This is a genomic window from Acinetobacter rathckeae (assembly GCF_015627125.1).
GTDB lineage: Bacteria > Pseudomonadota > Gammaproteobacteria > Pseudomonadales > Moraxellaceae > Acinetobacter > Acinetobacter rathckeae.
In genome coordinates this window covers 257,440-315,110 of record NZ_VTDO01000003.1, presented here as the reverse complement: position 1 = coordinate 315,110, position 57,671 = coordinate 257,440, and the positions used below count along the sequence as shown (strand labels likewise).

60 protein-coding genes and 1 pseudogene (2 of these 61 only partly in view) are annotated in these 57,671 nt (G+C 40.2%); 18 read left to right on the top strand and 43 right to left on the bottom strand.

Translation table 11 applies throughout. The features are described from left to right. From I2F31_RS07065 to I2F31_RS06925, 29 genes and pseudogenes are all read right to left on the bottom strand, one after another. Nucleotides 1-769, bottom strand: partial view of a beta-ketoacyl-ACP synthase gene (locus I2F31_RS07065; protein ID WP_195769388.1) — the 5' portion only. It extends 398 nt beyond the left edge of the window; 769 of the gene's 1,167 nt are visible here — the first part of the coding sequence; it begins with the start codon at nucleotides 767-769; its stop codon lies beyond the left edge, outside the window. A gap of 1 nt (nucleotide 770) precedes the next feature. Then, nucleotides 771-1,286 (bottom strand): DUF3261 domain-containing protein, encoded by a 516-nt coding sequence (locus I2F31_RS07060; protein WP_195769389.1) that lies wholly within the window; start codon nucleotides 1,284-1,286, stop codon nucleotides 771-773. Further along, nucleotides 1,273-2,556 carry an NAD(P)/FAD-dependent oxidoreductase gene (locus tag I2F31_RS07055; protein WP_195769390.1) on the bottom strand — a complete coding sequence of 428 codons (1,284 nt, stop codon included), beginning with the start codon at nucleotides 2,554-2,556 and terminating at the stop codon, nucleotides 1,273-1,275. The genes I2F31_RS07060 and I2F31_RS07055 overlap by 14 nt, the downstream gene beginning before the upstream one ends. A 4-nt stretch (nucleotides 2,557-2,560) precedes the next feature. Next, nucleotides 2,561-4,867 carry an MMPL family transporter gene (locus tag I2F31_RS07050; protein ID WP_195769391.1) on the bottom strand — a complete coding sequence of 769 codons (2,307 nt, stop codon included), beginning with the start codon at nucleotides 4,865-4,867 and terminating at the stop codon, nucleotides 2,561-2,563. Continuing rightward, nucleotides 4,842-5,420 carry an outer membrane lipoprotein carrier protein LolA gene (locus tag I2F31_RS07045; protein WP_228285132.1) on the bottom strand — a complete coding sequence of 193 codons (579 nt, stop codon included), beginning with the start codon at nucleotides 5,418-5,420 and terminating at the stop codon, nucleotides 4,842-4,844. The genes I2F31_RS07050 and I2F31_RS07045 overlap by 26 nt, the downstream gene beginning before the upstream one ends. A 29-nt stretch (nucleotides 5,421-5,449) precedes the next feature. Beyond that, nucleotides 5,450-5,875: an acyl-CoA thioesterase gene (locus I2F31_RS07040; protein ID WP_195769393.1), complete on the bottom strand. Its 426-nt coding sequence runs from the start codon at nucleotides 5,873-5,875 to the stop codon at nucleotides 5,450-5,452. After that, on the bottom strand, nucleotides 5,865-7,400 hold the full coding sequence (locus tag I2F31_RS07035; RefSeq protein WP_195769394.1) for an HAL/PAL/TAL family ammonia-lyase: 1,536 nt from the start codon (nucleotides 7,398-7,400) through the stop codon (nucleotides 5,865-5,867). Before I2F31_RS07035 ends, I2F31_RS07040 begins: the two co-directional genes overlap by 11 nt. A 2-nt stretch (nucleotides 7,401-7,402) precedes the next feature. Then, complete coding sequence (locus I2F31_RS07030) at nucleotides 7,403-8,320, bottom strand: LpxL/LpxP family acyltransferase (protein WP_195769395.1); 918 nt, start codon at nucleotides 8,318-8,320, stop codon at nucleotides 7,403-7,405. A 6-nt stretch (nucleotides 8,321-8,326) separates the two neighbouring features. Then, nucleotides 8,327-9,058 carry a glycosyltransferase family 2 protein gene (locus I2F31_RS07025; protein WP_195769396.1) on the bottom strand — a complete coding sequence of 244 codons (732 nt, stop codon included), beginning with the start codon at nucleotides 9,056-9,058 and terminating at the stop codon, nucleotides 8,327-8,329. Then, nucleotides 9,055-10,662 (bottom strand): AMP-binding protein, encoded by a 1,608-nt coding sequence (locus I2F31_RS07020; RefSeq protein WP_195769397.1) that lies wholly within the window; start codon nucleotides 10,660-10,662, stop codon nucleotides 9,055-9,057. Before I2F31_RS07020 ends, I2F31_RS07025 begins: the two co-directional genes overlap by 4 nt. Then, on the bottom strand, nucleotides 10,649-11,206 hold the full coding sequence (locus I2F31_RS07015; protein WP_195769398.1) for a COG4648 family protein: 558 nt from the start codon (nucleotides 11,204-11,206) through the stop codon (nucleotides 10,649-10,651). The genes I2F31_RS07020 and I2F31_RS07015 overlap by 14 nt, the downstream gene beginning before the upstream one ends. Beyond that, on the bottom strand, nucleotides 11,194-11,451 hold the full coding sequence (locus tag I2F31_RS07010; RefSeq protein ID WP_195769399.1) for an acyl carrier protein: 258 nt from the start codon (nucleotides 11,449-11,451) through the stop codon (nucleotides 11,194-11,196). Before I2F31_RS07010 ends, I2F31_RS07015 begins: the two co-directional genes overlap by 13 nt. A 10-nt stretch (nucleotides 11,452-11,461) precedes the next feature. After that, nucleotides 11,462-11,722 carry a phosphopantetheine-binding protein gene (locus I2F31_RS07005; protein WP_195769400.1) on the bottom strand — a complete coding sequence of 87 codons (261 nt, stop codon included), beginning with the start codon at nucleotides 11,720-11,722 and terminating at the stop codon, nucleotides 11,462-11,464. After that, a pseudogene (locus tag I2F31_RS07000) lies at nucleotides 11,682-12,503 on the bottom strand (lysophospholipid acyltransferase family protein). Before I2F31_RS07000 ends, I2F31_RS07005 begins: the two are co-directional and overlap by 41 nt. Continuing rightward, complete coding sequence (locus I2F31_RS06995) at nucleotides 12,488-13,117, bottom strand: beta-ketoacyl synthase chain length factor (RefSeq protein ID WP_323127564.1); 630 nt, start codon at nucleotides 13,115-13,117, stop codon at nucleotides 12,488-12,490. The pseudogene I2F31_RS07000 and the gene I2F31_RS06995 overlap by 16 nt, the downstream one beginning before the upstream one ends. 126 nt (nucleotides 13,118-13,243) lie before the next feature. After that, nucleotides 13,244-14,653, bottom strand: coding sequence for a ribosome biogenesis GTPase Der (der, locus tag I2F31_RS06990; RefSeq protein WP_195769401.1), 1,410 nt, complete (start codon nucleotides 14,651-14,653; stop codon nucleotides 13,244-13,246). 3 nt (nucleotides 14,654-14,656) lie between these two features. After that, a complete protein-coding gene (gene bamB / locus I2F31_RS06985; protein WP_195769402.1) occupies nucleotides 14,657-15,811 on the bottom strand; it encodes an outer membrane protein assembly factor BamB in 1,155 nt (384 codons plus the stop codon). Continuing rightward, a complete protein-coding gene (locus I2F31_RS06980; protein ID WP_195769403.1) occupies nucleotides 15,812-16,516 on the bottom strand; it encodes a YfgM family protein in 705 nt (234 codons plus the stop codon). It abuts the gene before it with no gap. A 16-nt stretch (nucleotides 16,517-16,532) separates the two neighbouring features. After that, nucleotides 16,533-17,834, bottom strand: coding sequence for a histidine--tRNA ligase (gene hisS / locus I2F31_RS06975; protein WP_195769404.1), 1,302 nt, complete (start codon nucleotides 17,832-17,834; stop codon nucleotides 16,533-16,535). Then, entirely contained in the window at nucleotides 17,831-18,949 is a 1,119-nt protein-coding gene (ispG, locus tag I2F31_RS06970; RefSeq protein WP_195769405.1) for a flavodoxin-dependent (E)-4-hydroxy-3-methylbut-2-enyl-diphosphate synthase, read from the bottom strand. The genes hisS and ispG overlap by 4 nt, the downstream gene beginning before the upstream one ends. A gap of 24 nt (nucleotides 18,950-18,973) precedes the next feature. Further along, a complete protein-coding gene (locus I2F31_RS06965; RefSeq protein WP_195769406.1) occupies nucleotides 18,974-19,759 on the bottom strand; it encodes a helix-turn-helix domain-containing protein in 786 nt (261 codons plus the stop codon). Beyond that, the gene (gene pilW / locus I2F31_RS06960) at nucleotides 19,750-20,550 is read right to left on the bottom strand and encodes a type IV pilus biogenesis/stability protein PilW (protein WP_195769407.1); all 801 of its coding nucleotides are present in this window, start codon (nucleotides 20,548-20,550) and stop codon (nucleotides 19,750-19,752) included. Before pilW ends, I2F31_RS06965 begins: the two co-directional genes overlap by 10 nt. A gap of 29 nt (nucleotides 20,551-20,579) precedes the next feature. Next, entirely contained in the window at nucleotides 20,580-21,815 is a 1,236-nt protein-coding gene (gene rlmN, locus I2F31_RS06955; RefSeq protein WP_195769408.1) for a 23S rRNA (adenine(2503)-C(2))-methyltransferase RlmN, read from the bottom strand. Nucleotides 21,816-21,935: 120 nt separating this feature from the next. Beyond that, nucleotides 21,936-22,367 (bottom strand): nucleoside-diphosphate kinase, encoded by a 432-nt coding sequence (gene ndk / locus I2F31_RS06950; protein WP_195769409.1) that lies wholly within the window; start codon nucleotides 22,365-22,367, stop codon nucleotides 21,936-21,938. Nucleotides 22,368-22,476: 109 nt separating this feature from the next. Beyond that, on the bottom strand, nucleotides 22,477-22,677 hold the full coding sequence (gene iscX / locus I2F31_RS06945; RefSeq protein WP_195769410.1) for a Fe-S cluster assembly protein IscX: 201 nt from the start codon (nucleotides 22,675-22,677) through the stop codon (nucleotides 22,477-22,479). 42 nt (nucleotides 22,678-22,719) lie between these two features. Beyond that, on the bottom strand, nucleotides 22,720-23,250 hold the full coding sequence (locus tag I2F31_RS06940) for a phosphatase PAP2 family protein (RefSeq protein WP_228285134.1): 531 nt from the start codon (nucleotides 23,248-23,250) through the stop codon (nucleotides 22,720-22,722). A gap of 189 nt (nucleotides 23,251-23,439) precedes the next feature. After that, nucleotides 23,440-24,456 (bottom strand): ketol-acid reductoisomerase, encoded by a 1,017-nt coding sequence (gene ilvC, locus I2F31_RS06935; RefSeq protein ID WP_195769412.1) that lies wholly within the window; start codon nucleotides 24,454-24,456, stop codon nucleotides 23,440-23,442. Between the two features lie 28 nt (nucleotides 24,457-24,484). Next, complete coding sequence (gene ilvN, locus I2F31_RS06930) at nucleotides 24,485-24,976, bottom strand: acetolactate synthase small subunit (RefSeq protein WP_195769476.1); 492 nt, start codon at nucleotides 24,974-24,976, stop codon at nucleotides 24,485-24,487. A gap of 2 nt (nucleotides 24,977-24,978) precedes the next feature. After that, the gene (locus I2F31_RS06925) at nucleotides 24,979-26,706 is read right to left on the bottom strand and encodes an acetolactate synthase 3 large subunit (protein WP_195769413.1); all 1,728 of its coding nucleotides are present in this window, start codon (nucleotides 26,704-26,706) and stop codon (nucleotides 24,979-24,981) included. Between the two features lie 473 nt (nucleotides 26,707-27,179). Between I2F31_RS06925 and I2F31_RS06920 the strand changes: the two genes are divergently transcribed. From I2F31_RS06920 to I2F31_RS06890, 7 genes are all read left to right on the top strand, one after another. Beyond that, nucleotides 27,180-27,485, top strand: coding sequence for a DUF4124 domain-containing protein (locus tag I2F31_RS06920; protein WP_195769414.1), 306 nt, complete (start codon nucleotides 27,180-27,182; stop codon nucleotides 27,483-27,485). Nucleotides 27,486-27,597: 112 nt separating this feature from the next. Continuing rightward, on the top strand, nucleotides 27,598-30,216 hold the full coding sequence (gene leuS / locus I2F31_RS06915; protein ID WP_195769415.1) for a leucine--tRNA ligase: 2,619 nt from the start codon (nucleotides 27,598-27,600) through the stop codon (nucleotides 30,214-30,216). Between the two features lie 12 nt (nucleotides 30,217-30,228). Further along, the gene (locus I2F31_RS06910; RefSeq protein WP_195769416.1) at nucleotides 30,229-30,741 is read left to right on the top strand and encodes an LPS-assembly lipoprotein LptE; all 513 of its coding nucleotides are present in this window, start codon (nucleotides 30,229-30,231) and stop codon (nucleotides 30,739-30,741) included. A 21-nt stretch (nucleotides 30,742-30,762) separates the two neighbouring features. Continuing rightward, a complete protein-coding gene (holA, locus tag I2F31_RS06905; RefSeq protein WP_195773635.1) occupies nucleotides 30,763-31,749 on the top strand; it encodes a DNA polymerase III subunit delta in 987 nt (328 codons plus the stop codon). Between the two features lie 124 nt (nucleotides 31,750-31,873). Continuing rightward, nucleotides 31,874-33,187 (top strand): efflux RND transporter periplasmic adaptor subunit, encoded by a 1,314-nt coding sequence (locus I2F31_RS06900; RefSeq protein WP_195769418.1) that lies wholly within the window; start codon nucleotides 31,874-31,876, stop codon nucleotides 33,185-33,187. A 2-nt stretch (nucleotides 33,188-33,189) separates the two neighbouring features. Further along, nucleotides 33,190-35,181, top strand: a complete 1,992-nt coding sequence (locus I2F31_RS06895; protein ID WP_195769419.1) for a MacB family efflux pump subunit — start codon at nucleotides 33,190-33,192, stop codon at nucleotides 35,179-35,181. A gap of 8 nt (nucleotides 35,182-35,189) precedes the next feature. Next, entirely contained in the window at nucleotides 35,190-36,581 is a 1,392-nt protein-coding gene (locus I2F31_RS06890) for an efflux transporter outer membrane subunit (RefSeq protein ID WP_195769420.1), read from the top strand. Between the two features lie 49 nt (nucleotides 36,582-36,630). Here I2F31_RS06890 and I2F31_RS06885 read toward each other — a convergent pair whose 3' ends face one another. The 3 genes from I2F31_RS06885 to orn form a co-directional block, all read right to left on the bottom strand. Continuing rightward, complete coding sequence (locus I2F31_RS06885; protein WP_195773636.1) at nucleotides 36,631-37,434, bottom strand: enoyl-ACP reductase FabI; 804 nt, start codon at nucleotides 37,432-37,434, stop codon at nucleotides 36,631-36,633. 167 nt (nucleotides 37,435-37,601) lie between these two features. After that, entirely contained in the window at nucleotides 37,602-38,333 is a 732-nt protein-coding gene (locus I2F31_RS06880) for a Bax inhibitor-1/YccA family protein (RefSeq protein WP_195769422.1), read from the bottom strand. 139 nt (nucleotides 38,334-38,472) lie between these two features. Next, a complete protein-coding gene (orn, locus tag I2F31_RS06875; protein WP_195769423.1) occupies nucleotides 38,473-39,027 on the bottom strand; it encodes an oligoribonuclease in 555 nt (184 codons plus the stop codon). A 120-nt stretch (nucleotides 39,028-39,147) separates the two neighbouring features. Between orn and rsgA the strand changes: the two genes are divergently transcribed. From rsgA to I2F31_RS06845, 6 genes are all read left to right on the top strand, one after another. Further along, nucleotides 39,148-40,209: a small ribosomal subunit biogenesis GTPase RsgA gene (gene rsgA, locus I2F31_RS06870; protein WP_195773638.1), complete on the top strand. Its 1,062-nt coding sequence runs from the start codon at nucleotides 39,148-39,150 to the stop codon at nucleotides 40,207-40,209. 91 nt (nucleotides 40,210-40,300) lie between these two features. Then, entirely contained in the window at nucleotides 40,301-40,708 is a 408-nt protein-coding gene (locus I2F31_RS06865) for a rhodanese-like domain-containing protein (protein ID WP_195769425.1), read from the top strand. 16 nt (nucleotides 40,709-40,724) lie between these two features. Further along, entirely contained in the window at nucleotides 40,725-40,979 is a 255-nt protein-coding gene (gene grxC / locus I2F31_RS06860; RefSeq protein ID WP_213014824.1) for a glutaredoxin 3, read from the top strand. Between the two features lie 27 nt (nucleotides 40,980-41,006). Beyond that, the gene (gene secB, locus I2F31_RS06855; protein ID WP_195769426.1) at nucleotides 41,007-41,465 is read left to right on the top strand and encodes a protein-export chaperone SecB; all 459 of its coding nucleotides are present in this window, start codon (nucleotides 41,007-41,009) and stop codon (nucleotides 41,463-41,465) included. Between the two features lie 135 nt (nucleotides 41,466-41,600). Further along, a complete protein-coding gene (locus tag I2F31_RS06850; RefSeq protein ID WP_195773639.1) occupies nucleotides 41,601-42,890 on the top strand; it encodes an AarF/ABC1/UbiB kinase family protein in 1,290 nt (429 codons plus the stop codon). Between the two features lie 85 nt (nucleotides 42,891-42,975). Then, nucleotides 42,976-43,308 carry a HopJ type III effector protein gene (locus I2F31_RS06845; RefSeq protein ID WP_195769428.1) on the top strand — a complete coding sequence of 111 codons (333 nt, stop codon included), beginning with the start codon at nucleotides 42,976-42,978 and terminating at the stop codon, nucleotides 43,306-43,308. Between the two features lie 39 nt (nucleotides 43,309-43,347). On the opposite strand, the gene crcB is transcribed toward I2F31_RS06845, so the two are convergent. The 4 genes from crcB to I2F31_RS06825 all read right to left on the bottom strand — a co-directional run bounded on the left by crcB (nucleotide 43,348) and on the right by I2F31_RS06825 (nucleotide 46,951). After that, entirely contained in the window at nucleotides 43,348-43,728 is a 381-nt protein-coding gene (gene crcB, locus I2F31_RS06840) for a fluoride efflux transporter CrcB (RefSeq protein ID WP_195769429.1), read from the bottom strand. Between the two features lie 70 nt (nucleotides 43,729-43,798). Further along, nucleotides 43,799-45,061, bottom strand: a complete 1,263-nt coding sequence (locus I2F31_RS06835; protein ID WP_195769430.1) for a glycosyltransferase — start codon at nucleotides 45,059-45,061, stop codon at nucleotides 43,799-43,801. Nucleotides 45,062-45,116: 55 nt separating this feature from the next. Continuing rightward, complete coding sequence (locus tag I2F31_RS06830; protein ID WP_195769431.1) at nucleotides 45,117-46,322, bottom strand: TIGR03862 family flavoprotein; 1,206 nt, start codon at nucleotides 46,320-46,322, stop codon at nucleotides 45,117-45,119. Further along, a complete protein-coding gene (locus I2F31_RS06825; protein ID WP_195769478.1) occupies nucleotides 46,319-46,951 on the bottom strand; it encodes a class I SAM-dependent methyltransferase in 633 nt (210 codons plus the stop codon). Before I2F31_RS06825 ends, I2F31_RS06830 begins: the two co-directional genes overlap by 4 nt. A gap of 84 nt (nucleotides 46,952-47,035) precedes the next feature. Here I2F31_RS06825 and I2F31_RS06820 point away from each other — a divergent pair, with 84 nt between their 5' ends. Continuing rightward, nucleotides 47,036-47,215, top strand: a complete 180-nt coding sequence (locus I2F31_RS06820; protein WP_195769432.1) for a DNA gyrase inhibitor YacG — start codon at nucleotides 47,036-47,038, stop codon at nucleotides 47,213-47,215. On the opposite strand, the gene I2F31_RS06815 is transcribed toward I2F31_RS06820, so the two are convergent. The 5 genes from I2F31_RS06815 to I2F31_RS06795 form a co-directional block, all read right to left on the bottom strand. Then, nucleotides 47,212-47,853, bottom strand: coding sequence for an MBL fold metallo-hydrolase (locus tag I2F31_RS06815; RefSeq protein WP_195769433.1), 642 nt, complete (start codon nucleotides 47,851-47,853; stop codon nucleotides 47,212-47,214). The genes I2F31_RS06820 and I2F31_RS06815 overlap by 4 nt on opposite strands. A gap of 10 nt (nucleotides 47,854-47,863) precedes the next feature. Further along, a complete protein-coding gene (gene hemH / locus I2F31_RS06810; protein ID WP_195769434.1) occupies nucleotides 47,864-48,886 on the bottom strand; it encodes a ferrochelatase in 1,023 nt (340 codons plus the stop codon). A 121-nt stretch (nucleotides 48,887-49,007) separates the two neighbouring features. Further along, nucleotides 49,008-50,003: a DUF4062 domain-containing protein gene (locus tag I2F31_RS06805; RefSeq protein WP_195773640.1), complete on the bottom strand. Its 996-nt coding sequence runs from the start codon at nucleotides 50,001-50,003 to the stop codon at nucleotides 49,008-49,010. Between the two features lie 68 nt (nucleotides 50,004-50,071). Beyond that, nucleotides 50,072-50,917 carry a glutamate racemase gene (gene murI / locus I2F31_RS06800; protein WP_407647866.1) on the bottom strand — a complete coding sequence of 282 codons (846 nt, stop codon included), beginning with the start codon at nucleotides 50,915-50,917 and terminating at the stop codon, nucleotides 50,072-50,074. 54 nt (nucleotides 50,918-50,971) lie between these two features. Further along, on the bottom strand, nucleotides 50,972-51,583 hold the full coding sequence (locus I2F31_RS06795) for a DUF1285 domain-containing protein (protein WP_195773641.1): 612 nt from the start codon (nucleotides 51,581-51,583) through the stop codon (nucleotides 50,972-50,974). Nucleotides 51,584-51,749: 166 nt separating this feature from the next. On the opposite strand from I2F31_RS06795, the gene I2F31_RS06790 reads away from it, so the two are divergent. Beyond that, nucleotides 51,750-53,462, top strand: a complete 1,713-nt coding sequence (locus I2F31_RS06790; RefSeq protein WP_195773642.1) for an electron transfer flavoprotein-ubiquinone oxidoreductase — start codon at nucleotides 51,750-51,752, stop codon at nucleotides 53,460-53,462. A gap of 38 nt (nucleotides 53,463-53,500) precedes the next feature. Here I2F31_RS06790 and tusA read toward each other — a convergent pair whose 3' ends face one another. Continuing rightward, a complete protein-coding gene (gene tusA, locus I2F31_RS06785; protein ID WP_195769439.1) occupies nucleotides 53,501-53,761 on the bottom strand; it encodes a sulfurtransferase TusA in 261 nt (86 codons plus the stop codon). 155 nt (nucleotides 53,762-53,916) lie between these two features. Here tusA and I2F31_RS06780 point away from each other — a divergent pair, with 155 nt between their 5' ends. Continuing rightward, entirely contained in the window at nucleotides 53,917-54,696 is a 780-nt protein-coding gene (locus I2F31_RS06780; protein ID WP_195769440.1) for a hypothetical protein, read from the top strand. A gap of 99 nt (nucleotides 54,697-54,795) precedes the next feature. Here the strand turns inward: I2F31_RS06780 and I2F31_RS06775 are convergent, their stop codons facing one another. Next, on the bottom strand, nucleotides 54,796-55,686 hold the full coding sequence (locus tag I2F31_RS06775) for an amino acid ABC transporter substrate-binding protein (RefSeq protein WP_195769441.1): 891 nt from the start codon (nucleotides 55,684-55,686) through the stop codon (nucleotides 54,796-54,798). Between the two features lie 576 nt (nucleotides 55,687-56,262). On the opposite strand from I2F31_RS06775, the gene I2F31_RS06770 reads away from it, so the two are divergent. Together I2F31_RS06770 and lnt are read left to right on the top strand one after the other, a co-directional pair. Further along, nucleotides 56,263-57,102, top strand: coding sequence for an HlyC/CorC family transporter (locus I2F31_RS06770; protein WP_195773659.1), 840 nt, complete (start codon nucleotides 56,263-56,265; stop codon nucleotides 57,100-57,102). After that, nucleotides 57,099-57,671: the start of an apolipoprotein N-acyltransferase gene (gene lnt, locus I2F31_RS06765; protein ID WP_195773643.1), read on the top strand. 966 nt of this gene lie beyond the right edge of the window; 573 of the gene's 1,539 nt are visible here — the first part of the coding sequence; it begins with the start codon at nucleotides 57,099-57,101; the stop codon falls past the right edge of the window. Before I2F31_RS06770 ends, lnt begins: the two co-directional genes overlap by 4 nt.

Here is a 57,671-nt window from a genome sequence, read left to right as displayed (position 1 = left end):
ATTGTGCACCTATGCCTTCAGGGTGTGGTGCTGAAATATGCCATGCATCCATAGACTCCCCATGCCCCATGAGCATAACTGGAGCAACGTCTTTCGTGAGTAGAAATAAACTGGCTGCTTCACCAATATTAATTCCATCACGGCGTTGACCACAGGGCTGACACTGTTGACTAGACAGACTTTCTAAGCTATTAAAACCATTGAGTGTTAACTGGCATAGTGTATCTACTCCACCAACCAACACCGCATCAGCAAGCCCAGCTTCAATTAAACGCTGTCCTGCGGCAAATGCTTTTCCACTCGATGAACATGCTGTAGAAATGGTATACGCAATCCCTGTCCAGCCCAAGTGTGCTTGTAGCCCTCTCGCTAAGCAACCCATCTCTTGTTTCTTATATGACACAGCAACATTTTTCTGCTCAAAATATTGTTTAAGAACAGGTTCATTGTCAGCAATACCTGATGTTGATGTACCAACAATGACCGCAAGACGGTTTTGATCTATATTTTTAATATGAGCATCTACACGATCTTTGATTTTTTCAAGCGCAGTCAATGCTAAACGAAAATTTCGTGAATCAATCGCCTTCATGGCTGTTGGTAATTCAGCACTATACAAATCACCCTGATATGCACCCACCTGCACCGTCTGATCTGCAAGCAGATCAGACCTTAAAGTCAGTGTATTTTCAGATGAAGTTAATGCCGCTTTTACATCATCACCCAAACTTGATAAGCCTATACCACACGCTATACCCACTGCGACCATTTTATTTTAATCCTTCAGGTATTTGACTAAATACAATGCTATAAGGTACTTGTACATTGTGAAGTACCACTTGCTGTGGTTGGATATCAATATTTAAAACACGTACGTTGTTAATATCAATATACTTTTTAGATTGTTCAAAGGTAACATTACTATTTTGTGATTGAAAATTAGAATAAGTGGCGAACAAAATATCTCTCACTAAAAAATCAAATGGTAGTAAACGCATAGCATCTATACGTTGTTGAACATAAACCTGTTTACCATCGAACGTGAGCTGAAAAAGTGGTTGCCCTGTTAAGCTTAAACCCAACATTGACAGTACACCTGCCTTTTGTTCTTGATACAGCAATAGGCTAAACGTGGTCTTTTTCCATTGCATTTCCAACATGTCTTGACGCTGATAATGTGGCTCAATCTGCCAAGCGATTGACTTAAGACCTTGTACTTTCGGTGCTTGGCAAGCCATACAGAGTATAGCCAACCCAACAATCAACAATACTTTAAGACAATGCATGCTCTTCTTCACTTTCACCTTCTCGACAATATTCAGCAATCGCACTTAAACGGCGTTTTGCATTGCTATGGATTGGGTTTTTGGTATCCCATGCATAGCCTGCCAACAAAGACGAAATCATGTTCTGGATTTGAATATTCTTTTTCTGATATGTAGAAAAAACAACATCTTGAAATTCCCCCGTATACCATGCTTCTACATATGCACGAAAGACATCAATGCCTTGACGCAAAGGTTTTTCATATTCCTCAAACCAGTCTACGGTCTCGCCCTGTAACACTCTTTCGACCAATGGCACAGCTAAACTTGCAGACTTTAAGGCAATCGTCACGCCTGATGAAAATACTGGGTCTAAAAACTCACCTGCATTGCCTAACAGTGCATAGTTATGCTGTGCAAGGTGCTTCACATCTGCCGCATAGCCAACCAACGTACGTACAGGTATATCAAATTTTGCATGCTTTAATACCCCAGACAATGCAGGGTCGTCTGCTAAAATACGTTTCAATAACGCTTCAGGGGTACTGTCTTCAAAACCATACTTATCAAAAAAATCTTGCTCTGCAACCACACCAAATGATGAACGGCCATCAGCAAATGGAATGGTCCAATACCATGCTCTATGGTCTTTTTCATGTACAGTAATTAAGATTTTCTCTCGATCAAAAGCCTGATCTACAATGCCATCTTCAACATGTGTAAACAGCGCACGGCGTACAGGAAAATTAGAAGGGCTTTCTAAATCTAAAAGTTTTGGTAAAACACGCCCAAAACCACTGGCATCCAATAAAAATTTAGCCTGTATTTGATACGTTTCTTGTTGTTCAGTCTGAATCGTTAATATAGGGTGTGTAGATTCTACATCTACATTTAACACTTCATGACCAAAGCGAATGTCTGCACCTAAGGCTTGTGCACCTTGGGCTAAAAGGTGATCAAAATTCGCTCTTCTGACTTGCCATGTTGTACCCGGCCCTGCGGTAAACTTTTCTCTAAAATCATAAAAACTGGTTTGTTTCCCTCTCAGAAAACTCGCTCCATTTTTATATTGGAAAGCAAATTTATCAACATTTTCACGTACAATATCGAGCAAGCCCGCTTCTTCCAAAAATACCATAGACTGTGGTAATAATGATTCACCAATACTAAAGCGTGGAAAATGTTGACGCTCTAAAATTGTTACAGCATAGCCTTTTTTACGTAATAAAGCCGCTGCAGAACTTCCAGAAGGCCCCGCCCCAATAATAATAATGTCTGTTTGTTCAATCATGTATTTATCCTTTTTTTAAAGATTTTAGAATTTGATGGTGATGATCAGAAACCGTAAACAACGTTGCGTAAACAAATGAAAAAATAACCCCCAATAACACCGTTAAACCGAAGCAATGAATGGCGTATGTATTGCTAAAAGACAATAAACCAAAGCCCAATAGTGTCGACAACATGCATAAAAACAATGCCATTCCCACAACTTTGCTATGGTCATGCCCATGTCGATAAAAAATAGCGTAATCGACTCCAATACCCAAAATAAGAAATGTGCCCATGAGGCTAAATAAATTAATCTCTACACCTAAAAACGATTGAACTGCAAAAGTCGTGAGCAGTGCCATACTGACAGGCAACATGAGCGGAACAATCGCACTTAGACCATAAATAACACCAAGCCCTATCGCAAGCCCAAGCAGTGCATAAATCAAAAGTTTGGTTGCCTGTTGTCTATGGTCTTTAAACATATCTGATAACGTTTGTATCGGCTGTTGATAATGAACTTGTGATGTCTGTAAAGCCTTAAGAACACTAGGTTTTCCTTGGACTAAAACAAGGCGTACATTTTTATTTTGCTGTAAAAAAAATAAAGGATGCGTTTGCATATCTGCAACGTTCAGTATTGGCTGATTGTATAGCTGTTTTTGCCATGCTAAAAGATCATTAATAGGAATATTCGTTGCACGTGCATATCCTTCAAGTACAGTAGGTGACAAATTCATTAATTGTTTTTTATTGTCTTCTTGCTGCTGAGCTGTTGGCAACCACTGCCCCAAAGCTTGAAAATTTTCAACATCACCTTTGGTCTTTAATGTCTTTAGTGTTGTTATTAAATTTTGCTCAAGCTGGTCTGTATTTTTCCCTTCAATAATAAAATAATCTGTTGTTTGAGGCTGTACAAAACGCTCACGAACATAACGATCCTCTTGCTTGAGTTGATCATTCATACTTTGCAGATTACGCACATCATCATTTACACTTAAATGAATAACACCCCAAAAACCAGTCATGACAATAAAAAGAATTGCGCCATAACGCACAGTCTTCTTTTGTTGGAACTTGGTTCTCACAGCACCAATCCAAGCCAAACGTTTCAAAGCAGGTTCTGCATTTAATGCAGGTAATCTTGGTAAAAGTAAAATACTGGTGACCCATGCAGCGCCTAATCCCACCATGGAAAAGACAGCAATTTGCCTAAAACCCGGAAATGGAGAAAAACTCAATGCCAAATATGCCACGATTGTGGTCATAAGCCCCATGAATAAACTTGGGAGCAACGGTTTTAAAATGCTAAAGCCATCATGCTGACGATGCTGTGACTGCAATGCCATAAAGTAAAAAGAAAAATCGACACACACACCAATTAAACTTGCCCCAAAGACTAATGTCATCAGGTGAATTTCATTAAAAATTAAATGTGTAATGAAAAAAGCCACCAATGAGCCACTACTCACGGCAATAAATTCTGTGAGCATTGGGCGTAAGGAACGAAAACCAAACCAGACCAAAAAGATCAAACCAAGACTTGAACCCAAGCCAATGGTAGAAATTTCATTTTGTGCAGACTGTGTGCCAAAGCTTGCAAAAATTAGCGTTCCTGTCCAATGGCTTTGAACAGAAAGATCAGAGAGTGCCTGTTTTTGTGTAGCAATCCACTGCATGGTTTTTTCTTGATCATCAATATTGTAAGGGCTATTTTTTAGCTCCAAAACAATTAATCTAGAAAAGCCTTTATCATCATGTATTGTCGCAAAACCTTGTTCTAAGCGTATATTATTTTGTGTTTGTAATTCGCTTAACCCCATTAAATAACGAGGAAACAATAACAATGGATCTTGCTTTAAAAGTGTTGCTGTTATGGGGATGCCGGGGCTAGAAAACTGCAATACACTGTGTTCAGTCAAAGATGCATAATCTTTATCTTTTAAAAGATCAATATCTGCCTGACTTAACAACCCGACACGGTGTTTAAACAATGTCTGACCAAACTGATCTGCATCAAACTGATGTTGTATCGGCTTTAATACATCTGTGTGTTTTACCGCCTGCGTGATCAACTGTGTCGCTTGATCGAGTGACTGTGCATCTTTTGCATCAAGTACAACAAACACTTTTTGATTCAGCTGATCGCCCATATAGCGCTGTGTATTTTGCAAACTCACATTTTGTTCGGCATCTGGAAGCAAAGCAAAAATATTGGCTTGAATATGAATCCGCTGATTCATCCACAATACAGCGGTTAGAATGCCAACAATGAGTAAAAACAATACCCAAAGATAAGTAAGTTTATTTTGCCAATTGGAAAAGTGCATATTCTTGTACATTTAACTGTTGTGGTTGTGCTGACTGTTGTCTAAAACGAATTGTGGTCGAATTACCCTCTTTTTCATGCAAAACAATTTGATCAAGATATTTCGTACCTTGCATGTCAACTCGATCAAACAATTTTTTAAACAAAGCATTTTTCGGTGTTAATTGCATTTTCCATTGGTCGTTATTTTTTTCTATCGAATTTAGATTAAAGTTTTTGACCAAAGTTGCTTCATCGCCTGCCATCAGCTGTAAAAATAGCGTGGCCATTGAGCCATATTCAGATTGCTGAATATTCATTTCACTCATGGTGCGTTGGGTTTTTTGTATCAGCTTTTTCTCAGTTACAATCAAGTCAGCCTGTACTGGTTGTTTGATTTGCCATAACACACCGTACTGTTGACTAAATAAAACCTCACCTTGTGAGCTAAATGTTCGATTTAAACTCGCCATGCTCTTTTGCTGTTCAAAATGTGCACGTACTGCAGGCATCTGTGCTAACTGTTGAAAAACACTTCGCGCTTGCCCTATATCAGCCATAACCCATGCAGGCATTAAACTGAAAAAAAGAATAAATATCTGTTTCATGCTTCAGTATCCACAAAAAGATCCCACGCATTTAAACGATCAAACAGTATTTTCGGTGACTGCAAACACAGTTCACGGGTCTGCATATTAACTGCGACCTGTGTGGTATAACCTTTGGTCATACGCTTACCTGTTTTAGCATCAAATATAAGATAGTCTATTTTTAAACGATTTTCCCATTCTTTTAGTATGGCTCGCACTCTAATTTTTTGTTGAAATTCAATACCATGAATATACCTCACATGACTATCAATCACAGGCCAAGCATAACCAGACTCGAGCATATCATTATAATTGTAGCCAAATAAATCGAGGAGTTTACAACGTGCAATTTCAAAATATTTAATGTAGTGCCCATGCCAAACAATATTCATGGTATCTACATCATGAAAAGGGATTTCCATTTCAACATCAATATGCATTGTCACTCTCCCACTGTGCTAACAATTCTAGATTTTCTAAACGATCAACCAATTGCTGTAATTCATCTTGCAATGGGCGATCCTCAATCACATATTGAAATGTCTCTTTTGTCCAATCAATAAAGTGTTGTAATTGTGGTGAAACGGCTACATTTTTTAAATACACTGCTTGCGTTGCCGCACAGCTTAAAGCAGCGATCACTTGTTCAGTCAACACCATTGTTCGAGTCGCATCACGAGCAGCGATAGTGCCCATACTGACTTTATCTTGATTATGACATTCTGTTGATCTTGAGAAGATTGAGGCAGGTAACGTTTGTTTCAGTGCCTCTGCTGTCCATGCAGAAACGGCAATTTGTACTGCTTTAAAACCATGGTTTAAAGGCAGTCGCTCTGCTGTTGCACCTGTTAAGTTGCGTGGTAAGCCATGATTCATTTTTTGGTCGACCAACTGTGCCATTTGACGATCCATCAAATCTGCAATGTTGGCAATCATTAACTTCAAACTGTCCATGGCTTGTGCAATATGACCGCCATAGAAATGTCCACCGTGTAATACACGCTGTTCTATTGGGTCTATTAATGGATTGTCGTTACTTGAGTTCAATTCATTTTCAATAAATTGACGCAACCAGACTTTAGAGTCCTCAAATACGCCAATCACATGGGGTGCACAACGTAACGAATATCGGTCTTGTAAGCGTGAGCTTTGATGCGCTTGGTCTGGCTGATATGACAAAAACGCCCTTAATTGTGTAGCAATATGTTGTTGTCCAACATGAGGCTTTTGTGCAAATAGAACTCCATCGAAATGACTGGCGTTACCATCTAATGCCAAAACATTTAATGCAGTAATACAGGTACTTGCCAAACTGATTTGTTCTGCTCTTTTATAATTTAAGCACGCGATCGCAGTCATTACAGCTGTGCCATTCATGAGTGCAAGCCCTTCTTTGGGTCTTAACACAATTGGGTCAAGTGCATGACTTTTGTAAACTTGAGCAATGGGCACAATCTGACCATCAACATAGACATCTCGCTCACCTGCCAAAGCACCTGCAATATAAGACAATGGTGTTAAATCACCACTTGCCCCGACAGACCCTTCAGAAGGAATCATGGGAATCACATTCTCATTAAGCATCCAAACAAGGCGTTGAAGTAGTGCTAAAGATACCCCTGAAAACCCACGAGCCAGTGAGCATAGCCGAGTAATGATGACAGCTCTACCAGTCACAACATCAAGGTTTTCACCCAAACCACAGCCATGAAAGCGAGAGAGCTGTAGTGGTAATTCATTGACTTGATGTATAGGCACATCAACTAAGCAAGAGTCACCATACCCTGTAGTCACACCGTAAATCACACCGTCTTTTTTTAAAAGTTCATCTAAAAAGTCTGCACCTTGCTGAATTTTTTCATTCCAAGCCACACTTTTAGGTAAAGCAACCTGACAGCCATTCTTTGCAACAGCAACAATATCTTCAATAGTGAGTTGCACTTCACCCACGGTTAATATGTGCATAGTTATTTATTCCAAAAATAATAAAAATTAAACCACTGATAAGGTACACGCAGGCAATGTTGCTCGACCAATCGAACATACTGTGTTGCGATGTTGTTCAATGCCTGTTCTCTTGTTTTTCGAGGTAGCTGTAAACATTCAGACATTGGATGAATATGTACTTCAAATGTTTGTTGAACACGGTAACAAAACACGGCAACCACGGGCACTTTCAACAAACTTGCTAAAATCCAAGCCCCTTGTGGCCATAAAGCATCTTCACCTAGAAAATCAATACTGAGAACTCGGTTAGAATGAATTGGTACGCGATCAGCCGCAATAAGCACCCACTCACCCTGTGCTAATTTCTGCTCTAAAAAAATTGCGGTTTCAACCCCCAATTCATCTACAGAAATTAAGTTAATATTGGCTTTGTCACTAATTTTTTGTAAAAATTGATTAAATTTAGAGGCATGTTTTTGATAAACCAACACATTAATTTTTTGCACATGCTCGGCTTTGATTGCACGTAAAAGCTCAATATTCCCAAAATGGGAAACAATTAAAATTAGCCCTTTTTTGTAGTGCTGACTCAAAGATTGATGGCCTGTAATCTGTAAATCTTGCTGAGAAAACTTTCCTAGCCAGCCTTCGATTTTATCTAAAATAGACTGTGAGAAGCTCATGAGATGAGCATAGGTTTGCCTCATGGTTGGGGCATGAGAAAATGGCGAATGCTCACCTGCAAAGACATGTAGTCGTTGTAAATAATCTAGAGAGGCTTTTCTTGATGCTGTCGAAAATAACCAATACCACAGCACAATAAAATATAAAATACACTGAATGAGCCAGCGACCACCTAAACGGTATAACCATAAAATAAGCAGTAAAGGTAACATACCACCTTTTTCTTTCACTTCATTCCAACGTGGTTTTGCCATTTCCGTCTAACCTTTTATGTGATGACGCAATAATTTAGGTAAACGAGCAAGCATGCCAAAAAAAAGTGATGTGTGCATTTTGGTTAACTCAACATTATCATCCCACACTTTAAAATGTGAAATGCCATTTTCAGGATAAATGACCTCTGTTGGAATATTAATAACTGGTGTTCCGTCCCATTTTAAATACACCAATATTTCACTATCAAATCCCATACGTGGGCGTAGCCGATACCTATTCATAATGCTTAAACTGGCATCAATCGGATACACTCTAAAACCGCACATACTGTCTTTAATGTCTAAAGACAACGTATTAATCCATACCCAAATATGCGTGGCATAACGTCCATACAAACGTTTTTTAGGTACAGAAGCATCAAACTTCGGTTGTCCAATCACCATTGCTGTAGGGTTTTGCTGTGCTGCTTCTAAAAATTTAGGAATATCTTGCCAGCAATGTTGTCCATCCGCATCGAGTTGTAATGCATGGCTATAGCCCAAGCGTGCGGCTTGTTTTAAGCCACTCATAACCGCCTGCCCTTTACCCAAATTTTGAGCATGTTCAACTAATATCACAGACTGATGTTGAGCAATACTTTGTAATATTTGTGATGTTTCAGGGTTACTGCCATCATTAACAACAATAATGTCATGATTAAAACTTTTTAAATGATCAATCAACTCATTTAAATAATGTGGATGATTATAAACAGGAATAATAAAGACCATTTTCATGATTGACACTCATATACCAAACGGCCTGAAGCCAATGTTTTATCATTGATACGTATTTTAAAGCTGACTTTTTCTTCCTTTCTAGATAACGTCAATACAATCACCTGATTTGGCTGAATGACCTCTTGAAACTTGAGTTGCTCATAGCCACAACACCAATTTAAATCTGACCAAATTCGCTTTGCAAAATAGTCAACAAATGCAATTTGACCTACACCAGGATAAATAGGATAATTTGGGAAATGACCTTTAAAACACACCAAATCGGCCATAAATTCTAGTTCAAAACAATACTGATCTTGCTCTGTATATTCAGATAAAATCACTGGATATAAGTTTGTATCAAAGAGTGCTTTTAAGTTTTGGCGATTTAACTTTGACTGGCTATTTATAGGCATTTTAGATAAAAACCTCCAACGGCGAGGGATTGCAATTTTTTCAAGCAAACCATCCAACTCTTTTTTCAAACCAGCTACCAAGCCTGCTTTCGGCACTGACTGAAATGCTTCAGATAAAACTGCAACACAAGCCAACATTTGCCGTTGCTCATGTTCGACCACCAATACATGACATTGCTCAATTTCATCAAGTTGTAAAATGGCTTGTTCTATTGAATCTAAACTTAAACGCTTTTCTTCAAGTTTAATAATCCGATCTGCACGACCTAATAACTTAAAACATTGATCTGGAAATACATCTACACGATCACCAGTAAGTACCCAATCGGTGCTCATCGCGTGCATGCTACGCACATGAAGCTGTTGATCTTCAAGAACACCAATGTCTACACCTTGAAAAGCACGCCATAATGCATCATCACATTTTTTATAAGCAATTCCACCTGTTTCAGAGCTACCTAAAATTTCACTAATATCTACATTAATACCTGCTCGAATACCTGTGTCTAACTTTCCACCTGACGAGAAAATAGATGCACATGCAATTAAATCAATATCCGTTGACCAACGTTTTAACAATGCAGGACTAGAAACCAGATGGTTATCAAGATCTTTTTCAACTAATTTATGCTGTAGCTGAGTCACATACTCAGGATAAAGTAATTGCTCACGATAAAAACTTCGACCCGTAACTAAAGGCCATAATAATTTAAACAACAACCCATAAATATGCTGATGACTGACTGTTGCAATCGCTACACTTTGTTTAGGTAAAGAAAAATGTTGCTCCAAACATACAACTTCATTCAAGAGCTGTTTTAAATTTCTCACAATCTGCTTTGGCTGACCTGTAGACCCCGAGGTAAAGAAAACAATTTTAGACTGCTCTAATAATTCAAAATCTATAGACATAAACTGCTGAGAAGGTTGTCGCTCAACAAAACATACGCCTTGATCTTTTAATTGTTGTTCTAAAGTGGCAATACGATTTGGCGGTAAAATCAAAGTTTTGCCTGCCGTAAGCACCGCAAAAAACAAAACTAAAAAGTCATAGCTATCCGTTTCCCACAGTGCCATTTCAGCCGATGGGTTTTTAGATAAAATACCTGCTTGTTGCTCAACATCTTGCCAAAATTCAGAAAATGTAATGGGGGCTAAAAGACTATCCCAACATAAAATGTGATTCGCGTAATCAATATGATTCATTATGAATTTTCTGTTGCCTTTTGCGGAAGATCCATTCACCAAGCAACAGCACCCCCATCATTAAATAAGAAATAAAACCGTTATATAAGACCCAAACCTGTATAGGGAAAAAAAAGACTGTACACAGTGCCAAAACCGCATTGAGTGCAAAAAAAATGCACCATACAACTGTCACTTTTCTCGTCCATATTACCCCTTCTACAGGAAGTGTTGGCTCAAAAACACGAGCAAAACGCTCTATCATTGATGGTGGTTTCCATAACGTATAAGAAAACACACACAGTGCACCAAGGCTCATCACTACTGGATAAAACTTAAGCCCTAAAGTCGATTGGAACACCAAGCTTAAACCACCACAAATCACTGCAAGCCATGTTAAAGGCCACAGCAGATTATTCTTTTTTTGTACAACAACACGTAGTACACCTAGAACCAATAACAACACACTCACCTGCCACACATAGCCATGCGACAAACACCAACCCATTAAAAATGGGTAAAGTGCCAAGAGAATGCCAGTTAAGACAGGAACTATGCCTCGCATTCAGCAGACATTTTTTGTATGACCAACACAACATCATGTACGGTTCTGACATTCTTAAAATCTTCGGGCTGAACCATTTTCCCCGTCAAATTCTTGATTTTTACAACCAGATCAACAGCATCAATACTATCTACATCTAAGTCAGTATATAAATTAGAATCCATATTGACTTTACTTGGTGGAATTTCAAACAACTCATCCATCCACTCACGTAACTGATTTAAAATATACTCTTCTGTTAACATAATAATATCTCTAACATGTGCCTTTTTGTTCAACCAGCTCTACTAATGTATTAATAGATTGAAAATATTTTTTAGTATCTTCTGATTCTGCATTTAAATGAATGTTATAACGCTTTTTCAGAGCAAGCCCCAACTCCAAAGCATCTATAGAATCTAAGCCTAAACCCTCATTAAAAAGGGGTGCTGCATTATCAATATCATCTACGCTTATATCTTCAAGCGCTAAAACATCAATAATCATTTGCTTTAATTGTGTTGCAAGACCACTCATTACTTAGATAACTCTTGATTAAAAAATTGATAAAGATATTGGTTTAAAAGACGTACATTTTTTGGTGTCACCTCAAGCTGAGGAACAACATCTTGAACGTAAATTGGATCCAATACACGAATAGAAATATGAAAAGGCCGATCAGGAATGTGATACCACTTTTCATTTTTGCTGAGTGTCGATGGATTACATGTAATCACGACAGGGCGAATAGGTACATTTGCACGCAATGCAATATTTGCCGCCCCCTTTGGAAGTCATTGATTTTCTTTTCTTTTATTGTTCGTGTTCCTTCAGGAAAAATGACCAATGATGCAGCATTGTCTTCATGTAACCGTGCCACACAATCATTCATAAATTGCTCAGAACCTTGATTCAATATATAGTTTGCATTGGTCACAGGGCCTGCTGTGAAAATATTTTTCCATAAGGCTTGTTTCACCACACAATTTGCCCGCTCCATTAAACCAATAATTAAAACTACATCAATTAATGTCGGGTGATTTGCAATGACTAATTCTTGTTGACTCTCTTTGAGTTTATCTATTCCCTCAACGTCATAGGTCATAATGCCAAGCTTCACCATCATTTCCACAAAATGATAAAAGCTTTGTTTAATCACCGTTTGGGTCACAGCAACCCTTTCTTGTTTATCTAATTTTTTTAGCTTAAGTATTGGCCCTAACAAAGTACCAATCGCAACACCACCCACACCAAAACTGAAGCCTGTTGCGCCAACACGCCAAACATAATTTAATTTTTTCTTTAACACCTTTCCCAGACTCCCTGATTGGACTGTAGTAAGGATTTATCTTCCCAAAAAGCGTCAAATTCAACCGTATTGTTATAAGGGTCTAGAACACTTAACTTATCTACATTTAAAATAATATTTGGTTGTTCTAAACTCACAATACCTGCAAGTGCAAATGATTCAAAAGTATCTAAGTCTACATATACATCTGGAATAGGTGCATCATAATAAACAATCAGTGCTTTACTTGCGCATGGTTGGGTTTTTAAAAATGCATATGCTTCAACCACAGCCTCAGGCCATGTTGCACTTAAACTGGTAGATATTGTGTGATCATTTCTTAAAATAGAGTATAAGCCCGATATTGCATTATGCACAGATACTGAAAATTGAGTCGGTGACGGTGTTTCGCCTTGTAATACATCTTGTAAAATTGCAAGTGTTTTGGCCTCATCTCCAAATCGAGAAGCCCAAACAATATAGTCTACTTTATTATTAGATAAAGCATTGAATGCACTATTTAATGCCAATTTGGCAAGTGGAGAGAGTCTACGGCGTTGCATGGCTGGAATTTTTTCTAATGCATCAAACTTTGATGTCGCAACACTTCTAAATAGTTGCTCAACTTGCAACTTTAAGTTCACATTTAATCCATACTTAATAAAAACTTAATTATAACCAAATCACTACAGATACAAAAACAATACGAACATTTTTTTTGTAAAAAAAACCAAGCGATAGTGCTTGGTTTTTGGAGACTGCAAAAAAAATTAACGTTTAAATTTCTTTTCAGCCTTTTTAAAGTTTTGTACATAACGACGACGACGCGCAGCAACACGCTCATCTATTTGAGATTTACGACCTTCAAATGGATTTTCAGACGTCTTAAACTCAATTCGAACAGGTGTACCTTCGAGCTTATATACCTTACGAAATACATTCTCTAAGTAACGACGATAGTCCGCTGACGTTTTATCAACTTTATTACCATGAATAACAATCGTAGGAGGGTTCTGTCCACCCATATGAGCGTAACGCATTTTAATACGACGACCATTCACCATTGGTGGTTGGTGCTGATCTGTTGCATCATTTAAAATTTGCGTGAGTTTAGAAGGAGATACTTTTAAATTTGCAGACTCATACGCACGATGAATCGATGGATATAAATCACCTACACCAGTACCATGAAGCGCAGAAATCAAATGTACGCGTGCCCAAGGAATAAAACCAAAACGACGCTCTACATCAAGTTTAACCTGCTTACGGTCATACTCAGACATATTGTCCCATTTATTAATGGCGATCACCATAGCACGGCCTGCTTCTAAAGCATAACCAATCAAGTGAAGATCTTGTTCAACAATACCCTCACGTGCATCAATGACCATTACCACAACATGTGCATCTTTAATGGCTTGTAAAGTTTTTACAATCGAAAATTTTTCAATTGTTTCATCGACTTTACCTTTACGACGTACACCCGCAGTATCAATTAACGTATATTTACGCTCATTTCGCTCATAAGGAATATATACAGAGTCGCGTGTTGTACCAGGCATATCAAAGACAACAACGCGGTCTTCACCCAACAAACGGTTAACCAGTGTTGATTTACCCACATTCGGGCGACCAATCGCAGCTAGACGTAAACCAGTTTGTTGGTCAAGTACATCTGTGTCTTCATCTTCTGGAATATCTTCTAAGATATCCTCGAGCATCTGCGCAACACCACGTCCATGACTTGCAGCAACATGTATCGGCTCACCAAAGCCGAGTTGATAAAACTCAACAACAGCGGCTTCAGCATGTACACCATCAACTTTATTGGCAACCAAGTACACTTTTTTACCAAGTGTTCTCAGCTCACGTGCAATTTGCTCGTCAGATGCTAATAGTCCTGCACGTGCATCTACAACAAAAACAATGATGTCCGCTTCATTAATTGCAGTTTTAGACTGCTCAGCCATATAGGCATCAATACCTAGCTCACTTTCACCTATACCGCCCGTATCTACAACAATAAAGGATTTATTATCATAGGTTGCATCACCGTATTTACGGTCACGTGTAAGACCAGCAAAGTCTGCAACAAGAGCATCTCGACTTTTGGTAATCTGATTAAATAATGTCGACTTGCCGACATTAGGACGCCCAATCAGCGCAATTACGGGTTTCATAAGTTAACGGTTCTGCCAAACGCTTAATGCGCCCTTTTGTGTTGAAACATAAAGTTGGTTGTCTACAACACGCAGTGAAGTCACTTCACCCTTGGTTGTTGAACGACCTGTGATTTTTCCTGTGGTTGGGTCAATGAGGCTAAGTGCACCATCAAAGTCACCCACAACAAGATCTGAACCCAATAATACAGGGTTACTTAAATTACGATGTAATAGTTGATCATTTTCCCACAGTTTTTGCCCTGTAAGCAATCCGTAAGCAATGACTTTACCATCTGTGGTAGTGATATATATTGCATCACGCGTTACTTCTGGACGTTTATTGCTACTTGCATTGTCTGTCCAAACCACTTGTTGCTGCTGTAAGTCTGTTACAGTGACTTGTCCTTGGTAACTTGTGGTCACAAGGAACTGACCCATCATGACAGGGTCGCCATCAATATCGTTAACACGCTGTATATCTGTACGGCCTTCAGCAACAGATACTCGGCGTTGTAATCGTGGTACACCACTCACAACATCTATACCGTAAACATATGAGTTTGCTGTCGCAATAAGTACATTATTCGGGTCGAGTTGAACAGGGGTTGCTTGACCACGTAAGCTCAGTGCTACATTTGGTAGCTTATATGTCCATAACTGCTGACCTGTTGCAACATCATGTGCATAGACATTGCCATCATTTGTTACTGTAATCACACGACCGAGCTGTATATGCGACGGCGTAATAATTGGCCCAGACAATTGTGCTTTCCACAAAATTTTGCCTGTGCTTTGCTCTAAACCAAACAGCTCGCCTTTTTGGTTTCCAGCAATGACTGTACCTTGCCCAACTTCAAGCCCAGCACTCAACACACCAGTTTTGTAAATTTGACTCGACCAAAGCTGTTTATTGCCTTGGAATGCATCAACTGTGCCTTTTTTAGGGTCAATAAAGTAAATAACACCCTGATCTACCGCCATTTGTAAGCGTAAAGGATCTTTTTTATTGCTCGCAGAAACACTATGAGAAAAAACTTGTTGTAAGCTTTTTGCTTGTACCAGTTTAGGCAACGGGTTTGGTTTTATTTTTTCAACCTTAGGTTTATTACTTGAACAGCCAACAAGCGCAACTGCTAAAATAGTTAACGCAAACGGTATTTTAAATTTTTTATGCATTTAAGATTCGTCCACTTGTGTTTTCAAAATTGGAGTTTCAATATGAGGATCATCTACTAAAACACCAACACTTTCGAGTTTTATTTGTAAAATTTGTGGTTGTTGCTTACGTGCAACCGCAGCCTTCCAAGCACTCTCATACGCAATTTTCGCATTTGGTGTATCATTTTTATACACATAAATGTCACCACGTGCTTCATCTACAGTGCCTTTAAATGAATCAAGCTTCACTAAATCAAGTGTTTTTAGTGCATCATCGTATTTTTTATTGGCGATTTGTGCATAAGCCAAATGTAAATTGACCAAAGCCATCAGGCCTTCATCTTTTATCTTTACAGTTTGTGCTTTTTGTAACTCTTTTTCAGCGGCAACATAATCATTACGGTCAGCAAATATTTTTGCCAAAATAAGCTGTGCTTGAATCGCTTGAACAGAGTTAGGATCTTTTTTTACAATTTCATCAGACAAACGCATTAAATTCGTTAATGCAGTTTTATCGCTCAAAGGGGCCACTTGCGCCTGATCCATGAGTTGCTGTACACGAGCTGTTTCATTTTGTGAGTCAACTTGGTTGTTTTTTTGCCAATAATTCCATGCAAAAAAAGCAATCAGTGCTACTAAAATCGCTGTAACGACAGAAGAACCATACTTCTTGCCTAACGATTTAAACTTATCTAACTGTTCTTCTTCTGTGAGTGCGCTCATGTCATGATCCTTACTACTAAACGCGAGATGATGGAAATTGCTGAAGCAAAAATGAAACCACATCAGCCAGCTTAACATCTGTTTGCTCTGCTGTTGCTAATTGCTTAAACGCAACTTGTTGAGCAACTTGCTCTCGCTCACCAAAAATCATGGCATAAACTGCACCTGACTGGTCTGCTTTTTTCATTTGGCTTTTCATACTGCCCTGCGAGCCTACTTTAACACGAATTTTTGCATTGGCTTGCTCTAATTCATCTCGAAGTTGTTCTGCAAACAATAATGCTTGTGCTTGACACTGTGGATCTGTGACTAAAAACACCTCACAGTCGCGTACAGGCTCAGGTGTGGCAAACTGCTCTAATAACAGTAATAAACGTTCCAAGCCCATACCAAAGCCTGCAGCAGGTACAGACTGGTTCGCTTTACCTTTAAGCTGCCCTACGAGTGAGTCATAACGGCCACCACCACACACTGTCGCTTGTGAGCCTAAATGGGTTGTCGTCCATTCAAATACCGTTTTATTGTAATAATCTAAACCACGTACCAGCTTTTGGTTGACAACATATGCGATACCCGCTTGGTCTAAATACCCTCTTAGCGTATTAAAATGCGTCAAAGTTTCTTCTTGCATAAAGTCATGCAATTGCGGTGCTGTCGCTAAAATACGCTGTGTTTGCTCATCCTTTGAATCTAAAATACGTAACGGGTTGGTGGTTAAACGGCGTTGTGAGTCTTCATCTAACTCAGATTTATGTACCGTTAAATAATCAACCAACGCATTTTTATAGGCTGTACGCTCATCAGACTCACCCAGTGTATTGAGCTCAAGTTGCACTTTATCTGCAATACCTAAATGTTTCCACAAACGTGCTGTCAGTAAAATCAGCTCTGCTTCAATATCTGGTGTTGCTACACCAAAGGTTTCCACACCAAACTGGTGAAACTGACGATAACGACCTTTTTGAGGTTTTTCATAGCGGAACATTGGCCCTGTATACCACACACGCGGTGTTGCACCACGCAGTAGGTTATGCTCAAGCAATGCACGGACACAACCAGCCGTTCCTTCAGGTCTTAAAGTTAAAGACTCTGGCGGATTCCCTTTGTCAAAAAAGGTATACATTTCTTTTTCAACAATATCTGTTGCATCACCAATCGCACGCTTAAACAAGCCTGTATTTTCAACCAGTGGCAGACGAATTTGCTGATAGCCGTACGCATCCATTAACGATGCTAAATATACTTCTAACTTTCTCCAAGCTACTGTTTGTGTTGGAAGAATGTCGTTAAAACCTTTAATTGCTACAATTGAACTCATGATGATGAACTACGAATAATTTCTTTGGATTTAGCTTCTTCAAGCTCTTCTACACGTTGACGAACCATTGACTCAATTTCATCAACCAACTGATGTGTATCTATAAGATGGCTTTTATCACCATTTCGGTACACAAGCGATCTCGGGCTCGCTCCAACCACACCAATATCTGCCTCTTTCGCCTCACCAGGCCCATTGACCTTACAGCCAATCACAGACACATCCATTGGTGTACGAATATCTTCTAAACGCTCTTCAAGGGCTTGCATGACTTGAATGACATTAAACTCTTGTCGCGAACAACTCGGACATGCAATAAAGTTAATGCCGTTTGAACGTAAACTCAATGATTTTAAAATATCAAAACCAATTTTAATTTCTTCTTCAGGCTGTGCCGCCAAAGAAATACGCATAGTATCGCCAATACCATCGAGTAATAAGCCACCGAGTGCAATAGCAGATTTCACTGTACCTGTACGGTAAATACCTGCTTCTGTCACACCCAAGTGTAATGGGTTATCAATTTGCTTTGACAATAAGCGGTAAGCATCTAACGTCAAAAATACATTAGAGGCTTTTACACTGACTTTGAACTCATGAAAGTCTAGACGATCTAAAATATCGATATGACGCAGTGCTGACTCAAGCAAGGCCTCACCTGTTGGCTCGCCATACTTTTTTTGTAAGTCTTTTTCAAGTGATCCTGCATTCACCCCAATACGCATTGAAATACCATGATGCCTAGCAGCTGCAACTACTTCACGTATTTTTTGTTCCGAACCAATATTACCAGGGTTAATTCGCAAACAGTCTGCACCATAATCTGCAACAGCGAGTGCAATTTTATAGTCAAAATGAATATCTGCAACCAATGGCACATTCACACGTTTTTTAATGGCACCAAACGCTTCGGCTGCTTCCATAGATGGAACAGACACACGCATGATGTCTGCACCTGCATCAGCACAACGCTGAATTTGTGCAACAGTGGCATCAACATCACAGGTTTCTGTGTTAGTCATGCTTTGTACGCTAATCGGGGCATCGCCACCAACATAAACCGACCCGACACGAATTTTACGTGTTGGTCGGCGTTTGATCGGGTTTACTATCATGGTTACGTTGCTCGACTGTATCTTTTAACGAGATAAACGAAAATCTGCTTTGCCGTTTACGGTATAAGGAGACAATGAAATCGCTTCACCGTTTAAGTTTAATGACACGGCTTTGGCATCATTCAACTGAATTTGGAAAGGCGTCTGACCATTGAGCGTAAGGTCTTGTGTTTGTCGACCTTTCGCAAGGACTTTACCCGTAGAGTCAATAATACTGAGCGAAGTCGGTTCTGAAATTTTAATTTCCAACTTGTCGCCCGACATATCACTGTCTTGGTTTAATGAAAGTACTTGCACATTTGATGGATTTGCAGTTGCTTGCTCTTGTTTCTTTTTGTTAGACCAATTTTGTACCGCAAGCATTGCGACCCAAATGAGTAATGCAATCACGATTAAAACAACTATTCGCTTTAGCCATTTACGGTTACGACCGCTATTCGATCCAGGCAATTTCCCCATAATTTTAATCGGTGAATCATTTAATGCATGTTCAGCATGAAAACCTGTATCGTTTTGATAAATTTCATCAAAACGCTGAATAATCATAGATGCATCAACATTTAAATGCCGTGCATAGGTACGATAATATCCTTTAATAAAGGTCGCTTCTGGTAACGCAGTATATTCATCTTTCTCTAAAGCTTCCAATGTACGCAATGGCATATTTAATGCCAAAGAGATATCAGCCAACTCATATTTTTTTTGAAGACGGACATGGCGCAAATATTCACCAGGACGTTGAATATTCCCTAAATTGTTTGAGGTTGATTGTGTACCTGCCGATTGCTGTGAATTTGGATTTACTTCCATACCGCCTCAGTATTGTACTGTTGTTGCAAATAATTTTGATACTCTTGGCTATCTGGATATTTTGCTCGTAGTTGATTGGCCAAGACCTGCTGGGTAATGTTATCACCATTTGCGTGCGCGATGCGAATTCCTAACCAAAGTGCCACATTCGTTTGGTTATTCATGCCAACAACACGCACATAATTTTGATAAAGTGCTAATGCATTAGGGTATTGTGCTTTCTGATAAGCAATATCTGCAAGTGCTTGATAAGCAAAGTCTGCGTTTGGGTTCACCTTCACTGCACTTTGGTAACTTTGCTCAGCACTAACAATATCACCTAGCTTCTGATAGGTTTTCCCTAATGTCTCAAAAGCTAAAGCACGCTGAGTATACCCTAAAGTAGAGGCTGCAATTTGTAACTCTTTGATTGCATCTTGAAAATGACCCGTTTGATACAAATAAAAACCATAGTTATTTCTAATTTGTGGATCTGCTCGGTCTAAAGCAATCGCTTTTTTAAAATAGCCTTCTGCTTTGGCAACATTTACAGGGCTACCCTCTTGTTGTAACAACACCGCCATCATCATATAAGTTGTCGAGTCAGTGCTGTCTTTTTTAAGCGCTTCATCTAACTCACGCTTAGCCGCATCAATATCACCTGTACGAAGATACTCAGCTGCCATTTGCGTGCGAACTTGAGCAGATTTTTTTGGATCTACTTTAAGTTTATCTCCTGTTGATTGACAAGCTGTAAGCAAAAACACACTAACAGCCACACACCCATGTACTAAAGATTTGATTGCACGCATGTTTTTTCACCATGGCTTTTTATCATTGCTCAACCTTGAGACCGTACAATCTCATTTTGTTGTGCAACTTTCTTTTTCCACTGTTCAGCACGGCGTGTTCGATCTGCCACTTGCCCAACCAACTGGCCACAGGCAGCATCAATATCATCACCACGCGTTTGACGAATGGTGCATACAAATCCTGCATCTGAAAGCACTTTTTGAAATGCCATAATGCGATTACGACTTGAACGACCATACGGCGCATGTGGAAACGGGTTAAAAGGAATAAGGTTGATTTTACTTGGTAACTCTTTCAATAAATTGACCATTTGATGTGCATGCTCAAGTTGGTCATTTACACCATCAAGCATAACATATTCAATCGTGACATGTTTACGTGCACTTTCGTTACCATCTTTTTTAATATAACGCTGTGCAGATGCAATCAGTTGAGCCAATGGATACTTTTTATTAATTGGCACAAGCTCATTACGTAACTCATCATTTGGTGCATGTAGAGAAATTGCCAAAGCCACATCAAGCTGTTCTGCCAGCTTATCAATCATCGGTACAATACCAGATGTCGACAACGTCACACGGCGTTTAGACATACCATACGCAAAGTCATCTAACATCAGTGTCATGGCTTTCACAACAGGTTTAAAGTTGAGTAATGGCTCACCCATACCCATCATCACTACATTGGTGACCGAGCGTGTACGATCAGCAACGGCCACATCTTCCATATAAGACTGGTTAGCAACCCACAACTGACCAATAATTTCGTCTGAAGTTAAATCTCGCTGAAAACCTTGCTTACCTGTCGAACAAAATGAACAATCTAAAGCACAGCCCACTTGCGATGACACACATAATGTTTTACGTGCACCTGTTTTATCATCTGCGGGAATTAATACGGTTTCAACCAAAGACCCAGAACCCTCACCCACACGAAAAACCCACTTACGTGTACCATCTTTCGAGTAGTTACGATGAACCACTTCTGGTGCTTTGACTTCACATACTTTTTCTAATTTTTCTCGTAATTTACCTGAAATATTACTCATTTCGGCAAAGTCGGTCACAAAGTACTGATGTACCCATTTCATGACCTGCCCTGCTCTAAATTTTTTCTCACCAATACTTTCAAAAAATTGTTCGAGCTCTGCACGTGACATGCCGAGTAGGTTGATTTTTGGCGTTGCATCATTGGTCGGCTGATGCAATGTGGCATTATTTTGTTCATCAACCACTAAAGATGAACCAACTGCTTCATGAGCCATGTGTATATTACCTAAACAATATTGAAGATGAGAGAGATGGGCGTGTTGCGAAAAGTGAATGTATGAAAAACAAAAAACCAGATAAGTAGTATACCACTTATCTGGTCACGTTGTCTCAAATTAACGAGTACGTGGGCACACTTCAGTTTGTGCAAAGAAGTAAGATACTTCACGTGTAGCAGATGCTACAGAGTCTGAACCGTGTGCAGCATTTTCATCGATGCTTACAGCAAAGTCTGCACGGATTGTACCAGGTGCAGCTTCTTTAGGGTTTGTCGCACCTAAAATTTCACGGTGAGCAAGAACTGCATTTTCACCTTCAAGTACAGATACAACAACTGGACCAGAAGTCATAAATGCAACGAGGTCAGCAAAGAAACCACGTTCTTTGTGCTCTGCATAGAAGCCTTCAGCTTCAGCTTGAGACAAGTGCTTCATTTTAGTTGCAACAATTTTTAGACCTGCTTTTTCAAAGCGAGCAAAAATATCACCCACGTGGTTTTTAGCAACAGCATCTGGTTTAACAATAGATAACGTACGTTCAACTGCCATGATTAGGCTCCTTAAACAAAAGAAACAGCAAAAATTTTTCGCATTATAACGAGGTCAGTCGAAATAATCAGCTTACAACGTGTAAAATTTCAATTTTTTAACAGTTTTTTTAGTCTGCTTCATCAATCCAAGCCATTTGAATCGCTTCAAGCAAACCTTCGGTTGACTTTGTAGGGTCATCTGAGAAATCTGGTAAAGCACAGACCCATGCATGTAAGTCCGTAAACCGTACCCATTGTGGGTCGATATCTGCATGTGCTTCAGACAATTCAATGGCAATGTCTAGTGTATCTGTCCAACGTAATCCCATGTCTTGCTCACAATCTTTAGTACAAAAAACATTATAAATGATTTACAGCAAAATATGACAATAATAGCCCACCGTCAGTGCTATGACAGCTAAAGCCACACCTAGCAACGCCCCCACCAACACGTCCGTTGGATAATGTAGCCCCAAAATCACTCTAGATAACGCCACCAATACCATAAATGGCAACATCAGATATAAAAGCACTGGAGAAAGGTAACCAAATACAATGGTGGCCAATACCGCATGTAAAGTATGCCCAGATGGAAAACTATAATGATCTAGTGGCCGATCACCCAACACAATGACCTGATGTACTTGGTACGGTCTAGGACGTAAAGTTTTCGTTTTCAGTAATTTGTACAGTGCTGTTGCACAAAAACTCGCACAAGCCAAATAAATAATCTGTTTATAGCCATATTGTTCTTTTAACAACCACACCATGACCAACATCACAAACCAAAATACACCATCACCTAAACGGCTAATCAGCTTAAAAAAAGATGCAACCGACTGGTGTTTTGACCACTGATTTAAATAAATACAACATTGTAAATCAAATGCCAATACTTTCATTTTTAATATATTCAACACAGATTCACCTCTGTTGATTGTGTTTATTTTTATACCCATATTTACTTTTTAAAACACAGCATCAAACCCATAGCATCATCATAAACTAAAACATATGATACTGGCATGACAAAACGTATAGACATAAAAAAACCTGCATATTTGCAGGTTTTTTTATGTCTATACAAAAAATTAGTTTTTGTCTTTATCAATAATTTTATTTGCTTTGATCCAAGGCATCATTGCACGCAATTTATTACCAGTCACTTCAATGCCATGCTCTGCATTTTGACGACGACGAGCAGTCATAGATGGGTAGTTTAAAGCACCTTCTTGAATGAACATTTTTGCATATTCACCAGATTGGATACGTTTAAGTGCATTACGCATTGCTTCACGAGATTGCTCATTGATCACTTCAACACCTGTTACGTATTCACCGTATTCCGCGTTGTTTGATACTGAGTAGTTCATGTCTGCAATACCACCTTCAAACATTAGATCAACAATGAGTTTTAGCTCATGTAGACATTCGAAGTATGCCATTTCTGGTGCATAACCTGCTTCAACCAAGGTTTCGAAGCCCATTTTTACCAACTCAACCGCACCACCACAAAGAACTGCTTGCTCACCAAATAAGTCAGTTTCAGTTTCTTCACGGAAAGATGTTTCGATAATACCAGTACGACCACCGCCGACACCAGACGCGTAAGACAATGCAACATTACGTGCATTACCTGAAGCATCTTGATGAATGGCGATTAAGTCAGGCACACCTGAACCACGTTGGAATTCTGAACGAACAGTATGACCTGGTGCTTTTGGTGCAACCATAATCACGTCTAAATCTTTACGTGGTACAACTTGGTTGTATAACACTGAAAAACCATGTGCAAATGCAAGCGTTGCACCTTCTTTGATGTTTGGCTCAATCACATCACGGTAAAGTTGTGATTGGAACTCATCAGGCGTTAAGATCATAACAAGATCTGCACCTTTTACCGCTTCAGGAACTTCAGCGACTTTCAAACCTGAATCTTGTGCTTTTTTCCATGAGGTAGAACCTGCACGTAGACCAACAGTGACATCTACACCTGAATCTTTCAAGTTCAATGCATGTGCATGGCCTTGTGAACCATATCCAATGATCGCTACTTTTTTGCTTTGGATAATTGACAGATCACAGTCTTTATCATAGAAAATTTGCATGTGTTATCTCCAGTAAAAATCTTTTTAATTAAATACTTAAAACTTTTTCGCCACGTGCGATACCCGACACGCCAGAACGAACAACTTCTAAAATGGTATTTTCTGCGAGTGCATCCATAAAACCATCTAACTTTTCAGTTGTACCCACAATTTGTACGGTATACGTGGTTGGTGTTACATCTACAATCGTGGCACGGAAAATATCCGCAGTACGTTTAATTTCATCACGTGCTGTACCCAATGCTTTCACTTTGATCAGCAACAATTCTCGTTCAATATGTGCGCCATCACTTAGGGCAATTACTTTGACCACTTCAATCAGTTTATTGAGCTGTTTAGTAATTTGCTCGATTTTGTGGTCATCACCATAGGTTGTCAGGGTCAAGCGTGACAATGTTTCGTCTTCGGTTGGTGCAACATTCAATGTTTCAATGTTATAGCCACGTTGGCTGAATAAACCAACTAAACGTGATAACGCACCAGATTCATTTTCTATCAGTACCGAAATAATGTGTCTCATACTCATGCTGTACGTTCCCCTTTGGCTAGCCACATATCTTTCATAGACTGTGCTGGCACTTGCATTGGATAAACATGCTCGTCGTCTTCAACCAATACATTAATGAAAACACATTTATCATGAATAGCCATGGCTTCTTGTAGCTTTTCTTCTAGCTCATCTGCGTGAGTGATATTAATCGCAACATGACCATAGGCTTCCATTAACTTACTAAAGTCTGGTAAAGACTTCACATAAGACTGCGAGTGTCTGCCTTCGTAGTTCATGTCTTGCCATTGGCGAACCATACCCAGTGAGCCATTATTTAAGCACAAGATTTTGACATTGATGTCGTACTGCTTACATGTTGAAAGCTCTTGGATACACATTTGAATTGAGCCATCACCTGTCATACAGACCACTTGTTGCTCTGGAAATGCCAACTTTGCACCCATCGCATAAGGTAAGCCGACACCCATTGTGCCTAAACCACCTGAGTTAATCCATTGGCGTGGTCGGTCATATTTATAATATAGCGCACTAAACATTTGGTGCTGACCTACATCAGAAGTAATAATGGCTTCGCCATGTGTCACTTTATATAACGCTTCAACCACTTGCTGTGGCTTCATGTTGCCATTTTGAGCAGGTTCATAGCGTAAACCATGATGCCCACGCCATACATTAATCTGCTCCCACCAATCACTCAGTGCCTCAGGGTTTGGCTTAGACACATTTAGTTGCTTCAACTGTGCAAGCATTTCTTGCAATACAGGTTGCACCGCACCCACAATTGGAATGTGTGCTGAAATAGTTTTCGAAATAGTTGCAGGATCAATATCTATATGAATAACTTTAGCATTTGGGCAGAATTTGCTTGGGTTATTGGTCACACGGTCATCAAAACGAGCACCCACTGCAAAAATCACATCTGCATTATGCATCGCCATGTTGGCTTCATAATAGCCATGCATGCCCAACATACCTAAGAACTGAGGGTCTGTACCTGCAAAACCACCCAACCCCATAAGTGTACTGGTCACTGGGTAATTTAAAAGGTGTGCAATTTCAGTCAAAATATCTGATGCATTGCCTTGTACCAAACCACCACCGGTATAAATCACAGGACGTTTTGCAGTCAATAGCTCATCAACGGCTTTACGAATTTGACCTGCGTGACCACGATACGGCGGTTGATACGAACGCATTTTCACTTTTTCAGGGTAAGTATATGCGAACTTATCTACTGGGTTAGTGACATCTTTTGGAATATCAATCACAACAGGGCCGGGACGGCCACTTGCAGCAATGTAAAACGCTTTTTTTATAATTTCAGGAATTTCACTGGCATGGCGTACTTGAAAGCTGTGTTTTACAATCGGTCTAGATACACCAATCATGTCTGTTTCTTGGAATGCGTCTTCACCAATGAGATGTGATGCCACCTGACCAGACAACACCACCATTGGAATAGAGTCCATGTAGGCAGTTGCGATTGGTGTTACAGTATTGGTTGCACCAGGCCCAGAAGTCACAAGCACAACACCTGTTTTTCCTGTGACACGTGAGTAGGCATCTGCCATATGACCTGCAGCTTGTTCATGGCGTACTAGGTAATGGTTGACTTTATCTTGTTGATACAATGCATCATAAATATGTAGAACAGCACCACCCGGATAACCGAAAACGTGCTCAACTCCCTCGTCCGCAAGTGCACGAACAAGCATTTCACCACCAGAAAGAAGTTCCAACGTGATTCACCCTATTTTTTTGCCGTACTGCAATTACAACACACAATACGATTAATTCTAAATATCCACTGTGCTTTTTTGTGTCAGCACAGCTAAACGGTTTATCTTGCAACAGGAATAATTATGACGCAACAGCAGATTACGCTGAAATCACACATCAGGCTATATAAAATATGCTGGGATAAACACACTTTAAAACATAACAGCTCGGCTAGAGTGCATGCCTATTGCAACTACATTTCTTTGAAGGGTGATCAAATCATGTAAGATAGTGCAACATTTTTGTTGTTTCAATATACAATGTCAAGGCTTAAGCCTCTTTTTCGTAATTATTCTGCAATAAAAACACATACAAGAAAATTTTCCTGCCTTTTATAGTTTTTTAGGGCCAATTTTGGTAATTTTTACCTCAGGCTATATTTCATTGATTGCCTTAATTCTATCTACCCTTTCATACCAGCGTGGTCAGGCTTATGACAAACCCCAAAAAACTTTATAGTGCTTTGCTTACACTATTGTTGACCACCACAGCATATGCACAAGACATTTACAAATGGATTGATGCCAATGGAACCACGCATTACAGCCAAACACCACCACAAAATGCAAAAAAAACCACGATCTTTAAAACGTATGGCCAAACGACCTCATCTGCATCTTCAGCATTACCGCCAGATCAAAATCCACCTAGACCTATAGCAGAAACCATATCGAATAACTCAGCTACAACACCAAACGCTATAGCTGGATCGAATTCTTCCGAAAAGCTACCGCAATGATAAAAGACATGAAAAGATAGACTTTAATCACAAACAAGATTCACTTTTTACCGTATTTTACGCTATGCTGTACGGTAATTTTATAACTTCACCTTGTCGTCGATTAAATTTTATGACTACATCACATATTGATTCAGAATATCAAGCCGGTGCGATTGAACCCCAAGTACAACAAGACTGGGCAAATCGCAAATCTTTTAAAGTTGCAGATACAGTAGAAGGCAAACGTCGCTACATCCTGTCTATGTTTCCATACCCAAGTGGCAAACTACACATGGGGCATGTACGCAACTACACCATTGGTGATGTGATGAGTCGTTATTATCAACTCAAAGGTGAATCCGTACTACAACCTATGGGATGGGATGCATTTGGTCTTCCTGCGGAAAATGCAGCCATTGCCCACAAAGTTGCGCCTGCACAGTGGACATTTGAAAATATTGCCTACATGCGTGACCAATTAAAGAGCTTAGGTTTAGCCATTGATTGGGATCGTGAAATTGCGACATGTACGCCAGAATACTACCGCTGGGAACAATGGCTTTTTGTACAACTCTACAAAAAAGGCTTAATTTATCGCAAATTATCGACTGTAAACTGGGACCCTATAGACCAAACCGTTTTAGCCAATGAGCAAGTGATTGATGGTAGAGGTTGGCGTTCGGGTGCATTGGTTGAAAAACGTGATATTCCAATGTATTACTTCCGTATTACAGACTATGCACAAGAACTTCTTGACGACTTAGACCAACTCCAAGACGGCTGGCCACAACGTGTGCTTACCATGCAACGCAACTGGATTGGTCGTTCTGAAGGCATGGATATTACCTTTCCATCGGCCGACAGCAGTATTTATGAAGATGGTTTAACCGTATATACCACTCGCCCAGATACACTCATGGGTGTGACTTATGTTGCGATTGCAGCTGAGCACCCTATGGCGAAAAAAGCGGCTGAACTTCGCCCTGAATTAAACGACTTTATTGAAGAGTGTCGTCATGGCTCTGTGTCTGAAGCAGACATGGCAACAGCTGAGAAAAAAGGCGTTGCAACAGGTTTATATGTAAAGCACCCTCTCACAGGTGAAGAAGTACCTGTATGGATTGCAAACTATGTACTCATGTCTTACGGTTCTGGGGCGGTCATGGCTGTACCTGCACATGACGAACGTGATTTTGAATTTGCCAACAATTTTGGCTTAGATATTAAACAAGTGATTTCTGTTCATGCAGAAGAAAGCTACGACCCAACACAGTGGCAAGAATGGTACGGTAGTAAAGAAGGCACTCTCATTCACTCTGGTGAATTTGATGGCTTAAACTTTCAACAAGCCTTTGATGCATTTATTGCCAAGCTACAACCACAAGCACTCGCAGATAAGAAAGTACAATTCCGCTTACGTGACTGGGGTGTTTCTCGTCAACGTTATTGGGGTTGCCCAATTCCAATGATCAATTGTGAATCATGTGGTCAAGTGCCTGTACCTGAAGAACAATTGCCTGTGGTATTACCAACAGATGTGATTCCAGATGGTTCAGGAAATCCTTTGGCCAAAATGCCTGAGTTTTATGAAACAACATGCCCAAATTGTGGCGGTGCTGCCAAACGTGAAACAGATACCTTAGACACTTTTGTAGAGTCATCTTGGTACTATGCACGCTATGCATCACCAGATTTCGCTGAAGGCATGATTAAGCCAGAAGCGGCACAAACATGGTTGCCTGTGACGCAATATATTGGTGGCGTTGAACATGCCATCTTGCATTTATTGTATGCACGTTTCTTCCATAAACTCATGCGTGATGAAGGTGTTGTTCAAGGCAATGAACCGTTCACCAACTTGCTTACGCAAGGCATGGTATTGGCAGATACGTTCTACCGTGAGGCTGCAGATGGCAAAAAAACATGGTTCAACCCTGCCGATGTCACTTTAGAACGTGACGAGAAAGGCCGTGCAATTTCTGCGATCTATAAAGAAGATGGTCAGCCTGTTGTGATTGGTGGCCAAGAAAAAATGTCGAAGTCGAAAAATAACGGCGTAGACCCGCAATCAATTATTAATCAATATGGTGCAGATACAGCCCGCGTATTTACCATGTTTGCTGCACCACCTGATCAATCACTTGAATGGTCAGATGCAGGTGTTGAAGGCTCAAACCGTTTCTTAAAACGTGTATGGCGTTTAACCACGACATTCTTAGAGAAAAATGTTGAACATGTTGCACTTGATACTGCAAACTTAAGCAAAGAAGCGCAAGACTTACGTAGAAAAACCCATGAGACCATTGCCAAAGTTGCAGATGACCTTGAACGCCGTCATGCATTTAACACCGCAATTGCTGCTCAAATGGAGTTCTTAAACAGTATTGCGAAGTTCAATGCAACATCAGCGCAAGATTTTGCAGTAGAACGTGAAGCGATCGTGAGCTTACTCACGCTACTTGCCCCATTTGCACCGCATTTGAGTCAAACCCTATTGGCTCAATTTGGCATTGATTTAACCAAGCATCAATTCCCAGAAGTTGACCAACAGGCCTTAACTCGTAACGTGCAAACGATTGTGGTACAAGTCAATGGTAAGTTGCGTGGTAAACTAGAAGTTGCAGTTGGTTTATCAAAAGAAGATATACTTGCTCAAGCCAAAGCACTACCAGAGGTTCAACAGTTCTTAACAGGTCCAACGAAAAAAGAAATTGTTGTACCAAATAAATTGGTTAACTTAGTTGTATAAAAAGGAAAAAGCATGCACTTAACTCATCGTTTAGCAGCTGTCGTTTTAACTTTAGGTTTAAGTGCAAGCTTGGTCGGTTGTGGCTTTCACCTTATAGGTAAAGGCCCGTATGTAGCACCTGTTGCATACAACAACATGGCACTCAGTTTACCAACCAAAGCCAATGCCCTTGAAGAAAAACTCATTGTCTATCTTACGGGCAATGGCATACACGTCACTACAAACGCCAGTCAGTACACATTACGCGTTTTAGACTACAACTATCGTCGTCAGAAACTTAGTGGTCGTGTGGCTGAGGTCATTTTGCAACTCAATGCAACATTCCAAATTGAAGATAAAAATGGCAAGGTAATTACTCAACCTCGAACAGTAAGTAGTGTAAAAACCTATCAGTACAATGTGGCAACCGTAAACGTAGATGACAACGAAGAAAGCTATTTAAAAGATATTTTGGTGGATGATGTTGCACAACAAATGGCTCGCCAAATTGCAACTAATCGTTTACCCACCGTTACCGCTAAGTAATTTAAGCATTCTTGTCTCATTATGAAAATTGACTATTTCCAAGCACTCAAACACAGCCAAAATGCCTTGGGTGCTTGGATTTTACATGGGCAAGAACCACTTTTAGAACAAAATTTACTTGACCAGTTTCGTAAGCACTGGCAAAGCCAAGACATTGAAAGACAGCGTTATGACATACAAAATGTCAGTGATTGGAAACAAGTGTTCCAAGCGCTCAATAGCCTATCGCTATTTTCTCAAGCATTAGCGATTGAAGTACATAGTCATATTAAGCCCGATGCTCAAGCACTCAAACAGCTCAAGCTTTTTATTCAAGATCCTCAAGAAAATACCCTTGTTGTGGTCATGCCAAAACAAGACAGTGCAGGCTTTAAAAGTAGTTTTTTTAAAACAGTCGAAGCCAATGGGGTTGTTGTTTCCCTACACTTACCCTACGAAAAAGACCAACAAAATGTACTTGAACTTGAAGCAAAAAAAGTAGGTATTCAACTCGAAAAAAGTGCATGGAAATGGCTTCTTGAACACCATGAGCATAATTTATTGGCTGCTAAAAACAGTCTGATTCGTGTCAGTGACACATTCCCTGAACACAAAAATATTTCAATTGATGAACTACTCAACTGCTTACAAGACCAGTCGCGATATTCGATTTATGATTTAAGCGATGCCTTACTTAAAGCAGACTTTGCTCAATCTGTTAAAATTTATCAGTATTTAGTGGCCACAGATGAGCCTATGAGCTTAATTTTATGGTTACTGAATAAAGAAATGCGCCTTCTCATGCAAATATTTGAAGACCCGCAGTCAGCAACACAACTCGGTATTTGGCAAAATAAAGTCAGAATGTACCAACAAGCAGTGCAACGTTTTCAACCCCATAGCCTATTACAATGGCCTGCCTTACTGTTACATGTAGACCTTGCAATTAAAGGTCATAATAAGCAACCCGCTCATCTGACTGTACTACAAATCATTGCAACTTTATGTGGCAAGCCACTTTTTAATTAAAATAATAATTATTATCAATCTCATTTAAATCATTTTATAATCATCCAACATGTTCACAGTAGATTCATTATTTTCACTTAATCTACCCTTCTATATTTCATTTTTGCTGACGTTACAACACGCTATGTTAAAAAAAATTAAACCGATACGCCTTATTGTTGTTATAGCAATCATTGCAACGCTCTGTTTCTTTGCATGGGAATGGTTCAAACCAAAGAATGGACAACCACAATACATTACCGAAGAAGTGGTTCGTGGTAATCTTGAAAATACAGTCCTTGCGACAGGTACACTCGGTGCAAGTAAGAGTCTAAATGTCGGAGCTCAAGTTTCAGGTCAAGTCAAACACATGTATGTTCAACTTGGTGACCAAGTCAAAAAAGGGCAAATCATTGCTAAAATTGATTCGGTAACGCAAGCCAATGACCTAGAAAATAGTGCAGCAAATATCAAAAGTCTGCAAGCACAACGCTTACAACAAGAGGCTCAACTGAACGAAGCCAATTTAGAATACAAACGCCAAAAAGCCATGTTTGCACAAGATGCAACCTCTCGTGCCAGTTTTGAAAGTGCCGATGCCAAATACAAAACAGCACTCGCACAGCTTAAAGTCATTGATGCTCAAATTGAGCAAGCACACTTATCAGAATCTACTGCACGTATTAACTTAAGCTATACCAAAATCATTGCACCAATGGATGGTACGATTGTCGCGATTGTGACCAATGAAGGCCAAACGGTCAATGCAAACCAAACTGCACCAACCATTGTGAAACTCGCACAGCTCAACCAAATGACCATTAAGGCACAAGTGAGCGAAGCCGATATTATGAAAATTGAAAAAGGGCAACAAGTCTATTTCACCACATTAGGTGACGACAAAAGACGTTATGCGACACTTCGCCAAGTTGAGCCTGCGCCTGACTCAATTACCAGTGATTCAACCAGCACATCAAGTAGTACTGCCATTTACTACAATGCCCTTTTTGATGTACCTAACCCAGATCAGAAGTTGCGTATAAACATGACGGCTCAGGTTTATATTGTACTGAGTTCGGCTAAAGATGCATTATTAGTACCTTCTGCTGCCTTAAGCAACTTACGTGCCCCAAAAACAGATCATGCACCACAAACGCCACCAAATGCTCCAACCAATACAGCAAACAAGCCTCAAAAACTTGATTTAACAGAGGCACAAAAAGAATTATTAAAATCAGGTCAAGCCAGTCTAAGCATGGTACGTGTATTGGTGAATAATACCGCTCAACCACAGCAAGTACTCGTTGGCATGAATAACCGTATTAGCGCGCAAGTCCTTGCAGGGCTTAAAGAAGGCGATCAAGTGATTATCGCAGACAGCAGTGACTCATCTGCAGCCAACGCGAAAGCCAATAACAACCGTAAACGTACGAACACACCGCCACCAATGGGAATGTAAGCATGACACAACAAGCATTGCTTGAAGTTCGTGACCTCATTCGAGAGTTTCCTGCGGGTGAAAGCACGATTCAAGTGTTAAAAAACATTAACCTGAGTATTTACGCAGGTGAATTGGTTGCGATTGTTGGGCAATCAGGCTCTGGTAAGTCCACACTCATGAATATCTTGGGCTTTTTAGACCGCCCAACCCAAGGCCAATACTGCGTGAATGGTCATGAAACAGGTCAACTTGAACCTGATGAATTGGCACAATTACGCAGAGAATATTTTGGTTTTATTTTTCAGCGTTACCACTTACTCAATGACCTTTCAGCAGAAAGTAATGTAGAAGTACCTGCAGTGTATGCCAGCAGTGCATCTCATGAACGCAAAGAACGAGCAAAACAACTACTCACTGCCCTTGGGCTTGAGCAAAAAACCCAAAACCGCCCCAATCAACTCTCTGGTGGTCAACAACAGCGAGTATCTATTGCTCGAGCACTGATGAATGGTGGTGATGTCATTTTAGCAGATGAACCCACAGGGGCTCTTGACTCCAATAGTGGTATTGAAGTGATGCGTATTTTACGTGCGTTAAATGCCGCAGGTCACACCATTATTTTAGTCACACATGATATGGATGTTGCAAAAAATGCAACTCGTATTATTGAGCTAAAAGATGGTGAAGTCATTGCCGACCGAGCCAATGAACAAAAAGCCCTTGAAGATAGCGAAACCCCATCTTCACATCAGGCTATACTCAACTCAAATACAGAAAAAGGTAAAAAAGTATCTGCTTTTCGCTCTGCTTTAGATCGACTCTCTGAAGCCTTTCGTATGGCACTTTTAGCCATGAACGCACACCGTATGCGTACCTTTTTGACCATGTTAGGGATTATTATTGGTATTGCATCTGTCGTGACCGTGGTTGCTCTTGGGCGTGGTTCGCAACAAGAGATTTTAAAAGAAATTAGCAACTTGGGCACAAATACCATTACCGTTATGCAAGGTAAAGGCTTTGGTGACAACTCAAAAACTGCCAATTTTAAAACCCTTGTGCCAAGTGATGCAGATGCACTGGCAGCACAGCCTTATGTAAGTGCTGTTAGCCCCTTAGTAAACACCTCTAAAGTGATTCGTTTTCAAGAAAATGAAGCCACGGCAACCATTAACGGCGTAGGACGTGACTTCTTCACCGTAAAAGGACTCAGCTTCCAAGAGGGACAAGGTTTTGATGACACCAGTGTACGTATTCGTGCCCAAGATGTTGTCATTGATACCAACACCCAAAAGCAGTTCTTTTCACATTTACGTAGTCCGATTGGTCAGGTGATCTTACTTGGTAGTGTACCTGCACGTATTATTGGGGTGATTGCACCACCTACAAGTACAGCAGGTGTGAGTGATTCACTGAATGTATATATGCCATATACCACCGTCATGAGTCGTATTTTAGGGCAGTCAAATGTAAGAAATATTTTAGTGCTCATTAATGATAAATACTCTACAGATGCGGCCGACAATGCCATTGTTAATCTACTCACGCAACGGCATGGTGCACAAGACATTTATACCATGAACAGTGACAGCATTCGCCAAACCATTGAAAAAACCACCAACACCATGACACTACTGGTGTCTGCCATTGCAGTCATTTCATTGATTGTAGGCGGTATTGGGGTCATGAATATTATGTTAGTTTCCGTAACTGAACGTACCCAAGAAATTGGGGTACGCATGGCTGTTGGAGCAAGACAAGGGGATATTTTACAACAATTCCTTATCGAGGCTGTATTGGTGTGCTTATTGGGCGGTATTTTAGGGGTGCTTTTATCACTCGGTTTAGGTCAGCTCCTCACGCAATTGGGCGGTGGTGCATTTACTCTGTCTTACTCTACCCTATCTATTGTGGCCGCATTTATTTGCTCTACCCTTATTGGTGTAGTGTTTGGCTTTTTACCTGCAAAAAATGCAGCAAAACTCGACCCTGTTGCCGCTTTGGCTAGAGAATAAGGAATCACATGAAACATCAACTTTCTACACTCGCCAGCGTATTGGTTATGTCAGGTGTACTGTTTGGCTGTAGTGCATTGGTGAAAACACCATACAAAGCACCTGAAGTTGCTATAGCACCCACCTTTGCATACAACAACCCAGTCACACCTCAAAGCAACTACCCAGACCAATGGTGGACGCTTTTTAATGACACCTCACTCAATCACCTCATTGAGCAAGTGATACAAGAAAACCATAATCTTGCTATTGCGGGAATGATACTACAGCAAGCGCGACTTAAAGCAGGGTTAGCTCAAAGCCAAGAAGGGCTCAGAGTCAATGCATCGTCATCTACAGGGCATCGCTTTACCCTACAAGATGGTTCAAACCAAGCCCAAGGTGTATCTGCAAGTGTGGGTGTGAGCTATGAGCTCGACTTATTTGGCAAGTTATCCCACCAAACTCAAAGTGCTGAATGGGAAGCAAAAGCCAGTGCCGAAGATTTACAAGCCACTGCTCAGGCGCTTATTGCAACCACAGCCAAATTGTACTGGCAATTGGCTTATTTGAACGAAAGTAAAACTACTGCACAGCAAAGTTTGGCACACTCTAAGCAACTAAATGCATTGGTCAACACACAATACAAACTGGGTGCAGTCTCTGGCTTAGAAACCACACAGGCAGCTCAAGCGGTACAAAGCCAAGTAGCTAACCTCAACCGTATTGAGCAAAGCTTGGTTGAAACACGTACAGCACTTGCCGTACTGCTACACATACCCGTACAGCAATTAAGTATTTCCGAGCCAAAACAACTGCCACAAACCACATTGCCACGCATGACTGCGGGTTTACCTGCATCATTATTGGCACGTAGACCCGACCTACAAGCCAGTGAGCTTCGTTTGCGTAAAACCCTTGAAAATACCAATGCCACACGGGCAAGCTACTACCCGTCTATCAGTTTAACCAGCAATGTGGGAACAAGCAGTACCTCTCTCTCAGAGCTGATTAAAAACCCAATTTTGACACTTGGTGCAAACTTAAGCCTGCCCTTTTTGCAATATAACGACATGAAACATAATCTTGCAGTCAGTCAACTTGAATACGACAAAGCCATTTTGCAATACAAACAAACGCTATACCAAGCTTTTGCAGATGTTGAAAATGCCTTGTCTAATCAAACACAACTGGCAAACCAAGTCCAAGCGCAAAGTGACACACTTGCACTGTCCGAACGCTCAGAACAACTGATTTTAATACAGTATAAATATGGTGCAGTTGCCTTAAAAAATGTACTTGATCAGCAAGAAAACACACGAAATACCCGCTTAAATTTAGTCAATCTAAAACAAAGCCAGTACAACGCATATGTCACACTCATACAAGCTCTAGGTGGTCGCCCGATTCCGACCACTTAAACATAAAAAAGCGACCATCAAATGGTCGCTTTTTTTAGATCAGGATTGATTATTCATCATCCATAATCGCAGGGCTCATACCTACAGTATTGAAGCCTGCATCAACATACATGATTTCACCTGTAATACCTGAAGCCCACGGCGAGCATAAGAACAACGCAGCATTACCCACTTCTTCAATGGTCACATTACGCTTTAAAGGTGAAATCTTTTCGTTGGCATCAAGCATTTTACGGAAAGATTTAATCCCAGATGCCGCCAAAGTACGAATTGGCCCTGCTGAAATGGCATTCACACGAATACCGTCTGCACCCAAGCTTGACGCAAGGTAACGTACACCTGCTTCAAGTGATGCTTTCGCCATACCCATCACGTTGTAATTTGGCATGACACGCTCTGAACCTTGATAAGTCAGCGTGAGTAAGCAGCCTTGGCGAGCTTGTAATAGTGGTTTTGCAGCACGTGCCATTTCAATAAAGCTATATGCACTAATGTCATGTGCAACTTTAAAGCCATCACGGTCAGTTACATCTGTAAAGTCACCATCTAAAGTGTGTGCAGGTGCAAAACCAATCGAGTGAATCACGCCATCTAAACCATCCCAATGGGCTGCAATAGATGCAAATGCGGCATCTACTTCACCATCTACAGATACATCACATGGGAATACCAATGTTGAACCAAAACTTGCTGCAAAATCATCAACACGTTTTTTTAACTTTTCATTTGGGTAAGTAAAAGCAAGCTCTGCACCTTCACGGTGAAGTGCTTGTGCAATACCGTATGCGATAGATAATTTGCTTGCAACGCCCGCAACTAAAAAACGCTTACCTGTGAGTAATCCTTGTGCCATGTGCTGGTCTCTCATTAAAGTTATTTAATACATACATGCTATTTTGTCGAGTTTGAGGCAATTTATAAATTGCATAAAGCATCTTTTTTTATTTTTTTAGCCCTCAGTCACAAAAAAGCCACCTTTATTAGAGTAATAAAGATGGCTTTACGCAATGGTATGTCTAGTTAGTCGTTTGAAGTTAAACCAATCAAACGTAAAAATGACACATACATCCAGACAAGGGTTGCCAATAACGCAACAGCACATGTCCATTCAAATGCTTTAGGTGCACGTTGTGCAGCTGCACTTTCAATCAAGTCAAAATCTAAAATTAAATTGAGTGAAGCAATCACCGCAACAAAAGCAGCAAAACCAATACCCAACCAATTGCTTTCAAATACATATGGAATAGATGAGCTAAACAATAATCTCATCACCATTTGCACCACAAATACTAAAGCAATCGCAATGGTTGCAGACAGTACAACGGCTTTAAACTTTTCAGTGGCACGAATAATTTTGGCACGGTACAGACCAAACATCACTAATGTTGTCGCAAAAGTTGCCAGTAGGGCTTGTAGTGGCGCACCAGGGTATTTGGCTTGAAATACAAACGAAATACCACCTAAAAATGCACCTTCAAATAAAGCATACGGAATCGCTAAAGTCGGTGCAGTATTTGGCTTAAAAGTAATAATCAACGCCAAGATAAAACCACCAATACCACCAACCGTGCTGGCAGCATAAGCAATACCCACATTAAAGTTAAGGGCACAATAAAAAAATAGAGCAACACCTACCAGTGCAGATGTAGCGGTTAACAAAACTGACTTACCAACAGCCCCTTGCACGCTCATGGGCTGTGTATAATCGGCATGTGTTTCCACACGCGTTAAAATAGGGTTATTACTTTGCATTATTCAACTCTTCTAAGGTTGTAGTTGATACTAAATATTTTAAGTACAAAAGCATGGTGGGAACAAAAAGTTTTTGTAACCACATATATGTATATGCCCTCAAGTACATTTACTTCAAGGGCATATTTATAACTATATATTACTTATTGGTGATGAAAAAATACTCTCGGTAATACTTTAATTCACGAATAGAATCTCGAATATCATCTAATGCCAAATGAGAAGCTTCTTTTTTCAAGCCATCCATAATTTCAGGACGCCAGCGTTTCGCTAGTTCTTTCACAGAAGACACATCCAAATGACGATAATGAAAAAACTGCTCTAGCTCAGGCATTAGACGGTGCATAAAGCGACGGTCTTGGCAAATTGAATTACCACACATTGGTGAAGACTTCGGTGCAACCCATTTTTTCAAAAATTCTAAGGTTTGCAGTTCGGCATCACGTATGGTTAAAGTACTACGGCGTACACGCTGAATTAAACCAGACTGACCATGTTGACGTGTATTCCACTCATCCATTGCATTTAAAATAGTGTCAGGCTGATGCACTGCCAATACAGGACCTTCTGCCAGAATATTTAAATTGTCATCGGTGATAATGGTCGCAATTTCGATAATTTTATCGTTATCTGTATCTAGCCCTGTCATTTCAAGGTCAATCCAAATCAACCGTGTTTGTGGTGTGCTGCTCATGAAATCAATGCTTATTCATTAAGTAAACATTAATATTAGCAAATTTATTCTGTCTTGGCTGTAATTGTCATGGCCTTCATGCTATTTTTGCGGTTTATCTATTTTTGTTTTAGGGTTTGAATGGCTCTCATTCGTAAACGACGTTTAACCGATCAGCAAAAGCGCCGCATTCATAAACAACACCAATCTCGACAAGATGACATAGATACCTCAAACGACCTCGAAGGTCTTGTGGTTCAACACTACGGTCGTCAACTTGAAGTCAAAGCATTGTCTGTTCCTGAAGTCCATCCTGAAAAACCTGTGCTTGGGCCAGATGACCCTGAACCATTTTGGAAACCCATTACGCTTGGCAGTGTGTGGCGCTGTCATACCCGTACCAATCTTGAGTTATTGGTCACAGGTGACCGTGTGACATGGCAGGCCGACCCCAATACAGGTTTAGGTATTATTACCGCCATTCACCCAAGACAATCTTTACTCACTCGCCCAGATCGCTACCACAAAGTCAAACCTGTTGCAGCCAACATTTCTTTAATTGTGATTGTATTTGCAGTCCTGCCTGAGCCTGCACCCATGCTCATTGACCGCTATTTAGTGGCCTGCCAACATGCCAATATTCCAACGCTATTGGTGCTCAATAAAGCAGATTTAATCACAAGTAATCAGCAACACATTGAAAATTTGCTACAAGAGTACCAACAGCTAGGCTATGAGGTCATGACCACCCATGCACATGGCGAAGTAAATACTTTGGCACAGAGAATTGATGGCGAAACCGTTGCTTTTGTGGGGCAGTCTGGTGTTGGAAAAAGCTCTCTGATCAACGCCATTTTGCCAGATGCTGCTCAAAAAATTAATGTCATTTCAGAAAACTCTGCCCTTGGGCAACACACCACAACATCAACCCGACTCATTGACTTTGGTCAAAGTGGTGCCCTGATTGACTCACCGGGGATTCGTGAATTTGGTTTGTGGCATTTAACCGAAGATGCCATTTATTCAGGCTTTCCTGAAATTTCAGCCCTCATTGGTCAGTGCCAGTTTAGAAACTGCACACATAGACATGCCAAAAACTGTGCTTTAGAAAAAGCCGCTTCAGAGGGTGAAATTTTACCAAGACGCTTAGAAAGTTTTTTACGTCTGTGCGATGAAATTCAAGAAGCACAGCAAAAAAGCTAAATTTCTTGGTGATTACCCTTGAAGCAAGGTTTTTGATCACCATTAATATAAGCTATACTCAAACTCATTTTTAATGGTTATAAGGTGAATTGTGGAACGTTGGTTCGAATTTATGGGGAATCACCCCTTTTTGTTTGCTGTCCTTGCAGTTCTTATCGTCTCGTTTTTTATCGTTGAGGGTAAACGCAACGGCCGCAAAATCTCGGCACAATCCCTTGGTATTTTAGTTAAAGCTAAAAATGCGATGCTTATTGATTTAAGAGATGCAAAAGACTACCGCGAAGGTCATATTAGTGGTAGCCGTAATATTCCTTACAGTAAGCTGACAAGCCATATTGAAGAATTAAAAACAGCAGACCGCCCATTGGTATTTATTTGTAACTTAGGTCAAGTTGCAGGTTCAGCATTATCACAAGTCGGCCATAGCGACAGCTACCGCTTAGATGGTGGTGTCGCGAATTGGAAAGCTCAAGGCCTGCCGCTGGTTAAACCGAAATAATATTTTGGAGAAAATTATGTCAAACGTTGTTATTTATTCAACGACTGTCTGCCCATATTGCGTTCGTGCCAAACAACTTTTACAACGTAAAGGCATTGAATATAAAGAAGTAAACCTATCCAATGAGGCACCTGAAGTTCGTACTGAACTGATGCAACGTACAAATCACCGTACTGTGCCTCAAATTTTTATCAACGACCAATTTATTGGTGGTTTTGATCAACTTTATGCACTAGAGCGTGAAGGTAAACTTGACGATTTAGTTGCTTAATTTTTTATTTACACAAAGGATTTTATAATGAGCGAAGAACAACAACCGCAATTGGCACTTGAGCGTCTATACACGAAAGATGTTTCTTTTGAAGTTCCTGGGGCACACGTTTTTACTAAAGAATGGCAACCTGAGCTAAACATCAACCTATCTTCTACTGCAGATAAAATTGATGAAACTCACTTTGAAGTGGCTCTAAAAGTGGTTGTAGAAGCAAAAAATGCGGGCGAAACAGCATTTATTGTTGACGTTACACAAGCAGGTATTTTCTTGGTTGATGGCGTTGAAGAAGACCGCCTACCGTACATTTTAGGTGCGTACTGCCCAAATATTTTGTTCCCATTCTTACGTGAAGCAGTGAACGATTTAGTGACTAAAGGTAGCTTCCCACAATTACTCCTTACGCCAATTAACTTTGATGCAGAGTTTGAAGCAAACTTACAACGTGCTCAAATGGCTGCTGCTGAAGCAGAAGGCAAAGCATAAGCTTTTGAATGGTGTGGAATACGCTTTCCACACCATTTTATTAAACAACAAAAAATGAACAAGAATAGATAGGCGCTTAGCAACAACACCGTTATTATTTTGAATAAATCATAGTTAAAAACAAGGCTATTGGCTATGGCATCATCAAGCAAACGCTTTTTAAAACTCGCCACCATGACAGCAAGTATTGCAACGAAAACTGTATCGAACACCATTCGCAACATCACATCGAATGAAGCAGAAAAGACTTCTGCAAAACAACAGTTGTTTCATGATATTGGTCTACAAATTGCCAATACTTTAGGTGAAATGAAAGGTGCGGTGATGAAGGTTGGACAAATTGCCTCACAATACAAAGACATTTTCCCACCCGAAGTCAGCAAAGCCATTGAAAAACTACAGCGTCAAGCCCCTGCAATGCCTTTTGAGGTCATTCAACCTTATATTGAAAAAGAACTTGCTCAACCCTTAGATACTCTCTTTTCATCATTTGACGAAAAACCATTTGCTGCCGCTTCTATTGGTCAAGTACATAAAGCCAAACTGCATAACGGTGAAGAAGTGGTGGTAAAAGTCCAATATCCGGGAGTCGATGAAGCCTGTGAAAGTGACTTAAAACAAGTCCGTCTTGCCCTACGACTCATGGGCGTACTCAAAATAGACAAACAACTGCAAGACCAACTGTTTGATGAAATACAAGACAGTCTAAACAACGAATTAAACTATGAAATAGAAGCACAAAACCTAGAAGTTGCCCGTTATTTTCATGCCAATATAGACCCCAATATTATTATTCCAAGGGTTTATAAAAACCTGTCTACCCGACATATTTTAACTTTAAGCTTTGAGCACGGCGAAAATATACAAACCGCAAGTACATGGTCTCAACCGCTTAGAAATGAACTGGGCAAACGCCTGTTTAGAGCCATGGGACAAGAAATTTTTTACTTACGCCGTTTTCATTGTGACCCCCACCCCGGTAATTTTTCATTTAGAGAAAATGGGCAAGTGGTGGTCTATGACTACGGCGGTGTAAAAATTGTTTCACCAGAGATCATTCAACATTTTAAAACCCTTGTAAAAGCCTCTAGAACACATGATGTAACCACAGTTGAAAATCAGCTGATTGCTTTACATGCCCTTACTGAAAAAAATCTATTTCCTCATGAGCTATATGAACAATGGTTGGAGGTTTTACTGCGCCCACTGGTCACCAACTACGACTTTGCCGAAAACTCCGCACACCATGACGGGGTAAAATTGGTCAAACAATCACTTAAATATTGGGATTTATTTAGACCATCACCAGATACACTGATGATTAACCGAACCATTTCAGGACACTACTGGAACTTAATTCACTTAAAAGTACATGACAATTTAAGTGATATTTTTGAAGAACTCGTTCCATCAAACACGCAATAAAATAATCCAACAGTCACAGGCTCGCTTTTTATGATGAGTCTTGATAACGTATCAACACGTTTTTTAAGTATATATGAGTCGACACATGGCAGAATTTATTTTACAACAGCTCCAACAACACACTCAGTTTAAAGATGTGATTGCATATATTGAAGAACTTTACACACATACACCTACTGCATTTAAAAATGGCTCACAAAACAATGCAGCCACTGAGAATCAAGGCAGTGCCAAAGTATTATACTTTGCAAAACTGCAACAACTTGACCAAGAGCAGACTTTAAAATTATTTGCAGAACACTACCAAAGCGTACTCAATACACCAAATGACCAAGACCATCAAAACATTCGCCAGTTTATGCAACATGGCTGGAATGGTGTTTCATTTGCAGGAACAGCTCTCGTTGCAAAAGCATAATTCAAGCATTGATATTTAATCGCTTAATGTCACCGTGTGCTACGATGCGGTGACATAATGACACGTGGCCATACCTGCAAGTGTACATAGCAATGCACCCACCACATGTATGCTAATTGCAAGCAGTGCCGTACTAAAACGACCTTGCTGTAACAAAGCAACCACTTCTGCAGAAAACGTAGAAAATGTGGTAAGCCCCCCACAAAACCCTGTAATTAAAAATAATTTGTATTGGTCACTCAGCTGGCTTTGTGCAAAAAAAGCAATTAAAAAACCAATAATAAACCCACCCACTAAATTCACACATACTGTACCTAACGGAATTTGTGGATAAATTTGATTCAACTTTAACCCAATGAACCAACGCAACCAACCGCCCAATACCGAACCACATGCAATGGCTAATAATGAATAACCCACAACTGCCCTCCTTTTTAAATACTTCAAGCCAGTGATAGACATAAGCCTAACAACATGAGCTTAAATGAAATTATAACTTCGGCATCACGGCTTTAAATTGTTGTAAAAGCTTTTGCCTTGCTTTGAGAATATGATTATTTTTAAACTGAGGTAACGTTAAAAAAGACAAAATAAGTTGTTGTTTATTTTTATCTTGCTCGGCCACACATTGTATTTTTAGCTGTGAAATCACTGTAATTAGATCACAATAAAACTGGTTAGATAGTGGCTTTTTTTCAAGTAAAGGCAATATATGCTGATATGCCAAGATCGGTTTTTGTAAAGCCAAAGACGCATTAAGCAACTGTAAATCGATCCCATAGCTCATGGTAAACCCCTGATAATATGCCATGCTCGTTGAATGTTGCTGAACAATCACTTTAGCCTGCTGTGCGTAGTCATAGGCCAACTGATATTGCCCTTGTTGTAAGTATAATTTACTCAATTCATAAGGTGCATCAAAGCGTGTTGTAAAACGTTGTATCGCAATTTTCCAGTAACTCACAGCATCTTCATACTGTTTGAAATGCCCTGCAATTTGACCCAGTTTCAAGTAACTTTCATACTCTTCATCAATATTAAAGACAATATTTGGATACTCTTGTGTATAACTCAAACGGCGTTCAAACCATTGTTTGGCCTGCAAATACTGAACAATATTAAGACAAGATAATCCAGAATAATATGCATAACGGGCTTTTAAAAATACATCTTGCTCTTGGGCATAAAATAAGCTCAGATGTTTCACATCATCATGGTATTTATTTTTATTTTGGCTACGTGCACCAAAATGTCCAACTCGAACATGATAATCGCCCATAATCATGGCCGTTTTCGTATCTGGTGCAAAGGCAATAAATTCATGTAACTTACTATGCCACATACATGCTAAATCATTTTGCACCAATAAATAGCGGTAATGAATCAGACCATTTTCTTCTTTTAACTTCAATGCATAAGCATCTAAGTCCAAACTCGGCAAACACAACTGCCCTTCTATACGGTCATCAGCATCCCAAAATAAAATATAGTCTGCCTGATCACGGCAAGCCTCTAATGCCAAGTTCCGATTATGTGCAAAGTCTTGCCATACATGGGTGAGTACTTGCCCCTTAAGCTGATGTTTCAGTAAGTAGTCTTGTACCAAAGCAACGGTCTGATCTGTACTGCCTGTGTCACAAATCACCCAAGTGTCAATATTAAAATGGCTTTGCAAGTGCTCAAGCGTATGAATAATAATAGGCGCTTCATTTTTAACAATCATGCTTAAAGCAATACTGACTTGTTTTTCCACAGCAGACGACTCTAATAAAATATAGAATTAAAATGACACAATCAGATTTTTTTCGCTAGTTATCAGATAAAAAACCATGTACCCCATGACCTGCAACACGCCCACTGGCCAAACATGCTGTTAATAAGTAACCGCCTGTAGGAGCGTCCCAGTCGAGCATTTCACCACAACAAAATACTCTCGGTTGGCTTTTGAGTTGCAAATCTACGGTTAAAGCGGTTTGCTTAATCCCCCCTGCACAGCTAATCGCTTCATCTATGGGTCTAAAGCCAAGGAGGTCTATCCTTAAATGCTTAATATACGTCGCCACTTTTTCTGCATCGTGCCAATACGCTCGATCAACCACTTCACGTAACAGTGCAGACTTGGCGGTATCTAAACCAATTTTGCGTAAGCGATTACTTAAAGATTGTTTTTTATGCTGTTTTAAGCCGTGTAATAACTGTTCATAAGATATATTTGGCAGTAAATCTAAACTTAACGTATATTTATTAGATGATACGGCTTGTGCACGTAACTCACGGTTTAAACGGTATATCACCCCACTTTCTAGACCATATTGCGTAATGACTATATCGCCTGTCACTGCATTTTCTGTCGCACTCACCCATGCTCGAATGCCTTTTAATGGCTGACCAAACATGGGCTGCATATAATCAGACCATGTACGTACAACACCTGCATTACTGGCCTGAAAGGGTGTGACTTGTTTTGCATCAAGCCACTGCAACCAACGTCCATCACTGCCAAGTTTTTGCCAAGAGATTGCACCACATGCCAAAACAACCGCATCAAACGATTGCTGTTTGATCTGCTCATCACGTGTGGTTTGTAGTGTTAACGTATTGCCTGAAAGGTCAATACAACGGTGTCTATAATAGAACTGCACGCCATGTTGCTGCAGACGTTGCAACCATGCTCGTAATAAGGGCGCGGCTTTCATTTCAACGGGAAAGATTCGCCCTGAAGACCCCACATAAGACGAAATACCAAGGCCGTCCATCCATGTTTGAATCCAGTTGGCATCGTACTTTTTTACCCATGGTGCTAACCAGTCGGCCGCATCATAACGCCCAATAAATTGCTCAATTGGTTCTGCGTGTGAAATATTTAGCCCTGTTTTACCTGCCATTAAAAACTTTCGGGCAGCGGACGGCATTTGCTCAAATACATGCACGGCGTAACCGTGTTGGCTCAATACTTCGGCAGCCATGAGCCCCGCAGGCCCTGCACCAACGATCGCCACCGACTGCTGGCTCATGGATTAACACCATTTAAAGGCTGAAAGTCATCAAAACGAGTCTGATACTGCTCAGGTTTTGTGATTACCAACTGCTGACACAACTCGCCACGTGCCAAATACTTCACTTCAAAGTGTGTTCGGGCTGAATCACTAGCAATGGTTTGTTTTTCATAAGGCAGTTTCCACACCTGCAATAACTGCTGTTCAGCTTCTGCAATATATTCCACAATATTACTGGCTAAAATAACTTTCCCACCCTCAGCCAAGCGAGACAGTAAAAATTCAAAAAATGGCATATTTAACCAACGCTGTGTAGCATTATGTGGCTCTGGGTTTGGATACAAAATATAAAATGTGCTGACTTGTTTCGGGTATAACGCATGAGTAACCCACGGCAATGCATCAGCATGAATCGGGTGTAAATGTAAACTTGGGTTCAAAAGCACCTGCTTTTGCATCGCATCAAACTTTTCACGTGTTCGCTCAATGGCATACAATGTTGTATCTGGATACTGCTGTGCAAAAAGCAACGCATGCTTCCCCTTACCTGCTCCAATTTCAACCACTACAGGTTTATTTTCAATCGGTTTAAATTGGCGTGGTGCAACCATACGCTGTGCTTGAAATTGACGAATCGGCATAATCAGATCAAACTAATAAATATTGGCGTAAGTCTAACAAGCCGAACTGCACTTGCCTACATTTAAACCCAACAGTTTAGGATCATTTTTATGCAGACTACTTTTCCATGCCCACGTTGCGGTGAGCCCTCTACATGGCAAGACAATGCCTTTCGGCCATTTTGTTCAGAACGTTGTAAATTGATAGACCTTGGTGCATGGGCAAGCGATGCTTACCGCTTACCCACTGAAGATTCACCAACAGCAGAGCATGGCTCAGAGGGCGATTAATTATTTGGCTGAATAAATGGATTATATGCTCGCTCATGCCCAATATGACTGATTGGGCCATGACCGGGAATAAATTGGGTATGGTCGGGTAAAGTCAGGCACTCGCGATGAATTGATGCAATCAAGTCAGCATGGCTACTTTGTGGAAAATCTGTCCGTCCGACAGACTCTTTAAATAATACATCACCTGCCCAGAGCAAGTTGTGTGATGCTTGATAAAACATAATATGACCTGGTGTATGCCCCGGTGCAAAGCGGACTTCAAACACATGCTCACCCAATTGCAACTGATCACCACCCTCCAACCATTGATTAATGGTGACTGGCTCTGGTACGGGAAAGCCATATTTTGCAGATACTTCTTGTAATGAGTCAATCCAAAATGCATCTTCTTTATGTGGCCCGACCACAGGCACTTGCCATAATTTAGCTAGCTCACCGACTGCCCCAATGTGGTCTAAATGACCATGTGTTACCCACAGGGCTTTTACAGTTAAGCCTTGCTCATCTATAAAATGGCAAATTTTATCTGCATCACCGCCTGCATCGATCACCACTGCTTCTTTACTGTCAGACTCCCAAACCACAGAGCAGTTTTGAGCAAATGGGGTCACTGGAATAATCTGAACCTGTAACATAAGCGATATCTCAACGTGTGTATTGAGCCAATGTTACATCTAAAGCAGTCAAATGTGCATCTAGTAACGTTTCAAATAATTGTAAATGCATGGCATCTGTATTTAATGCAGGAATATATGCATATGACTCACCGCCTGCGTGTTTAAAGTTTTCTGCATTTTCTACAGCCAACTCCTCAAGCGTTTCTAAACAGTCGGCTGAAAAGGCAGGGCTCATAATTTGCACCGACTTCACACCTGTTTTACCCCACTCAGCCAATAATTCATCTGTGTAAGGTCGAACCCACTCTTGTAAACCAAAACGTGACTGAAAACTAATTGCCCATTGCTCATCATTTAAACCGAGCTCTTCTGCCACCAATTTTGCTGTTTTACGGCAACGTTCAGGGTACGGGTCGCCTTTGTCTGCAAAAGGCTGTGGTATACCATGAAAAGACATTAACAACTTATCTGAACTGCCATGCTCAGCACGGTAACGGCGTACACTTTCAGCCAACGCTTTAATATATAGCGGGTGCTGATAATAATCACGAATCATACTGATGCCGGGAATATTACGTTGCTTCAATGACCATTTCGCCAACATATCAAATTGAGGAGCTGTAGAGGTTGCAGAATACTGTGGATACAATGGGAACAATAAAATATGGTCTGTATCTGAACCATTTAAATCTTGAAGTAACGCTTTCATGCCCGGATTACCATAGGTCATGGCTGGGACAATATTTAAATCTAGATGAGGATATTTTTCTGGTAACACTTGCTGAATGTGCTTGACCTGATCCATCATAATTTCACGCATAGGCGAATCATTCCACCACACCGATGCATAAGCTTCCGCCACACGTTTTGGGCGAGAAGGTAAAATAAATAGCCGTAAAATAATTTGCCAAAGCACTTTAGGAATTTCAATCACACGTGTATCTGATAAAAACTCTTTTAAAAATTGACGTACTGCAGGTGCAGTCGCTGCATCTGGTGTGCCTAAATTGGCGAGAATGACAGTGACTTTCGGTTTATTTTCTATCATCATGACTCTAATCGCTTTCTATACTTAGGTGTAATTTAAAGCTTTTTGGTTTTAATTAAAACCGAACCATCACTTGTATTTTTATTTAAACTCATCGCTATTAACAATGGTTTTATTAAGTCATTTATTTAAAACATATTTTTTCAAGCATAAACAACGTAGCAGGGGTCATTTTCCAAAGTACATAGCGATGATGATCTCGACCAACGGGTACAATCCATGCATTTTTTTGCACTTGAACCTTTATGCTATGTAAAGACTGCGTCGTAATATTAACCTCAGATACTTCTGTTAAATTAGGATGAGAAATCGCCACATCAGATAAAGCCACTTTTTCTAAATAACGGTTCAAACAATACACAAATTGTGCTTCAGATTTTGGTGTAGCAAAACACTGCGCTAAAATATGTAGAATATTTAACCATGTTAATTTTTTGACTTGTTTTAAACGATACTGATCACCATTTTGGTCATAAGCCTGTAAATGGTATTGTAAGTTGAACGTATCTGTACATTGCACAGGTTTTAAATTTAACATTGTAGCTGGGCAAAGTTGCTTAGGCTTGCTCTCTAACTCTTCTACACGCTGTCTAAGGCGTTGAATTTCATCTTGTAATAACCGAGTCCCATATGAACGAATCCATCCTTGTGTTGGATAACGTAGCAACACTTCAGGCATATGTATTCGTGCCTTCAGCTCTAAATCTGTTGCATCTTCAAACTCGAAAACACACGGTACATCGTGCATAATTTGTTGACGAAACAACGTAAATTTTTGCTGAATCTCAGCTGTCATTTGGCTGTAGTGACTCACTTTTCGTGGTTCAGCCAATACAAATGCAATCACGGGTTTTTGTCTTGCCAATGCATAAATATATTCAAGTTGCATATAGCTCATGCCTGCTGAAGACAACATACCGTAGTCTGCACCAAGCAATAAAATCACATAATCACTTTCATCAATTTGACGACGTGCAAGTGTCGCTGTTTTAGATGAACGTTGTTCTACACCCCATGGGAAATACCCCATAAGTACCAAAGTTTGACACAATGTCCGATAAGCCTCGGACATCTCTAAGCCCGATGTAGAAATAAAAACTTGATAGCGCTTGTCGACCATGAAATAGACTCATTGATGCTATTTATAATCATTAAATCTATTGATTAGAAATAAATACAAATATTAACTCAATATGCAATAAATTCTGCAACTTTCCAAGTCACTTTTTCAGATAATAATTGTTTTAATAAGGTATCCGTTTGTACGGTATATCCGCCTGTGAAATAACAGCGGATATTTGCTTGTAACTCTAAACGAGGTAAAGCATTCATTTGTTGATGTGCCAGAACACGCCCCACTTGCCGTGCGACCGCTTGGCCTGAATCTACGGTAATAATTTGATTGGTAAAAACCTGATCAATACTGTGTCTTAAAAACGGATAATGCGTACAACCAAGCACCAAGTAATCGGCACCACTTGCGACCACAGGGCTTAAAATCTGTTTCAGTAGTTGCTGTGTTGCAAAGCTATTTTGTTGTCCTGCTTCAACAATCGGCACAAGATCTAAGCATGTGACCGCCATCACCTCTACCCCTTGCGGTTTAGCAAAATAGGTAATCACATCTTTAATTAATTGCCCACGAAAAGTGGCAGGCGTGGCAAGCACCGCAACTTTCTTACTTTGTGTATTTAGAACTGCGGGTTTAAGTGCAGGCACAAGCCCAATGATTGGGAAATGTTCACCATATTTTTGTCGTAAAAAATCTAAGCTAAACGCAGAGGCTGTATTACATGCCACCACCGCAATTTTACAGCCTTTTTGGTACAACCACTCTACAGCTGTGGCCGTTAATTCTCTAATTTCTTCATCTGTTTTTACACCATACGGTACATTGGCGGTATCTGCCAAATAAATGATTTGCTCATCGGGCAAATGTTGGCAAATTTCATGTACCACAGATAATCCCCCCACCCCTGAGTCAAATACACCAATGGGTGCTTGTGGTGAAGCAGACGCTAAAACAGAAGACACACTGTTCATAATTAAAATAAAATGGCAAAAGCAAGATAGGCTAGATATTAAACCTCATGCGGTTAAATGCAAACAAAAATCACCACTTTGCAGTAGCAAAACCGTTTCGTCATTTTGCTTCTGCTGTAACTCACCATAATCGACCAAATGTAAAAAAACTGCACGTGGAATACATGCATGCAAACTGTAACGCACCCAAATATACGGCCTGTCCTGCCCATCATAATTTTTCATAAAAACAGCATGCTTCGCATCTAATAAAACACAGTCGCCATCAGTGGTATAAAAATATAAAAAAGACTGATGGTCGTGCTCAACCTGTTCCACTCTTGCAATCTGTAATGGCGCATCTTGGACATCTATGGCAATTTTTTCCACAGGCGTTTTTAAAAAGTATGTTGAGTCTTCCTTGCATAAAATACGCGAGAACTGTCGCACCAAAGCCTCACGCTGCATCTGTTGCCCTTCGTGCCACCATGTACCATCGGCACGAATGCATAAATCCATTTCACCACAATATTTGGGTTGCCATGTATGTAGTGGTGGAATATCTGTATGTGCTAAAATAGCGCCTAAGTTTGGGGCATGCTCTGCTATTTGCACCAATTTATTGGCCATATGTGTATTTTTCTTACACAAATCAGGGCAAATTTCGTCATTTACCATCGCTTTTATGCCTCATTTGACAGAAAATATAGAGCTATGTTTACCGCTATAGTAACCCAAAATGAGCCACAACATGCATTGTGGTCTAGGCACTATGCAAAATACTCATGGCAGCGCCATAATTGAATGATTTGGTGGCCACCTTTAAAAATATGAGGAGTCCTACATGGAACACATCGAACGTGAATCGATGGAGTTTGACGTTGTTATTGTTGGTGCAGGCCCTGCGGGACTGTCTGCAGCCATTAAAATTCGTCAGCTAGCAATTGAAAACGATTTACCTGATTTAAGCGTATGTGTCGTAGAAAAAGGCTCTGAAGTGGGGGCACACATTTTATCGGGTGCTGTGCTTGAACCACGTGCATTAGATGAACTTTTCCCCAACTGGAAAGAAGAAAATGCCCCATTAAACGTGGCGGTTACACAAGATAAAACCTACTTCTTAATGTCGGAACAAAAGCATCAAGAAATGCCACATGCTTTTGTACCAAAGACCATGCACAACCAAGGCAACTATATTGTGTCTTTAGGCAATGTGGTACGTTGGCTCGGTGAAAAAGCCGAAGAGCTTGAAGTAGCTGTATTTCCTGGCTTTGCCGCATCAGATATTTTGTACCATGAAGATGGCACAGTCAAAGGCATTCAAACAGGTGACATGGGTGTAGGTAAAGATGGCGAACCCACAGCAAACTTTACCCCAGGTTATGAACTTCATGCAAAATATACTTTATTTGCCGAAGGGTGTCGCGGTAGCTTAGGTAAACAACTGATTAAAAAATTCAACTTAGATCAAGATGCCGACCCACAACATTACGGCATTGGTATTAAAGAACTTTGGGATATTGACCCTGCAAAACATCAAGAAGGTTTGGTGATGCACGGTGCAGGTTGGCCTTTGACTGAAACTGGATCGTCTGGTGGCTGGTGGTTATATCACGCAGAAAACAACCAAGTGACTTTGGGTATGATTGTTGATTTATCTTACCAAAATCCACACATGTACCCATTTATGGAAATGCAACGTTGGAAAACCCACCCGCTAATTAAGCAATTTCTAGAGGGTGGCAAACGAGTGTCTTATGGCGCACGTGCTGTGGTCAAAGGTGGCTTCAATGCCTTACCAAAACTCACATTTGCAGGTGGTTGCCTCATTGGTGATGACGCAGGTTTTCTAAACTTTGCAAAAATCAAAGGCTCACATACTGCCATGAAATCAGGCATGCTGTGTGCTGAAGCTGTGTTTGAAGCCATTGCTCAAGGTGTGGCCCAAGGGGGTGAGCTGGCGATTGCACGTGTCACGGAAGGCGAAGACCACTTCATTAAAGAAACCGTTGCCTATACAGAAAAGTTTGATCAAAGTTGGCTAAAAGAAGAACTCTACAATAGCCGTAACTTTGGCCCTGCCATGCATAAGTTTGGGACATTCCTCGGTGGTGCATTTAACTTTATTGACCAAAATGTCTTTAAAGTACCCTTTACATTACACGACCGTGTGGAAGATTTTTCTGCACTGAAAACCACAGATGCAGTTAATTTCAAACCAACCTATCCAAAAGCAGATGGCGTACTGACCTTTGACCGCTTATCATCGGTATTTATTTCAAACACGGTGCATGAAGAAAATCAGCCCTCCCATTTAAAACTGACCGATGCAGATATTCCTGTAGCAGTGAACTTGCCAAAATGGGACGAACCTGCACAGCGTTACTGCCCTGCGGGGGTATATGAAATTGTGGAAGAAGAAAACCAAGCCCCACGTTTTCAAATTAATGCCACCAACTGCGTACACTGTAAAACCTGTGATATTAAAGACCCATCACAAAACATTACTTGGGTAACACCTGAAGGTGGCGGTGGGCCAAACTATCCAAACATGTAAGTCAACACTTCGGCCATAATGCATTTATGGCCGATGTTTTATCCACCTTTTTTCACCAAATAGCGGTATTGCTTTTTTTGTTGCTCAGACATCATTTGCTCTTGCAACAATAACTCATGATTCATATGCACACAAAAACGTGGAATATCCCATGAAGTCGATGGATCTGTCGCAATCACTTCCACCACCTCCCCCACATTTAACTTACGAATGGCTTGTCTGAGCATCATAATAGGGTCTGGGCAATACAACCCTTTGGTATCTAGTTGAATATGTACCGTTGTTGCCGAATCAGACATGACTTTTCTTGACCACCTAAATAAAAATGATTTTATCACAAAGGCTATATTGGTATAAAAGCATCAAACAGACAAAATAATAGCCTTAGGAAATGATATTTACATCACACTTATCTAGGTTATTATATATTCAAAATTAAAATAGTGATAATCATATGAATAACCACACAGCATTCACTCCGAAACAGACTGAAATTCAATATGCAGATGAAATAGAAGCACTACAAGACATTGTTCAACACGGCGTAGGCGTTCAGCGTACCGACAATAGCTTTGACTTCATCATTGATACATTTTTAGGAAGGCTACCTTATGGTGTAGATTCTAGTCAGTTCTCCACCCGAAAACGATTTGTATTAATACAGCAACGCATCAGCACAATTGGCTCGGTCATTATGATGTTTAGCTGTAGTCTATTAACCATTATTATGACTGCTGTGGCGATCTCTAACTTTTGGTATATGGGCTTTGTTGCCCTTCTCTTTGTATTTTTGGTTTACTACAGCTTCAAAACATTTAAAAAATCTCTGGCACTCTACAATGCCATTAAAAACTTACAACAAACTGTGCCCGATATTGAGAAAACACATACCGTTGTGAATGAAGCAGAAATCGCTCAAATGTTTGCTCAAGACCGTTTAAAAAGCAGAATGATTGGTGCTGTACTCATCGCTGTCTGTAGTTATCTTTGTTACACCATCTACTATGGCACAATCCACAAGGTCTGGATTTTTTCGCTGATTGCACCTTGTGGATTTATTTTGGGCATTGGTAGCCTCATTACAGGAATGAATAAGCCAGAAATACTATATCGTCATGGCTATGCACAAGCACGTTGGAAAGATCTCCCCCTAGTCATGAAAGTGTGTATGTTTTTAGGCGTACTTGCCTCTGTACTCACGTGGGCATGGATCAAAGGCTTTTTAGCCCTTTAAATAGAGTATATATTTCACATCATCAAAAACTAAAAATTAGCACCCTATTGGTAACGCAGAAATATCTAGGATCAGATCTTCGCTGATCCTTCTACTCAATTAAATTACACCAGAATCATTAGGATGTGCTTCTAAGCGTTTAAAAGACTCACTTTTTGGTAAATTCAAAGGAAGGCTCTGTGGAGGTATCGCTGATAAAAACCACTTTTTATACAGTTTATCCATTTGACCAGATGTCCACATAGATATAATGACACGATCAACAAGTAGTTTCATCCGAGCATCATCTTTAGCAAACATCACGCCATATGGCCCTACAGATAATACTGGCCCAACCACCTCAAAACGCTTAGGGCGCACTGATTGATGTATAAAACCAACCAATGCATTTTCATCCAGAATAAATGCATCTGCCTGCCCCAACTCAAAAATAGCAAAAGATTCAGCATCATCTTGACCATAGACATGCTTTACATCAATTTGTGCACCTTTGGCATTTTGTTTAATATACTTATCAGCCGTTACACCTTCTGTGGTCACCACCGTTCGACCATTTAAATCAGCAAAACTTCTCAGACCTGAATTGGCTCTGACTAACATTCGCACTTCTGAAACAAAGTAATTGATTGAGAAGTCGACTTGCTTTTGACGAAACATGGTATGTATGGTCGAACCACATTCCATATCAATCTTGCCATCATTTAAATCTGACATGCGTTTTTTTGCATTCACCACTTGGTACTCTACCCGCAAATCAGGTAAATGATGCTCTGCTTTAATCACATCTACAACACTTTTACAGACATCAATAGCATAGCCTAACACCTGACCATTTGCTGTATATGACATTGGAATAGACGAATCACGGTGCCCTATTACAATTGCCCCACGTTCTTTAATTTTTGTTAATGTATCTGTTGCATACGTCTGTGAAATTCCTCCAAAAAAACCACATGACATAACAACTGTAAATAGATATAGATGCTTCATTTTTATTACCTAAATTGATCAAGACATAGAGTCAAGTATGTTGTTTAAAACAGCTCAACACCTACTCACCCAAAAAATATCCCTCATAAATTGATGGTTATACTCACTTTTTATTTTATCTATATGAGTTTTATTCACAGTCTCTTGGCTTTAAACAAGTCAATCTAAAGCGTATTGAACATGCACACAGACTATGCCAATGATGTTCCTTTTTGAATAATTAGCCCCTTTGGTTAGCCCAACATAACTTGCGTTTTGTTAAATACTTAAAATAAATCCTATTTTAATATAATCGACCGTACACCCCATCAAAAGCAAAATAAAAATCACATTAGTAAAAATAAATGCAAAATGTATCACAAAATAAATAAATTTAAAATAAATCTGCTTTTTATTCTTACAGACATATTAGATATTCCCTATCCTACAATCTAAGACACAATTAACGAGCTAAGACAATAATGGATTGATTCTTTCTTTACAGATTTAACATCGTTTTGTTAATGCATCTGCCATTTTTCTTCGGTATGATGACCAATCTATACATAAAAACATACCTCTTTATTAGGAAGGATCATGCACGAGGAAACAGGCCCATCGTGGGGCATGCGTGGCTTAAGAAAATGGTTAGGTACAGCACCAGAAACCAGAGATGAATTGCTCAAACTAGTACAAGACTCTAAACGCTTTTTAGAACCAGATACCGTGGCAATGCTTGAAGGGGTACTTGACCTTCCTGCAACCAAAGTTCGTGAAGTGATGACCCCACGCACGGCTATGGTTAGCTTACAAGAAAATGACCAACTGCTTGATATCTTGCCGATTCTTATTGAATCTGCACACTCTCGCTTTCCTGTGTTTTGTGAAAACCATCCAGACACGGTGGTTGGTGTTTTACTGGCCAAAGACCTGTTGCCTTTTTTGTCTGAACCTACTGCAAAAGTCGATATTTCTGCACTGATTCGTCAACCCCTATTTATTCCAGAAAGTGCTCGATCAGACCAAGTCTTGCGTATGCTAAAAAACACCCAAACCCATATTGCCATTGTAATTGATGAACACGGAGCAACCTCTGGACTGGTCACACTTGAAGATATTTTGGAAGAAATTGTTGGCGAAATTGAAGATGAACACGACGATGCCAACGAAGAAAGTCAGCTGATTTTACCCGACCCAAAACACAATGATAAACCTGCTTGGATTGTGCAAGCACTCACGCCTATCGAGCATTTTAACACTGTATTAAATGCTCATTTCTCAGATGATGAAGTGGAAACAGTCGCAGGCTTACTACTTCAAGAAATTGGTTTAGTCAACGACTTAGAAGGCCAAGTGATTGAGCTTGAAGACTGGACCTTTACCATTGTGACCGCAGATGCTCGCACCATTCAACTCATCCGAGCTGTACGCCAATGAGTCTAAAAGACATCCACGTACAAAAAATGCCACTTGCGTTATTGTGCTTCGTCACACTCACAGCAGGTGGTGTTTTTAGTTTATCGCTTGCGCCTTATGGTTATTGGTGGTTAGCACTCATTTCACCTGCACTGTTGTATGCTTGTTTACATGCTCGAACTGCTCCACAAGCCTTCCTTTTAGGGTGGTGTTACGGCATTGGCTTATGGTTCGTTGGTGCATTTTGGTTATACACCTCTATACACCAATATGGCGACACCAACTCAGCAATTTCTGTCCTGCTCATTGCTCTACTCGCCATCATCATGGGTTTATTTAGTGCCGTATCTACTTGGGCTTATAGACGTTTTTTCCCTGAAACACCGCTCACATTCACGCCCATTTGGATTTTATTTGAATGGTTAAAAACATGGCTCTTTACAGGGTTTCCATGGTTATTTGTCGGTTACGCATTTACGCAAGCATACCTAGACGCATACGCACCACTTTTTGGGGTGTTTGGTGTGTCGTTTATTGCTGTACTCATTGCCTGTGCATGTGTAGAACTCTTTAAAAAACACTTCTTTTGG

Excerpts from the sequence above, each read along its gene's own strand:
- I2F31_RS07060 (WP_195769389.1), bottom strand. The coding sequence starts at position 1,286 with ATGCATTGTCTTAAAGTATTGTTGATTGTTGGGTTGGCTATACTCTGT.
- I2F31_RS07055 (WP_195769390.1), bottom strand. The coding sequence starts at position 2,556 with ATGATTGAACAAACAGACATTATTATTATTGGGGCGGGGCCTTCTGGA.
- I2F31_RS07050 (WP_195769391.1), bottom strand. The coding sequence starts at position 4,867 with ATGCACTTTTCCAATTGGCAAAATAAACTTACTTATCTTTGGGTATTG.
- I2F31_RS07045 (WP_228285132.1), bottom strand. The coding sequence starts at position 5,420 with ATGCCTGCATGGGTTATGGCTGATATAGGGCAAGCGCGAAGTGTTTTT.
- I2F31_RS07040 (WP_195769393.1), bottom strand. The coding sequence starts at position 5,875 with ATGCATATTGATGTTGAAATGGAAATCCCTTTTCATGATGTAGATACC.
- I2F31_RS07035 (WP_195769394.1), bottom strand. The coding sequence starts at position 7,400 with ATGCACATATTAACCGTGGGTGAAGTGCAACTCACTATTGAAGATATT.
- I2F31_RS07030 (WP_195769395.1), bottom strand. The coding sequence starts at position 8,320 with ATGGCAAAACCACGTTGGAATGAAGTGAAAGAAAAAGGTGGTATGTTA.
- I2F31_RS07025 (WP_195769396.1), bottom strand. The coding sequence starts at position 9,058 with ATGAAAATGGTCTTTATTATTCCTGTTTATAATCATCCACATTATTTA.
- I2F31_RS07020 (WP_195769397.1), bottom strand. The coding sequence starts at position 10,662 with ATGAATCATATTGATTACGCGAATCACATTTTATGTTGGGATAGTCTT.
- I2F31_RS07015 (WP_195769398.1), bottom strand. The coding sequence starts at position 11,206 with ATGCGAGGCATAGTTCCTGTCTTAACTGGCATTCTCTTGGCACTTTAC.
- I2F31_RS07010 (WP_195769399.1), bottom strand. The coding sequence starts at position 11,451 with ATGTTAACAGAAGAGTATATTTTAAATCAGTTACGTGAGTGGATGGAT.
- I2F31_RS07005 (WP_195769400.1), bottom strand. The coding sequence starts at position 11,722 with ATGAGTGGTCTTGCAACACAATTAAAGCAAATGATTATTGATGTTTTA.
- der (WP_195769401.1), bottom strand. The coding sequence starts at position 14,653 with ATGAAACCCGTAATTGCGCTGATTGGGCGTCCTAATGTCGGCAAGTCG.
- bamB (WP_195769402.1), bottom strand. The coding sequence starts at position 15,811 with ATGCATAAAAAATTTAAAATACCGTTTGCGTTAACTATTTTAGCAGTT.
- I2F31_RS06980 (WP_195769403.1), bottom strand. The coding sequence starts at position 16,516 with ATGAGCGCACTCACAGAAGAAGAACAGTTAGATAAGTTTAAATCGTTA.
- hisS (WP_195769404.1), bottom strand. The coding sequence starts at position 17,834 with ATGAGTTCAATTGTAGCAATTAAAGGTTTTAACGACATTCTTCCAACA.
- ispG (WP_195769405.1), bottom strand. The coding sequence starts at position 18,949 with ATGATAGTAAACCCGATCAAACGCCGACCAACACGTAAAATTCGTGTC.
- I2F31_RS06965 (WP_195769406.1), bottom strand. The coding sequence starts at position 19,759 with ATGGAAGTAAATCCAAATTCACAGCAATCGGCAGGTACACAATCAACC.
- pilW (WP_195769407.1), bottom strand. The coding sequence starts at position 20,550 with ATGCGTGCAATCAAATCTTTAGTACATGGGTGTGTGGCTGTTAGTGTG.
- rlmN (WP_195769408.1), bottom strand. The coding sequence starts at position 21,815 with ATGGCTCATGAAGCAGTTGGTTCATCTTTAGTGGTTGATGAACAAAAT.
- ndk (WP_195769409.1), bottom strand. The coding sequence starts at position 22,367 with ATGGCAGTTGAACGTACGTTATCTATTGTTAAACCAGATGCTGTTGCT.
- iscX (WP_195769410.1), bottom strand. The coding sequence starts at position 22,677 with ATGGGATTACGTTGGACAGATACACTAGACATTGCCATTGAATTGTCT.
- I2F31_RS06940 (WP_228285134.1), bottom strand. The coding sequence starts at position 23,250 with ATGAAAGTATTGGCATTTGATTTACAATGTTGTATTTATTTAAATCAG.
- ilvC (WP_195769412.1), bottom strand. The coding sequence starts at position 24,456 with ATGCAAATTTTCTATGATAAAGACTGTGATCTGTCAATTATCCAAAGC.
- ilvN (WP_195769476.1), bottom strand. The coding sequence starts at position 24,976 with ATGAGACACATTATTTCGGTACTGATAGAAAATGAATCTGGTGCGTTA.
- I2F31_RS06920 (WP_195769414.1), top strand. The coding sequence starts at position 27,180 with ATGACAAACCCCAAAAAACTTTATAGTGCTTTGCTTACACTATTGTTG.
- leuS (WP_195769415.1), top strand. The coding sequence starts at position 27,598 with ATGACTACATCACATATTGATTCAGAATATCAAGCCGGTGCGATTGAA.
- I2F31_RS06910 (WP_195769416.1), top strand. The coding sequence starts at position 30,229 with ATGCACTTAACTCATCGTTTAGCAGCTGTCGTTTTAACTTTAGGTTTA.
- holA (WP_195773635.1), top strand. The coding sequence starts at position 30,763 with ATGAAAATTGACTATTTCCAAGCACTCAAACACAGCCAAAATGCCTTG.
- I2F31_RS06900 (WP_195769418.1), top strand. The coding sequence starts at position 31,874 with ATGTTAAAAAAAATTAAACCGATACGCCTTATTGTTGTTATAGCAATC.
- I2F31_RS06895 (WP_195769419.1), top strand. The coding sequence starts at position 33,190 with ATGACACAACAAGCATTGCTTGAAGTTCGTGACCTCATTCGAGAGTTT.
- I2F31_RS06890 (WP_195769420.1), top strand. The coding sequence starts at position 35,190 with ATGAAACATCAACTTTCTACACTCGCCAGCGTATTGGTTATGTCAGGT.
- I2F31_RS06885 (WP_195773636.1), bottom strand. The coding sequence starts at position 37,434 with ATGGCACAAGGATTACTCACAGGTAAGCGTTTTTTAGTTGCGGGCGTT.
- I2F31_RS06880 (WP_195769422.1), bottom strand. The coding sequence starts at position 38,333 with ATGCAAAGTAATAACCCTATTTTAACGCGTGTGGAAACACATGCCGAT.
- orn (WP_195769423.1), bottom strand. The coding sequence starts at position 39,027 with ATGAGCAGCACACCACAAACACGGTTGATTTGGATTGACCTTGAAATG.
- rsgA (WP_195773638.1), top strand. The coding sequence starts at position 39,148 with ATGGCTCTCATTCGTAAACGACGTTTAACCGATCAGCAAAAGCGCCGC.
- grxC (WP_213014824.1), top strand. The coding sequence starts at position 40,725 with ATGTCAAACGTTGTTATTTATTCAACGACTGTCTGCCCATATTGCGTT.
- secB (WP_195769426.1), top strand. The coding sequence starts at position 41,007 with ATGAGCGAAGAACAACAACCGCAATTGGCACTTGAGCGTCTATACACG.
- I2F31_RS06850 (WP_195773639.1), top strand. The coding sequence starts at position 41,601 with ATGGCATCATCAAGCAAACGCTTTTTAAAACTCGCCACCATGACAGCA.
- I2F31_RS06845 (WP_195769428.1), top strand. The coding sequence starts at position 42,976 with ATGGCAGAATTTATTTTACAACAGCTCCAACAACACACTCAGTTTAAA.
- I2F31_RS06830 (WP_195769431.1), bottom strand. The coding sequence starts at position 46,322 with ATGAGCCAGCAGTCGGTGGCGATCGTTGGTGCAGGGCCTGCGGGGCTC.
- I2F31_RS06820 (WP_195769432.1), top strand. The coding sequence starts at position 47,036 with ATGCAGACTACTTTTCCATGCCCACGTTGCGGTGAGCCCTCTACATGG.
- I2F31_RS06815 (WP_195769433.1), bottom strand. The coding sequence starts at position 47,853 with ATGTTACAGGTTCAGATTATTCCAGTGACCCCATTTGCTCAAAACTGC.
- hemH (WP_195769434.1), bottom strand. The coding sequence starts at position 48,886 with ATGATGATAGAAAATAAACCGAAAGTCACTGTCATTCTCGCCAATTTA.
- I2F31_RS06805 (WP_195773640.1), bottom strand. The coding sequence starts at position 50,003 with ATGGTCGACAAGCGCTATCAAGTTTTTATTTCTACATCGGGCTTAGAG.
- I2F31_RS06795 (WP_195773641.1), bottom strand. The coding sequence starts at position 51,583 with ATGGTAAATGACGAAATTTGCCCTGATTTGTGTAAGAAAAATACACAT.
- I2F31_RS06790 (WP_195773642.1), top strand. The coding sequence starts at position 51,750 with ATGGAACACATCGAACGTGAATCGATGGAGTTTGACGTTGTTATTGTT.
- tusA (WP_195769439.1), bottom strand. The coding sequence starts at position 53,761 with ATGTCTGATTCGGCAACAACGGTACATATTCAACTAGATACCAAAGGG.
- I2F31_RS06780 (WP_195769440.1), top strand. The coding sequence starts at position 53,917 with ATGAATAACCACACAGCATTCACTCCGAAACAGACTGAAATTCAATAT.
- I2F31_RS06775 (WP_195769441.1), bottom strand. The coding sequence starts at position 55,686 with ATGAAGCATCTATATCTATTTACAGTTGTTATGTCATGTGGTTTTTTT.
- I2F31_RS06770 (WP_195773659.1), top strand. The coding sequence starts at position 56,263 with ATGCACGAGGAAACAGGCCCATCGTGGGGCATGCGTGGCTTAAGAAAA.